The sequence below is a fragment of the Bacillus sp. EB106-02-03-XG38 genome, assembly GCF_058792175.1.
The window spans coordinates 111550-168950 of sequence record NZ_JBYTED010000003.1; the positions used below are offsets into that span (position 1 = coordinate 111550).

General features: G+C 38.0%; 62 protein-coding genes, 1 pseudogene and 1 other annotated feature (2 of these 64 only partly in view). Of the genes and pseudogenes, 40 read left to right on the top strand and 23 right to left on the bottom strand.

The window, feature by feature from the left end:
* Both AC3WTI_RS14985 and AC3WTI_RS14990 read left to right on the top strand, forming a co-directional pair.
* Window positions 1–17 carry the 3' portion of a MogA/MoaB family molybdenum cofactor biosynthesis protein gene (locus AC3WTI_RS14985; RefSeq protein ID WP_087958459.1) on the top strand. It extends 493 nt beyond the left edge of the window, so 17 of the gene's 510 nt are visible here — the last part of the coding sequence; its start codon lies beyond the left edge, outside the window; its stop codon occupies window positions 15–17.
* Window positions 14–617 (top strand): annotated as a pseudogene (locus AC3WTI_RS14990) (molybdenum cofactor guanylyltransferase). Before AC3WTI_RS14985 ends, AC3WTI_RS14990 begins: the two are co-directional and overlap by 4 nt.
* A gap of 281 nt (window positions 618–898) precedes the next feature.
* Here AC3WTI_RS14990 and AC3WTI_RS14995 read toward each other — a convergent pair.
* From AC3WTI_RS14995 to AC3WTI_RS15005, 3 genes are all read right to left on the bottom strand, one after another.
* Window positions 899–2041: a glycosyltransferase family 4 protein gene (locus AC3WTI_RS14995; protein WP_087958461.1), complete on the bottom strand. Its 1143-nt coding sequence runs from the start codon at window positions 2039–2041 to the stop codon at window positions 899–901.
* 12 nt (window positions 2042–2053) lie between these two features.
* The gene (locus tag AC3WTI_RS15000) at window positions 2054–2587 is read right to left on the bottom strand and encodes a phosphatase PAP2 family protein (RefSeq protein WP_087958462.1); all 534 of its coding nucleotides are present in this window, start codon (window positions 2585–2587) and stop codon (window positions 2054–2056) included.
* A 144-nt stretch (window positions 2588–2731) separates the two neighbouring features.
* Entirely contained in the window at window positions 2732–3244 is a 513-nt protein-coding gene (locus tag AC3WTI_RS15005; protein WP_000640209.1) for a gamma carbonic anhydrase, read from the bottom strand.
* A 74-nt stretch (window positions 3245–3318) separates the two neighbouring features.
* On the opposite strand from AC3WTI_RS15005, the gene AC3WTI_RS15010 reads away from it, so the two are divergent.
* The 3 genes from AC3WTI_RS15010 to AC3WTI_RS15020 are packed head-to-tail and all read left to right on the top strand — an operon-like array spanning window position 3319 to window position 5497.
* Window positions 3319–4122 carry an alpha/beta hydrolase gene (locus AC3WTI_RS15010; RefSeq protein ID WP_097841568.1) on the top strand — a complete coding sequence of 268 codons (804 nt, stop codon included), beginning with the start codon at window positions 3319–3321 and terminating at the stop codon, window positions 4120–4122.
* A gap of 37 nt (window positions 4123–4159) precedes the next feature.
* Window positions 4160–5224: a tetraprenyl-beta-curcumene synthase family protein gene (locus AC3WTI_RS15015; RefSeq protein ID WP_142286661.1), complete on the top strand. Its 1065-nt coding sequence runs from the start codon at window positions 4160–4162 to the stop codon at window positions 5222–5224.
* A 60-nt stretch (window positions 5225–5284) separates the two neighbouring features.
* A complete protein-coding gene (locus tag AC3WTI_RS15020; protein ID WP_087958465.1) occupies window positions 5285–5497 on the top strand; it encodes a hypothetical protein in 213 nt (70 codons plus the stop codon).
* Window positions 5498–5533: 36 nt separating this feature from the next.
* On the opposite strand, the gene AC3WTI_RS15025 is transcribed toward AC3WTI_RS15020, so the two are convergent.
* From AC3WTI_RS15025 to mnmL, 7 genes are all read right to left on the bottom strand, one after another.
* Window positions 5534–6835 carry a PepSY-associated TM helix domain-containing protein gene (locus tag AC3WTI_RS15025; RefSeq protein ID WP_087958466.1) on the bottom strand — a complete coding sequence of 434 codons (1302 nt, stop codon included), beginning with the start codon at window positions 6833–6835 and terminating at the stop codon, window positions 5534–5536.
* A 113-nt stretch (window positions 6836–6948) separates the two neighbouring features.
* Window positions 6949–7473 (bottom strand): tetratricopeptide repeat protein, encoded by a 525-nt coding sequence (locus AC3WTI_RS15030; RefSeq protein ID WP_097841569.1) that lies wholly within the window; start codon window positions 7471–7473, stop codon window positions 6949–6951.
* On the bottom strand, window positions 7470–8144 hold the full coding sequence (locus tag AC3WTI_RS15035) for an aspartate/glutamate racemase family protein (protein WP_253621660.1): 675 nt from the start codon (window positions 8142–8144) through the stop codon (window positions 7470–7472). Before AC3WTI_RS15035 ends, AC3WTI_RS15030 begins: the two co-directional genes overlap by 4 nt.
* 24 nt (window positions 8145–8168) lie before the next feature.
* Window positions 8169–8849 (bottom strand): ABC transporter permease, encoded by a 681-nt coding sequence (locus AC3WTI_RS15040; protein WP_087958469.1) that lies wholly within the window; start codon window positions 8847–8849, stop codon window positions 8169–8171.
* Between the two features lie 18 nt (window positions 8850–8867).
* Window positions 8868–9701: an ABC transporter ATP-binding protein gene (locus AC3WTI_RS15045; RefSeq protein WP_087958470.1), complete on the bottom strand. Its 834-nt coding sequence runs from the start codon at window positions 9699–9701 to the stop codon at window positions 8868–8870.
* A gap of 281 nt (window positions 9702–9982) precedes the next feature.
* Window positions 9983–10555, bottom strand: a complete 573-nt coding sequence (mnmM, locus tag AC3WTI_RS15050; RefSeq protein ID WP_097841571.1) for a tRNA 5-(aminomethyl)-2-thiouridylate-methyltransferase MnmM — start codon at window positions 10553–10555, stop codon at window positions 9983–9985.
* The gene (gene mnmL, locus AC3WTI_RS15055) at window positions 10552–11511 is read right to left on the bottom strand and encodes a tRNA modification radical SAM protein MnmL/YtqA (protein WP_002173869.1); all 960 of its coding nucleotides are present in this window, start codon (window positions 11509–11511) and stop codon (window positions 10552–10554) included. The genes mnmM and mnmL overlap by 4 nt, the downstream gene beginning before the upstream one ends.
* 111 nt (window positions 11512–11622) lie before the next feature.
* Here mnmL and AC3WTI_RS15060 point away from each other — a divergent pair, with 111 nt between their 5' ends.
* From AC3WTI_RS15060 to leuS, 10 genes are all read left to right on the top strand, one after another.
* Entirely contained in the window at window positions 11623–11886 is a 264-nt protein-coding gene (locus AC3WTI_RS15060) for a YtzC family protein (RefSeq protein WP_000840869.1), read from the top strand.
* A 15-nt stretch (window positions 11887–11901) separates the two neighbouring features.
* Complete coding sequence (locus tag AC3WTI_RS15065; protein ID WP_001129341.1) at window positions 11902–12051, top strand: hypothetical protein; 150 nt, start codon at window positions 11902–11904, stop codon at window positions 12049–12051.
* A 136-nt stretch (window positions 12052–12187) separates the two neighbouring features.
* Window positions 12188–13210: a DUF418 domain-containing protein gene (locus AC3WTI_RS15070; protein ID WP_087958473.1), complete on the top strand. Its 1023-nt coding sequence runs from the start codon at window positions 12188–12190 to the stop codon at window positions 13208–13210.
* Between the two features lie 321 nt (window positions 13211–13531).
* Entirely contained in the window at window positions 13532–14293 is a 762-nt protein-coding gene (locus tag AC3WTI_RS15075) for an ABC transporter ATP-binding protein (RefSeq protein ID WP_087958474.1), read from the top strand.
* Between the two features lie 16 nt (window positions 14294–14309).
* Entirely contained in the window at window positions 14310–16169 is a 1860-nt protein-coding gene (locus tag AC3WTI_RS15080; RefSeq protein WP_087958475.1) for an FtsX-like permease family protein, read from the top strand.
* Window positions 16170–16522: 353 nt separating this feature from the next.
* On the top strand, window positions 16523–17089 hold the full coding sequence (locus tag AC3WTI_RS15085; protein WP_063262134.1) for a tyrosine-type recombinase/integrase: 567 nt from the start codon (window positions 16523–16525) through the stop codon (window positions 17087–17089).
* 34 nt (window positions 17090–17123) lie between these two features.
* On the top strand, window positions 17124–17621 hold the full coding sequence (locus tag AC3WTI_RS15090) for a cation:proton antiporter regulatory subunit (protein WP_087958476.1): 498 nt from the start codon (window positions 17124–17126) through the stop codon (window positions 17619–17621).
* Window positions 17622–17624: 3 nt separating this feature from the next.
* Window positions 17625–18848: a cation:proton antiporter gene (locus AC3WTI_RS15095; RefSeq protein WP_087958477.1), complete on the top strand. Its 1224-nt coding sequence runs from the start codon at window positions 17625–17627 to the stop codon at window positions 18846–18848.
* Between the two features lie 257 nt (window positions 18849–19105).
* Window positions 19106–20299: an MDR family MFS transporter gene (locus AC3WTI_RS15100; protein WP_087958478.1), complete on the top strand. Its 1194-nt coding sequence runs from the start codon at window positions 19106–19108 to the stop codon at window positions 20297–20299.
* A 186-nt stretch (window positions 20300–20485) separates the two neighbouring features.
* Window positions 20486–20705 (top strand) — a binding site (T-box leader).
* Between the two features lie 65 nt (window positions 20706–20770).
* A complete protein-coding gene (gene leuS / locus AC3WTI_RS15105; RefSeq protein ID WP_087958479.1) occupies window positions 20771–23179 on the top strand; it encodes a leucine--tRNA ligase in 2409 nt (802 codons plus the stop codon).
* Window positions 23180–23206: 27 nt separating this feature from the next.
* Here the strand turns inward: leuS and AC3WTI_RS15110 are convergent, their stop codons facing one another.
* Window positions 23207–23635 (bottom strand): GNAT family N-acetyltransferase, encoded by a 429-nt coding sequence (locus AC3WTI_RS15110; protein WP_087958480.1) that lies wholly within the window; start codon window positions 23633–23635, stop codon window positions 23207–23209.
* 150 nt (window positions 23636–23785) lie between these two features.
* On the opposite strand from AC3WTI_RS15110, the gene AC3WTI_RS15115 reads away from it, so the two are divergent.
* Entirely contained in the window at window positions 23786–24769 is a 984-nt protein-coding gene (locus AC3WTI_RS15115) for a hypothetical protein (protein ID WP_253621659.1), read from the top strand.
* A gap of 44 nt (window positions 24770–24813) precedes the next feature.
* Here AC3WTI_RS15115 and AC3WTI_RS15120 read toward each other — a convergent pair whose 3' ends face one another.
* The 5 genes from AC3WTI_RS15120 to AC3WTI_RS15140 all read right to left on the bottom strand — a co-directional run bounded on the left by AC3WTI_RS15120 (window position 24814) and on the right by AC3WTI_RS15140 (window position 29990).
* On the bottom strand, window positions 24814–25236 hold the full coding sequence (locus tag AC3WTI_RS15120) for a pyrophosphohydrolase domain-containing protein (RefSeq protein WP_000180547.1): 423 nt from the start codon (window positions 25234–25236) through the stop codon (window positions 24814–24816).
* A gap of 188 nt (window positions 25237–25424) precedes the next feature.
* A complete protein-coding gene (locus tag AC3WTI_RS15125; RefSeq protein ID WP_001982745.1) occupies window positions 25425–25610 on the bottom strand; it encodes a hypothetical protein in 186 nt (61 codons plus the stop codon).
* A gap of 90 nt (window positions 25611–25700) precedes the next feature.
* Entirely contained in the window at window positions 25701–26780 is a 1080-nt protein-coding gene (locus AC3WTI_RS15130) for a Ger(x)C family spore germination protein (RefSeq protein WP_087958482.1), read from the bottom strand.
* The gene (locus tag AC3WTI_RS15135; RefSeq protein ID WP_087958483.1) at window positions 26756–27850 is read right to left on the bottom strand and encodes a spore germination protein; all 1095 of its coding nucleotides are present in this window, start codon (window positions 27848–27850) and stop codon (window positions 26756–26758) included. Before AC3WTI_RS15135 ends, AC3WTI_RS15130 begins: the two co-directional genes overlap by 25 nt.
* Before the next feature lie 16 nt (window positions 27851–27866).
* Window positions 27867–29990: a spore germination protein gene (locus tag AC3WTI_RS15140; RefSeq protein WP_097841574.1), complete on the bottom strand. Its 2124-nt coding sequence runs from the start codon at window positions 29988–29990 to the stop codon at window positions 27867–27869.
* A 305-nt stretch (window positions 29991–30295) separates the two neighbouring features.
* Here AC3WTI_RS15140 and AC3WTI_RS15145 point away from each other — a divergent pair, with 305 nt between their 5' ends.
* Window positions 30296–31420: a homoserine O-acetyltransferase family protein gene (locus AC3WTI_RS15145; protein WP_087958485.1), complete on the top strand. Its 1125-nt coding sequence runs from the start codon at window positions 30296–30298 to the stop codon at window positions 31418–31420.
* Between the two features lie 49 nt (window positions 31421–31469).
* Here the strand turns inward: AC3WTI_RS15145 and AC3WTI_RS15150 are convergent, their stop codons facing one another.
* Window positions 31470–31652, bottom strand: a complete 183-nt coding sequence (locus tag AC3WTI_RS15150) for a hypothetical protein (protein ID WP_087958486.1) — start codon at window positions 31650–31652, stop codon at window positions 31470–31472.
* Window positions 31653–31851: 199 nt separating this feature from the next.
* Between AC3WTI_RS15150 and AC3WTI_RS15155 the strand changes: the two genes are divergently transcribed.
* The 6 genes from AC3WTI_RS15155 to AC3WTI_RS15180 all read left to right on the top strand — a co-directional run bounded on the left by AC3WTI_RS15155 (window position 31852) and on the right by AC3WTI_RS15180 (window position 38001).
* On the top strand, window positions 31852–32157 hold the full coding sequence (locus AC3WTI_RS15155; protein WP_048529458.1) for a rhodanese-like domain-containing protein: 306 nt from the start codon (window positions 31852–31854) through the stop codon (window positions 32155–32157).
* A gap of 77 nt (window positions 32158–32234) precedes the next feature.
* Window positions 32235–32459 carry a spore germination protein gene (locus tag AC3WTI_RS15160; protein ID WP_000512461.1) on the top strand — a complete coding sequence of 75 codons (225 nt, stop codon included), beginning with the start codon at window positions 32235–32237 and terminating at the stop codon, window positions 32457–32459.
* A 20-nt stretch (window positions 32460–32479) separates the two neighbouring features.
* A complete protein-coding gene (locus AC3WTI_RS15165; protein ID WP_001110861.1) occupies window positions 32480–32803 on the top strand; it encodes a hypothetical protein in 324 nt (107 codons plus the stop codon).
* 116 nt (window positions 32804–32919) lie between these two features.
* On the top strand, window positions 32920–35784 hold the full coding sequence (locus tag AC3WTI_RS15170; protein ID WP_087958487.1) for a BclA-related collagen-like exosporium protein: 2865 nt from the start codon (window positions 32920–32922) through the stop codon (window positions 35782–35784).
* 173 nt (window positions 35785–35957) lie between these two features.
* On the top strand, window positions 35958–36971 hold the full coding sequence (gene moaA, locus AC3WTI_RS15175; protein WP_087958488.1) for a GTP 3',8-cyclase MoaA: 1014 nt from the start codon (window positions 35958–35960) through the stop codon (window positions 36969–36971).
* 16 nt (window positions 36972–36987) lie between these two features.
* A complete protein-coding gene (locus AC3WTI_RS15180; RefSeq protein ID WP_087958489.1) occupies window positions 36988–38001 on the top strand; it encodes a molybdopterin-synthase adenylyltransferase MoeB in 1014 nt (337 codons plus the stop codon).
* Between the two features lie 36 nt (window positions 38002–38037).
* Here AC3WTI_RS15180 and moaC read toward each other — a convergent pair whose 3' ends face one another.
* Window positions 38038–38523, bottom strand: coding sequence for a cyclic pyranopterin monophosphate synthase MoaC (moaC, locus tag AC3WTI_RS15185; RefSeq protein ID WP_087958490.1), 486 nt, complete (start codon window positions 38521–38523; stop codon window positions 38038–38040).
* Window positions 38524–38606: 83 nt separating this feature from the next.
* Between moaC and moeA the strand changes: the two genes are divergently transcribed.
* The 7 genes from moeA (at window position 38607) to AC3WTI_RS15220 (ending at window position 43284) form a co-directional block, all read left to right on the top strand.
* Window positions 38607–39896, top strand: coding sequence for a molybdopterin molybdotransferase MoeA (gene moeA, locus AC3WTI_RS15190; RefSeq protein WP_087958491.1), 1290 nt, complete (start codon window positions 38607–38609; stop codon window positions 39894–39896).
* Window positions 39866–40381, top strand: coding sequence for a molybdopterin-guanine dinucleotide biosynthesis protein B (gene mobB / locus AC3WTI_RS15195; protein ID WP_087958492.1), 516 nt, complete (start codon window positions 39866–39868; stop codon window positions 40379–40381). Before moeA ends, mobB begins: the two co-directional genes overlap by 31 nt.
* Entirely contained in the window at window positions 40378–40842 is a 465-nt protein-coding gene (gene moaE / locus AC3WTI_RS15200; protein WP_087958493.1) for a molybdopterin synthase catalytic subunit MoaE, read from the top strand. Before mobB ends, moaE begins: the two co-directional genes overlap by 4 nt.
* 2 nt (window positions 40843–40844) lie before the next feature.
* The gene (gene moaD, locus AC3WTI_RS15205; RefSeq protein ID WP_087958494.1) at window positions 40845–41078 is read left to right on the top strand and encodes a molybdopterin converting factor subunit 1; all 234 of its coding nucleotides are present in this window, start codon (window positions 40845–40847) and stop codon (window positions 41076–41078) included.
* A 93-nt stretch (window positions 41079–41171) separates the two neighbouring features.
* Window positions 41172–41591, top strand: a complete 420-nt coding sequence (locus AC3WTI_RS15210; RefSeq protein WP_087958495.1) for a DUF3888 domain-containing protein — start codon at window positions 41172–41174, stop codon at window positions 41589–41591.
* A 36-nt stretch (window positions 41592–41627) separates the two neighbouring features.
* Window positions 41628–42485 (top strand): glucose uptake protein GlcU, encoded by an 858-nt coding sequence (gene glcU, locus AC3WTI_RS15215; RefSeq protein WP_087958496.1) that lies wholly within the window; start codon window positions 41628–41630, stop codon window positions 42483–42485.
* Between the two features lie 13 nt (window positions 42486–42498).
* Window positions 42499–43284: a glucose 1-dehydrogenase gene (locus AC3WTI_RS15220; RefSeq protein ID WP_087958497.1), complete on the top strand. Its 786-nt coding sequence runs from the start codon at window positions 42499–42501 to the stop codon at window positions 43282–43284.
* 225 nt (window positions 43285–43509) lie between these two features.
* On the opposite strand, the gene AC3WTI_RS15225 is transcribed toward AC3WTI_RS15220, so the two are convergent.
* A complete protein-coding gene (locus AC3WTI_RS15225) occupies window positions 43510–44004 on the bottom strand; it encodes a CarD family transcriptional regulator (protein ID WP_001998466.1) in 495 nt (164 codons plus the stop codon).
* Window positions 44005–44257: 253 nt separating this feature from the next.
* Between AC3WTI_RS15225 and AC3WTI_RS15230 the strand changes: the two genes are divergently transcribed.
* A complete protein-coding gene (locus AC3WTI_RS15230) occupies window positions 44258–44494 on the top strand; it encodes a DUF2553 family protein (RefSeq protein WP_000533797.1) in 237 nt (78 codons plus the stop codon).
* Window position 44495: 1 nt separating this feature from the next.
* Window positions 44496–44678 carry a sporulation protein Cse60 gene (locus AC3WTI_RS15235; RefSeq protein ID WP_097841575.1) on the top strand — a complete coding sequence of 61 codons (183 nt, stop codon included), beginning with the start codon at window positions 44496–44498 and terminating at the stop codon, window positions 44676–44678.
* A gap of 34 nt (window positions 44679–44712) precedes the next feature.
* Here the strand turns inward: AC3WTI_RS15235 and AC3WTI_RS15240 are convergent, their stop codons facing one another.
* Entirely contained in the window at window positions 44713–44940 is a 228-nt protein-coding gene (locus AC3WTI_RS15240) for a DUF3973 domain-containing protein (RefSeq protein WP_097841576.1), read from the bottom strand.
* Window positions 44941–45363: 423 nt separating this feature from the next.
* On the opposite strand from AC3WTI_RS15240, the gene AC3WTI_RS15245 reads away from it, so the two are divergent.
* Together AC3WTI_RS15245 and AC3WTI_RS15250 are read left to right on the top strand one after the other, a co-directional pair.
* A complete protein-coding gene (locus AC3WTI_RS15245) occupies window positions 45364–45795 on the top strand; it encodes an SRPBCC family protein (RefSeq protein ID WP_048528730.1) in 432 nt (143 codons plus the stop codon).
* A complete protein-coding gene (locus AC3WTI_RS15250; protein ID WP_087958499.1) occupies window positions 45796–46119 on the top strand; it encodes an ArsR/SmtB family transcription factor in 324 nt (107 codons plus the stop codon).
* Between the two features lie 32 nt (window positions 46120–46151).
* On the opposite strand, the gene AC3WTI_RS15255 is transcribed toward AC3WTI_RS15250, so the two are convergent.
* Both AC3WTI_RS15255 and AC3WTI_RS15260 read right to left on the bottom strand, forming a co-directional pair.
* A complete protein-coding gene (locus tag AC3WTI_RS15255) occupies window positions 46152–47588 on the bottom strand; it encodes an MDR family MFS transporter (RefSeq protein WP_087958500.1) in 1437 nt (478 codons plus the stop codon).
* Window positions 47589–47829: 241 nt separating this feature from the next.
* Entirely contained in the window at window positions 47830–49101 is a 1272-nt protein-coding gene (locus AC3WTI_RS15260; RefSeq protein ID WP_087958501.1) for a BaiN/RdsA family NAD(P)/FAD-dependent oxidoreductase, read from the bottom strand.
* Window positions 49102–49355: 254 nt separating this feature from the next.
* On the opposite strand from AC3WTI_RS15260, the gene AC3WTI_RS15265 reads away from it, so the two are divergent.
* Window positions 49356–51008, top strand: coding sequence for a putative polysaccharide biosynthesis protein (locus tag AC3WTI_RS15265; protein ID WP_087958502.1), 1653 nt, complete (start codon window positions 49356–49358; stop codon window positions 51006–51008).
* 41 nt (window positions 51009–51049) lie between these two features.
* A complete protein-coding gene (locus AC3WTI_RS15270) occupies window positions 51050–51778 on the top strand; it encodes a pseudouridine synthase (protein WP_087958503.1) in 729 nt (242 codons plus the stop codon).
* 81 nt (window positions 51779–51859) lie between these two features.
* On the opposite strand, the gene AC3WTI_RS15275 is transcribed toward AC3WTI_RS15270, so the two are convergent.
* Window positions 51860–52081: a DeoR family transcriptional regulator gene (locus AC3WTI_RS15275; RefSeq protein WP_000805512.1), complete on the bottom strand. Its 222-nt coding sequence runs from the start codon at window positions 52079–52081 to the stop codon at window positions 51860–51862.
* Window positions 52082–52438: 357 nt separating this feature from the next.
* Here AC3WTI_RS15275 and pepV point away from each other — a divergent pair, with 357 nt between their 5' ends.
* The 4 genes from pepV to AC3WTI_RS15295 form a co-directional block, all read left to right on the top strand.
* On the top strand, window positions 52439–53845 hold the full coding sequence (gene pepV, locus AC3WTI_RS15280) for a dipeptidase PepV (RefSeq protein WP_087958504.1): 1407 nt from the start codon (window positions 52439–52441) through the stop codon (window positions 53843–53845).
* Between the two features lie 347 nt (window positions 53846–54192).
* A complete protein-coding gene (gene thpR, locus AC3WTI_RS15285) occupies window positions 54193–54738 on the top strand; it encodes an RNA 2',3'-cyclic phosphodiesterase (RefSeq protein WP_087958505.1) in 546 nt (181 codons plus the stop codon).
* 137 nt (window positions 54739–54875) lie between these two features.
* The gene (gene pulA, locus AC3WTI_RS15290; RefSeq protein ID WP_097841577.1) at window positions 54876–57017 is read left to right on the top strand and encodes a type I pullulanase; all 2142 of its coding nucleotides are present in this window, start codon (window positions 54876–54878) and stop codon (window positions 57015–57017) included.
* A 229-nt stretch (window positions 57018–57246) separates the two neighbouring features.
* Window positions 57247–57401: the 5' portion of a phosphotransferase family protein gene (locus AC3WTI_RS15295; protein WP_087958507.1), read on the top strand. It continues 643 nt past the right edge of the window; 155 of the gene's 798 nt are visible here — the first part of the coding sequence; its start codon is at window positions 57247–57249; the stop codon falls past the right edge of the window.

A 57401-nucleotide genomic window follows, 5' to 3' on the forward strand; every position in this document is an offset into this window, starting at 1 on the left:
AGCTGCATCGCCAATGAGTAAGTATGCTGGAATTGTATTAGCAGGCGGTATGTCGAGTCGATTCGGTGAGCCGAAAGCGTTAGCGAGTTGGCAAGGTAATACGTTTATTGAACATATTGTGAAAGCGATGACAAATGCGCTCCAAGAAGTTGTGGTCATTAGTCATTCTGATATAAAAGAGCGAGTAGAGCAACTTGTACAAGCTCCTGTTATAGAAGATATTCCGCATTATAAAGAAAATGGGCCACTTGCTGGAATTGTATCAGGTATGGAATATATAGAAGCAGATTGGTACGCTATTATGCCTTGCGATGCGCCAAATGTTTCACAAGAATGGTTTACCATTTTACTAGAGCAAACGAGCAATGAATATGATGCGGTTGTACCTATTATTAATGGAAGGAAACAACCGTTACTTGCAGCGTATCATAACCGCGTGAAAGAAAAGATTTATGCTTTGCTTCAGGAAGAAAAAAGAAGTATGGGCCAGCTTTTATCACAATGTAATGTGAAATATATTGCTGGTGAAGATGTACAAGCGAATGCGGATTGGTTTATAAATGTGAACACGAAAGAAGAATATGTGCAGGCTCAAAAAAGACCTTTCAAATGAATGAAAGGTTTTTTGGTATACAGAAATTGGGGAACAATTACTGTATAAAGGTATGTGAGTAAGTTGATTTTAAGGGGAATTTCTTAAAATCACGATACAGTTAAAATACTGTATAACCATATATTAATTTTTATGGGTTTTTATAACAAGTCTGTTTAGTTATGTTTATTTTTGATATAATGAATATAGAAATAAAGCGATATTTAACCTTATGTATCATTTATGAAACTAAAATTTATGACCATGTAATAAACTCCCTTCTTTTTTTGAAGGGAGTTTTTCTGTTTAAGCGAGTAATTCTGATGCGGTGTTCTGAAGGACTGTTTCATATTGGTCAAGTAAGCCACGAAAGATCTCATCCCAGCTTTTTGTTTTCGCATAAGATGAAGCTGCTATACCCATTTGCATAAGTTGTTCTTCATTTTGCAATAAAGAATGGATGGATGATAGAAATGAATCGAAATGTTTTGGGGGACAAAGAACTCCCGTTTTTCCGTCTGTAATAATATTTTTAACCCCGCCACTATTTGCACCGATGACGGGTGTACCGCATGCAAGTGATTCGAGTACGACATTTCCGAACGTTTCAGTAGCGGATGGAAATACCATGATGTTAGAACAAGCATATGCTTCAGCTAAATCCTTACCTTGTAAATAGCCAGTAAAAGTGACGTTTGTTTTCGGAACAGCTTCACGTAAATTTGTTGCTAGCGGACCGTCTCCTGCGATGAGCCAGTGAATGTCGTTTCGAGTATGCGTCGTTTTTACGATAAGGTGTTGCAACGTATCAATATCTTTTTCAGGGGCAATTCGTCCAACATAGGAAAGGACATACTTCGCTGTAATATTATATTTTTTTCGGAATAGGTCTGTATTGTAAGATGGATGAAAGAGTGTGCAATCTACACCACGTCCCCAAATGGAGAGGGCTTGAAAGCCTTTATTTTTTAGTTGGTGTAACGTTTCAAAAGAAGGAACGAAATTTTTTTGCATATGACTATGAAACCATTTTAAATAGTTCCAAAGCATATGAGAGAGAAATTCGATTTTGTAATAGCGTAAATAAGCATCGAAATCAGTATGATAAGAACCGACAACTGGGATGTTTAACTTTTTTGCATAATACAATCCACAAAGTCCCATGTTGAAAGGTGTAGCAATGTGAATAATGTCAGGCTTAAAGGAAAGAAGTTCTCGTTTAATGCGCGGAGTAGGAAAAGAAAAGCGACATTCTGGATATAATATTGTTAACGGGATACTTCTCATCTTGTTCACATTAGCCACGAAATTATCTTCAGCTGTATGCTGAGGGGCGAAAACAGAATAGGCGATCTTTTCTTTCTGAAAGTAACGTGTCAATCGTTCTAATGTTTTCGCAACCCCGTTGACTTGTGGTGTAAAAGTATCGGTAAAAATGGCGACTCTCATCATATCACTCCTTTATGTGAAAAGTGGGATGAATTGATAAAAAGAGATGATGCCAGAGCAAGTGCCGAGGCACATACCGACAAATACATCAGACGGATAGTGAAGCCCTAAATAAATGCGAGAAATACCAACGCATAATGCTAATGGTAATAGAAAAATAAATAAACTTGGATTATAGCAAATAAATGGAATAAGGACAGAGAAAACGGCTGTTGTATGACCAGACGGGAAAGAGTGGTCTTTTAATGGATGGACTGGATATTTGGCATCCTGAATTGTTAAATAAGGACGTTTTCGCGGATACCATCTTTTTAATATTTGTACAGGAATATGGCTAATTGCTAAAGAAATAGCAGTTGCGATTGCAGCTTGATGCAAAGTCCCTTTTGAGAATATTAAAAAGAAAAGCGTGAGTGTGATTGAGAAAGTAGCACCACCAATATGAGTAATATTGCTGAAAAATATATTTAATGTCTTTTGATCAAAGTATCGGTTGATTCCTTTGAAAATGTAACATTCTATTTTATACAGTCCATTGACCTTCATGAAAATTCTCCTCCCTCGCTTACATATATATGGAGATATTAGCTTTTATTTTAATAAGATTTTATTGAGGGAGTAATAATGTTTTGTAAAGAAAAAGTTAGTTTTTCATATAAAAAAGCTGCCAATCTTATGGCAGCGATAAAATTATTTCTGTAATGATTTATAGTATTGACCTTTTTCAACGTATTGCGTGCGAATTCGCTCCATGTCTTTACGGTCTTCTTCTGTTAACTCACGAACGACTTTCGCTGGGCGACCGAAGGCTAACGTGTTTGGCGGGATTTTCTTTCCTTGTGAAACGAGACTTCCAGCGCCGATAAAGGCTCCTTCGCCAATTTCAGCACCATCTAATATAATAGATCCCATTCCAATTAAAGCATCTTTTTTAATATGACAGCTATGTAAAATAACTTGATGCCCAACTGTAACGTCGTCTTCTAAAATAAGAGGATACTGTGGGCTTTGATGAAGTGTACATTGGTCTTGTACATTTACTCGATCTCCAATGATTGTTGGTGACACATCACCACGGATGACTGTATTAAACCAAATACTTGATTCTTCGCCAACGGAAACATCGCCTGTAATCGTAACATAGTCAGCGATAAAAGCACTACTCGCAATTTTGGGATTTTTTTCTTTATAAGGATATATCATGTAAAGTCTTCCTTTCCTAGAGACTAGTTTTAGTGTATCAAATTATGAGAAAGAGTGAAATGGAGGAGGTCCGTATGTGGAATTATGAAGCTGAGGAAGCGAAAGCTGTCGTTGTTATCGTGCACGGCGCAATGGAATATCACGGACGTTATGAAGCTGTAGCGGAAATGTGGAATCATAACGGCTACCACGTTGTGATGGGAGACCTTCCGTCGCACGGAACGACTTCAAGAAATAGAGGACATATTGATTCGTTTGATGAATACATAGAGGAAGTTAAATTGTGGGTGAAAGAGGCAAGAAAGTATCGGTTACCTATTTTTATATTCGGTCATAGTATGGGCGGTCTTATTGTCATTCGTATGATGCAAGAAACAAAGAGAGAAGATGTAGATGGTATTATTTTAAGTTCGCCATGTTTAGGTGTAGTAGCTGGGCCTTCAGCACCGCTTCAAGCTGCCTCAAAAATATTAAATATTATCGCTCCAAAATTGCAATTTGCAACGAATCTTACAGTGGAAATGTCCACTCGTAATCATGAAGTTCGGGACGCGATGGAGAATGATTCATTGTTCTTGCGCAAAGTATCAGTACGTTGGTATAGTGAATTGATTAAGTCTATCGAAATTGCTCATAAAAAAATAGATGATTTTCCAGATGTTCCGCTCTTGCTAATGCAAGCTTGTGAGGATAAACTTGTAGATAAAACACGTGTCCGTACTTGGTTTGATAATGTTAAAATAAGTGATAAGGCTTTTAAAGAATGGTCGAATTGTTATCATGAGTTATTAAATGAGTATGAGCGCGATGAAATTTTGAATTATATTCAGTCATTTACTGAAATACGCATCAATAACATAATAGAAACAAATAAGTAAATTATTTGTACATTGAATAGAGGAGATGAAGGAAGAAGTGAACGTACCGAGTAATCCCATAACGCTCATGGCGAAAGTATACCGTGATGTGTTTCCGGTTGTACACCATGAGCTAGCGATGTGGAAAGAGCGTGCCTACCATATTCCGAATGATGAGCTTCATAGTCAGGCAATCGCAAGTATTGAGCATAAAACGTTTCATTGCGAAGGCGGTGGCATTTTAGCGCTATTAGCAGATGAACACCGAGAGGAATGTATTCGTTTTATCGTAGCGTATCAGACAATTAGCGACTATTTAGATAATTTATGTGATCGCAGTACATCACTTGATCCAAATGATTTTGCCGCACTGCATGAATCGATGTTAATGGCATTATCACCTGAAGTAGAAGGTGGCGGTAATTATTATCGTTATCGTGATGATCAAGATGATGGTGGTTATTTAGATGAACTTGTTGAAACATGCCAAGATGTTTTAAAGAAAACGAAGCACTACGACAAAATTGCTCCTGTTCTTCATGAACTAGCTTGTTATTATTGTGATTTGCAAATTCATAAACACGTGAAGTTAGAAGAAAGAGAACCACGTTTACAAACATGGTTTGAAGCACATAAAGAAAATTTACCTGAGATGAGCTGGTTTGAATTTTCAGCATGTGCCGGTTCTACGCTTGGAATTTTCTGTCTTGTTGCATATGCATTCCATGATGAATTACATGATGAAGATATTGCGAAAATTAGACAAGGGTACTTCCCTTACGTACAAGGACTTCACATTTTACTTGATTATTTCATTGATCAAGAGGAAGACCGCGCCGGCGGAGATTTGAATTTCTGTAGTTATTATGAAAACGAGCAAGCGATATTAGATCGTATGAAACATTTTGTAGAAGAAGCAGAGAAGAGCATTGGTGATTTGCCTCATGCGAAGTTTCATCGTCTCATAAGCCGAGGGTTACTTGGTATTTATTTATCAGACCAAAAAGTATCAGCACAAAAGAATATGCACAAAATGGCACGGCGCATTGTAAAATACGGAGGCCTCACTTCACGATTCTTCTATTGGAACGGGAAGATGTACCGAAAGAAAATGGCGCAGTGATGAAGAAAGCCACTCATGTAGAGTGGCTTTTTGTTATAATATGGTAAAGGAGTGACGGGAATGAAGCGTGTTTTTCGAAAGCTATATGATCACATTGAAATTACACTTTTAATTTTATTATCAGTTTCATTTGTGATGGGCATGTATATGATGATGAATAGGCCAAGTGGTCCTACTATGATGGATTATGTGCCCCAGGTAATAATTGCCGCAATTATTATAGTAGATATTGTCTTTTTAATAAGTGGTAGAAAAAAAGAAAATAGTAAATAACAAGCATTTGTACATGGCAGTACAAATGCTTGTTTATTATGAGCGTATTTTTGAAAATACATATATAAGAAGTTCAATCGCAAAAATAACTAAAACAGATAGTCCGAATAAAGGCATGACAACGCCTAGTATAACCATCATGATAAAGAAAATGATTATGCTTTTCTTATCTCTTTGTTTTGGCGGTGCTGCTAATTTTCCTTTCGGCTTTCTTGCTAACCACATTTTTATTCCATAATAAATAAGAAGTAATAAAGATAACGTCGTTAGTAAACATAATATTTGATTTGGCCATCCGAATAAATGGCCTTCATGAAGCGGGATACCGTAAGTAAACCATTGAGCAAATAATCCATAATCACGATAGTCTGTTTTGGAAATAAGCTCTCCGCTATATTGATCAAAGTAAGCTGTTATTTCTTCATTTGGTGCGACATGCATACCCGTAATACCAGAACCACTTGATTTCGAAACAGTGAATACACCTTTCGGATCAGCTGGTAGTGAAATAACGTATGGCTTCTTTATTTCAACTCCTTTTTGTAATACATCGACAGAAATTGCTTTCGGTTCATTTGAATTCGATTCAGGAGGAGCTTCTTTTCTTGTTGCCCACGGTAATTCTTTTACCTTTGATTCAGGCGGTGCCATATACAACTTTGGATATCCAATTGATTCATTCGATGATGCAATTTTATAAATTTGGTTACCCATAAATCCTGACCAAGGCAATCCAGATGCGACTAGCAGAACGAGTGGAATTGTAAATATAATACCGATAATAGAATGACGTCGTTTTGCTTTTTCTCGCTTATTGGATGCTGGTGTGTTTTTGAACTGGCGTATACTCATATACAACCCTGTCACAATTAAAAAGATCGTCCAGCATGCTGCAAGCTCTACAATATAGTTGACGACAGTGCCACCAACTAAAAGAGAACTATGTAATTCCCTCATTATATTGGCAAACGTTTCACTTGCATTTTGATCGCCAACAATTTGATTATTGCTATCTAAATACACATATTTTTGTTGCCCCGTATATTCATTTGCAATCGTAAGTCTCGTATTATAATCCCCATTAAACTCACTAATTTTCGCCACACTATAATGTGGATATTTTTTCTCTGTTAAGGAAATAGAATCAGACATCGAAATAGATTCCGTTTGGGCGCTTTTCCCAAAATATAAATCTTTATAGATGAAATCTTCAACCTCTTCTCGAAATAAATAACCAATTCCGCTCAGTGACAACGTAATAAGAAGCGGCGTAATAAAAAGCCCAGCGTAAAAATGCCAACGCCAAAAAATGTAATGAAGCGAACGATTTACTTTCATACTTTCAGTTCCCCTAACCTTCCCTATATGAATGGATTCCTCATTTTAATATAGCGAGATTAAGTGTGGATATTTTGAAGGAATTGTGAAAAATGTTAAAAGTTTTTGGATTTTTATCTATGAGATATACAATATGTAATGCAAAGCTTAGTTGAATGAATCAGCTCTTCATTGCCTTTTTGTAGTCTGATTTGAAGTGCCTTTTGAAAATAAGATAGGGCGGTATGAAAGTAACCTTCATCTAATTTACTTTTTCCGTAATGTTGGTAGAAGAAGTCTTCATAGATGGGTAAGTCTGGTAGTGTTTGTAGAAGTTCCGTAAAGAGTGCATTTGCAGCAGGAAATTTTCTTTCCCAATGATATGTATGTGCAAGACGAAGTTTGTTAATAAAAATTCCTTTGATGTTTTCTATTTGTGTGTAATATTGAATTGCCTCTTGTAAGTAATATTTACTTTTAGAAAGGTTGCCAGCGATTCGTTCATAAACACCGATTAATCCGCAGTTCTTTCCATACGATGAATCTTCATGTAAATGTTCTTTCAAAAATGCAATCCCTTGCTTCATTTCAGCAAGGGATATAGGTTTTTCTCTAAGGTTTTCGTCAAATGTGTATCCCATTTCAAAAGGTATATTCATTGGGACCCCCTTATATTTTTTGCATACTTCCTAACAACCGCCTCTGCAAGACTTTGAGCAGAATCCACAAAATCCTCATCCGCCACAACATTCAAATCAGTACATGCGATAATGGCGGTATCTACTTGATCTTTCAATTGTAAAACGAGCGTGCGCCATAGTTTGCTGGCTTCTTCAACTTCTCCGCTTTTTATATAAGTAATAATTTGATTAATCATTGTCTGCCATTTTTTATGATGAATGTACTCTATATTACGCTTTGCAATCCCGTCTTGATAAATACCAGCTTGGATTGTCGCTTCTGTTGCGAGAAGAGCGACTCTTTTTGTATTTGTAGGAATTGTTTGTAACGTCTCGTCGACTATATTTAAAACCGGAATGGACAGAGAATGCTGTAATTCTTCAAAATAAAGATGCGCTGTATTGCACGGCATAGCGATAAATTCTACGCCAGTACTTTCAAGTTTTTGTGCCCCTTCAATAATCGCTTTTTTCATTGTTTCGTGATTAATAGGGCGATCCATATAAAACGGTGTTGGGCAAGAATAAATCATCATATGAGGAAAGTCCATATCATGCTTTGCTCCGTATATTTTTTGACACTTTGCTACAACTGTATCGACGAATGGCCCAGTCGATTTTGGTCCCATTCCTGCTAGTATTCCGATCATTGTTTCGTCTCCTTTAATATGTAATTAAAAACGTTTTTTGCGAACGATAAAAAGAAATAAAGTAAGTAATAAAAATGAATACAGGATAGCCCAAGCTGTGAGCCATAGTGTGTGAGTAAGTATATTAAATTTGTATTGTCCAAGCATTAGAAAGGCTTCGACCGGTGGTAAAAACCATAGTAACTCTTTTTTAAACCGGATGGAGGCGATCGTTATAAGTAATATAAATGTCAGGCTAAGCCAAGCTGTGCTTGCTTTTTGAATAATATTTCTAGTAAATAAAGTTGCGATTGAAATTCCTAGTATAGAGAAAGACATGTGAGCGAGAAATCCGACTAGAAATAAAGAAACTGTCATTTCTTCATTAAACATTTGAAAAATAATTGGATAGATTATGGATATAAAAGATAAAACAGTACAAATGAGAAGAGCCGTAATGTATTTACCAACATATAGTGCAGAAATATTATTTGTGTGAGAAATAGTAATTTGTTCTTGTACAGGGTCTTCCGTATGAAAAATTGTGACTGTAATCCAAGCAGATAATAAATAAAGTGCGAGTGCCGTTTCTAAGTATGTCGGTACAATAGGATTCGGTTTATATGCATATACAAAAAGTAAGCTCACAAAGTACATCGCAATAGGAGGGACGTACTTATACGATTTTGTATAGTCGAGAAAATGGTAACGAATAAGAGCAAACATAATAAACCTTCTTTCGATTTAAAAGTTAGGTTGTAGCAGTGTGATAGATGCTTTTTTATGTAATAAAAACTGAAGCATTTCGTTTGTATATTCTTTTTCTATTTGTAATTGAATAAGGTTTTGATTTGAATTGTGTGCAACGTGTATAAATCCTAATTGTTTCCGTAGTTCTATCGTAGAAAATGTTTCGTGAACGATTGCTTCAATATAGACTTGTTCTGCTGATTTTTGTATAGAGATATCTTCCGTGATTGTATGATTTGCTAACGTCACAATTCTATCGGCGAAGTTTTCTAGTAGTTGTTTTTCGTGACATGTGAAGAGTATAGATATGCCGTGTTGTTTTAATGAGAGTAAAATATGTTCTAGTTCTTGCTGCGAGTTAGGATCCAGCCCAGAAAGTGGTTCATCTAAAATTAGTAAATGGACGTCTGTAAGCAATGCTTGCATAATGCCAGTTTTTTGTTTCATACCTTTTGAAAAGTTTCGTACAACGGAATGTCTTGCGTGATGTAAATGAAAAGATTCAAGAAGCATTGGGATTTTATCTTTTAAATATTTTGTTGATAAGCCATGAATGTGGCCGAGATGATATAAATAATCTTCTAATGTAAAACGAATCCCTTCAGGAAAATGTTCAGGTACATAGCCGATTTGTATATGTTCTTTTCTTTGAAGTGTTCCTGCTGTAGGTGAAATAAATCCTGCAATTATTTTGAGTAGAGTACTTTTTCCAGTACCGTTCCCGCCAATAATAGCGAGCGCTTCTCCTTCTGGAATGGATAAATCGATGTTGTCTAGTATAAGTGATTTGCAGTACTTCTTTTGAATTCCCCTTAGTTCTACTAGCAAAGTTCTATCCTTCTTTCTTCAAATATTGTATACATCCATTATATAGGAGAATAAGAAAAAGACGTGCAATGAGTGCACGTCTTTTTTTGTTATCTTTTGTCGATAAGTCGATATAGTGTGTCGAATTGTCGATATATTACCCCGCATTAACGGGCAGTAAAACTCACACCTTAAAATTCGCCTGGAGCAAAGATGTTAGGTGGGAGATAAACGGCCTATAAATGCCCGATTGGTTCAACTAATAATCAGTGGGGAATGCCCCCACTGATTAAAGTTTCACTTTATCGCTTCTCAATCGCCACAATAAATGGGGGGTTATTTTGCTGGTTAATGAAGCCATACCGCAATACGTGAGCTTGTTTTTGGTCTAGTTCTTCTGCAAATTTGAGAACAGCATCGCGTTCTACTTGTCCTTCTGGGTGTCCGTGGTAAATGACAAGGACGATAATTCCCTCAGGTGCCATTACGTCTAGTAATTGTTCAATTGCCGAAATGGTTGAGTTCGGTTTTGTAACGATGTGCTTGTCACCGCCAGGAAGGTAACCTAAGTTGAAGATAGCGCCTGTTACTTTTCCTTTTGCGTCTTCTGGTAGTACGGATAGAAGCGTATCGTGACTATCATGAACTAAAACAGTACGTTCAAAAAGCTCCTTCTCTTTTAGACGAGTTGTTGAGCTTTCAATGGCCTGTTTTTGAATATCAAATCCAAATACTTTTCCGTTATCTCCAACGATTTCAGCTAGGAAGCAAGTGTCATGTCCATTTCCAAGCGTTGCATCTACAGCGTAATCGCCTTCTTTAATAGCCGTTTGCAGCAGTGTGCGAGCAAACGGTAATACACGTTCTAATTTCATTGTTGTTTCTCCTCATTTGCATATTTTCCTTGCCAGCTTCCGCGGCGTACAAATTCTGCATCGATGGAATTTAATACTTCCCATTTATTTAAGCTCCACATCGGGCCGATCATTAAATCAGGTGGACCGTCACCTGTGATGCGGTGCACAATTACGTCTTCTGGAATGATTTCAAGTTGGTCAACAACGAGACTTACGTAATCCTCAAGAGAAAGGAACTCGAGTTGTCCTTTTTCATATTGCTTCACCATTGGCGTTCCTTTTAATAAATGAAGTAAATGAATTTTAATTCCTTGTACATCAAGCTTCGCTACTTCACGAGCTGTTTCCATCATCATGTCATAATTTTCAAGGGGAAGACCGTTAATAATATGAGAGCAAACTCTAATGCCATGCTTACGTAATTTATTTACACCTTCCACATAAGACGGATAATCATGAGCGCGATTAATAAGATTCGCAGTTCGTTCATGAACAGTTTGTAATCCGAGTTCAACCCAAAGGTATGTGCGCTTATTTAAGTCCGCTAAATACTCAACGACATCGTCTGGTAAGCAATCTGGACGAGTGGCGATTGAAAGACCGACAACGTCTTTTTCTGCTAGAAGCGGTTCGAATTTTTCTTTTAACACTTCAAGTGGTGCATGTGTATTTGTGTACGCTTGGAAATAAGCGATACATTTTCCATCTTTCCACTTTGAGCGCATTTTTTCTTTCATTTCATGATATTGCGTTATAACATCATCGCGTCGATCACCAGCGAAGTCACCAGATCCAGCAGCACTGCAAAATGTACAACCACCATAAGCAACTGTACCGTCACGGTTCGGGCAATCGAAGCCAGCATCTAATGAAACTTTAAAGATTTTTTCACCAAATTCATTTCGTAAATGGTAATTCCATGTATGATAACGTTTATTGTCGTTTGTATATGGAAAAGGGTTTTGAACCTTCATTACTTTCCCTCCTAAGCCGAGTCAAAATGAAACAAAATCCATTATAACATACTCATAAGGTAGAGATGGAAGGGACACACTAAAGGGGAATTGAAGCAAGGAGGGACAATTATGGCAGAGCGTCAATCACTTGAATCGTATATTACACAAGCGGAACAAGCAGTGGAATATGCGAAAGAACAATTAGACCAAGGCATGAGACAAGAGCATTACAATACGATGGAGTATTCAGATGCGCAGTTACAATTAGAACAAGCATATAACGATTTACAAACGATGCAACAACATGCAAATGATGAGCAACGTGAGCAATTAAATAGAGCACGTATGGCAATTCGCCAATTGCAACATCAAATGATTATTACACCGCACTAATAAGGAGTGAATGTAATGGCGAAACGTTCAGATCAAAATAATCCAGAGCAAAAAACGCAAAATGGACATAACGCTGAATTTTCAAATGAGCTTGATCCAATTGTTCAAGTAAAACAACGCAACAGTAAAAAAGGACAACCTCAAAGATCAAAGCAATCAGAGTAAACCAGGTCGCAATATGACCTGGTTTTATTTTGCTATATGACAATAATGTAAGATTTCTGTAAGGTTTTCCGATAGTTGTAAGCTAACTCTTCCAGTAGAGTAAGGGAGGATTAAATTTTGGACAAGGAGTTGCATTATGGGGAACAATATTACAAACAAACGAATTGATGAGTTAGATTACATTCGTGGCTTCGCATTACTGGGGATTATTTTAGTAAATATTCTTGCACTACTTCATATTAAAATTCCAGATCCTAATACAGTAGATGCTAGCTACCAAAGGTTTCTATACTTATTTGTAGAAGGTCGTTTCTTCTCGATTTTTTCATTCTTATTTGGAGTAGGATTCTATATCTTTATCTCTAGAGCAATTGCGAAAGGGAAAAATGGATATGTTTTATTTTTACGTCGTCTAGTTGCGCTATTTATTTTCGGTTTGCTTCATTACATGTTTCAGCCTGGCGAAGCGTTAACGTTATATGCAATCTGCGGGTTAATCGTTTTACCATTTTATAAAGCGAAAAAAGAAGTAAACTTAATAATTGGTCTTATTTTGACAATTGCTTTTAGTGTGATGGGCGTTAAAGAACTATTACCACTTGGCTTAATTTTATTAGGTCTTGCTGCAGGACAATATCGTGTATTTGAAAATCTCTCACAAAACATAAAGAAAGTCGCTATTTTTACAGGTGTTATGTTCGTTTTAAGCGTCGTAGCTATATGGTATCAATATGGGCATGTTCCTGCTGAGCCATTTGTAAATATGATACTTATGACTGAGGATGGAACAATGGATGCTGCAGGTCAATTTTTAAAAATTGGTGTTACAGTCGGACCAATTATTTCAGCTTTCTATGTCGGAGCGTTAATTTTATTACTTCAGTTAAAACCAGTTCAAACATTATTAGCACCACTGAAATATTATGGACGTATGGCTTTAACGAATTACATTGGACAAACTGCAATGATTTTAATTGCCGGTAGCGTATTTAACTTTGCAGGAAACTTAACATACATACAGACGTTATATGTATGTATCGCAATTTATGCTATTCAAATTGTGTTTAGTGTAATTTGGATGAAAATCTTTAAAATGGGTCCGCTAGAATGGATTTGGCGTGTTATTACGTATTGGACGGTAACACCTTTAAAGAAATAAAGTGAAACTTTAATCAGTGGGCTGTTCCTTTCGCGGAACAGCCTATTTTTATTGTCATCTTTTGTCGATAAGTCGATATATTTTGGTAATCGCTGATAAAAGTGTAAGAACCGCCGATATATTTGAAAAATCGCTGATAAAAGTGTAAGAACCGCTGATATATTTTAACAACCGCTTATAAAATTTCATTTACCAACGAACCTTACACGCACCCATTCTCTATCTTACAAAAGTGTAAGGTAATTGTAATGTTAACAAATAGCAGTTCAGCTCTAAAAAGCGCAAAATAGGTAATGGAAAAACAAGCGTAGGAGGATATATATGACGAAACCAGTTGTAGACGTGAAAAACGTTCAAAAAGTGTACGGTAAAAAAGGTGAGAACCAATCACACGCGTTAAAAGGTGTTTCATTCTCGATTCAAGAGGGTGAGTTTGTTGGGATTATGGGACCATCTGGTTCTGGTAAAACGACATTATTAAATGTAATTTCAACGCTTGATAAAGCAACAGGCGGCGTTGTTGAAATTGCGGGTACGGATATTACGAAAATGAAACAAGGTGAGCTTTCTGATTTTCGTTCACAAAAGTTAGGATTCATTTTCCAAGACTTTAACTTATTAGAGAACTTATCTATTTATGAAAACATTGCACTTCCGCTTTCTCTTCAAGGTGTTCCATCACGTAATATTGGACCGAAAGTAGAAAAAGTAGCCGGTATGTTAGGAATTACAGAAATTCTTCAAAAGTATCCAGCTGAAGTATCTGGTGGACAAAAGCAGCGTTCAGCAGCAGCGCGTGCGCTTGTGCATGAACCAGCAATCATTTTAGGGGACGAGCCAACAGGAGCTCTTGATTCTAAAAATGCAACGAGTTTACTTGATGCGATGACAAACTTAAATAAAGATCAAGGCGTATCGATTATGATGGTTACGCATGATCCGTACAGTGCAAGTTACTGTCAGCGTATTTTATTCATTCAAGATGGTGAGTTATATAAAGAAATTCATCGCGGTGGTACGCGTGAAGAGTTCTACAAAGAAATTTTAGATGTACTTGCAGACTTAGGTACACAAAAAGCGTAAGAAAGGAGGTTCCAGTATGTTATTTAAACTTTCCATGTCAGGACTGAAAAGTAAGCTGAAAGATTATATCGTCTTACTTGTTGGTCTTGTCATGTCGATTTCAATTTTTTATATGTTTCAAACGTTAGCGCTTAATAAAGCGTTTCTTGAATCTAACTCAATGATTAAATCTATTGGATTCGTATTCCAAGCGGGATCATTTTTACTAGCAATTATAACGTTCTTCTACATTTTATATGCAAACTCATTCTTATTATCTCTTCGTCAAAAAGAATTCGGAATGTATATGATGTTAGGAGCGAAAAAACATAAAGTTACATTACTTATGTTTATTGAAACAATCGTATTAGGCGCTGCGTCTCTTGCGATTGGTATTACAGTTGGTGTAGGACTTGCAGCGGGCATTGGGCAGTTATTAATGAAACAGCTAGAATTTACTGGTGAAGGGTATAAAGCATTCTATATTCCATCAATGACTGTTACTTGTCTCTTCTTCTTTGCACTATTTGTCTTATCAGCAATTATGAACAGTATTAAATTATCACGTATTTCTGTACTGCAACTTGTACATGCAGATGCACAAACAGAACGTGTTGCAGTAAAAGGGAAAATGACAGGTTTAGTTGCATTCCTTGCGGTTATTTTATTAGGAATTGGCTATGCATCAATGATTTACATGGAAAAACTAAGAGAGATGGGAATCCTTATTGCATTAGTTACAACAACAGCTGGTACTTACATGCTATTTGGGTCACTTCTTCCAGTTATTATTAAAAAGTTAAAAAGTAATAAGAAGCGTAGTGAAAAAGGACTTAACGCTTTTACATTTGCACAGTTAAATTTCCGTATTAATAGTTTAACGAAAGTACTTGCGACGGTAGCGATGTTAGTAGCGCTTGGAGCTGGTGCAATTTCAGGTGGTATGGCGTTTAAAAATAATGTTATAAAAATGGTTGATGGTTTAGTAATCTATGATTCAGTAGTTCATAATCCAACAGCTGAAGAAAAGAAAATATTAGATGGTATTACATTTAAAGAGAAAAGTGAATATCGTTACAAAGTAGATGATAAATACGTTTACTATGTAAAAGAGGATTTAGAGAAAAATCGTCCTTTAGTAAGAGATATGGCAAATATGGAGTCAATGAAAGATTTAGTGAATACGAAGAACGTTTCAGAGGAACTACAAGCAGGTGCAGTTTCTAGAGAAATGAATGAAAAAGATGCGAACGCTAAAGAACTTTCAGCAGAATGGGTAGATGCTTTTAGTACAATTCATCCGTATTATATATACGGAGATCATGCAATTAAAATTGTAGATCAAAAAATGTACGATGGGATAAATGGTAAAGATGGTATAGCATTTATCGGAAAAACAGATGACTTCTTAACATATACAAAAGAGTGGAAAAAACTTGACGAGTTGCAGCTAGTTAAATATAAAAATGTAAAAGCTGAACAAATGGATAGTAAATATCAAGCTTATAATGGGTTCTATGGCATTGCAAGCGGAACAGTGTTTATGGGATTCTTCCTTGGAATTGCGTTCTTAGCAATGATGGCAAGTTGTTTAATGTTTAAAATTCTTTCTGGTGCATCAAAAGATATTACGCGCTATCAAATGCTTCGTAAAATCGGTGTGCGTCGTGAGTTATTAACGAAATCGATTTATAAAGAGTTATTCTTAGTATTCTTATTCCCAGCAATTCTAGGTATCGCTCACGTATTAGTGGGTATGAATATTTTCGGATTTATTTTAGTTGATCCGTACTTCCGTATTTGGGTACCAATCGTAATTTTCGTAGTTATTTATGCGATTTATTACTTCATTACAGTTCAATTGTATAAAGGAATTGTTCTTCCGAAAGAAGATTAATACGTAAAAAGCCGAGTCCGAGTAAAAGTGCTCGGCTTTTTGTATTTTCAGAAAAAACACTTTAATGTTACTGAAATATATAATATAATGTAAATAAGTAACATAATATGTGAGTATCAGCAACCGAAAAATGAAAGGAGGAATCCGATCTGTAGAAAGAAGCTGAACTTGTATCCCCTATTTTTCTACCCACACCGTATTTGTACAATCATAAATTTCCAAATGAAAAATTGTCAGACCTAAGTCGTATATTGTGAAAATAATGGATAATACATGGAAATCTCATAGCGTGATAAGGTAAAATGAACAGGATAATGAGAAAATTACCGTTCATAAGATGAGGAGATACATGTATGGAAGTTGTAGAGGCATTAAAAGATATAAGCCAAATTGAGGCTATGAAAAAGTATTTAAAAGAGCACTCGCAGCGAGATTATCTTTTATTTGTTATTGGAATTAACACTGGATTAAAGATTACTGAACTACTTAGCATGAAATTTGAAGAGGTATTAAATGAAGATAGAACTGTGAAAGAGTTCTACTCTCTTCCTGTGAAAGATGAAAAATTCAAACAAGATATTTATTTAAATACAAAAGTAAAAGAAGCACTTTTAGAGTATGTACAATCTATTGACGCTCAAAGAGAAAATTACGTATTTCAATCTAATAAAACAACAAATTCAATCTCACGCCAACAAGCGTATCGCGTTATTCATAGCGCAGCTGAAGCGGTTGGAATTGTTGGGAAGATTGGAACGAACTCAATGCGAAAAACATTTGGATATCACGCGTACAAAAGAGGAATAGCGATTGCGCTATTGCAAAAGCATTTTCATCACGCAACTCCATCAGAAACACTCAAGTATTTAGGAATCTCAAAAGATGAAAAGTTTAAAACAGAGATTGATGTAGATTTGTAAAAGCCGTAACTAAAAAATTTAGGAGGCGGAAAATATGAATATTAGAGAAAGTGAACTTCCGGGTATTGGCTGTAAGTTTGAAGTAATTACAAAAGGTAATGAAAAAATGGTTATTGTGATTCATGATGATGGCCGAAGAGAAATGTATCATTTTGATGCGGATCACGATGAGAGTGTTTCAAGCATTTCTCTTCGTGATTCTGAAGCGAGACAAATTGCAGCTATATTAGGCGGAATGGTATATAGACCGCAAGCACTAGACACAATTGAGATGGCTTTTGAAGGATTATCAATTGAATGGTTTAAGGTAGAAAATAGTGCACCAGTAGTACAACAAACAATTGGTAGCTTACATGTCAGAAAAACATATAACGTAACGATTATTGCTATTTTGAAAAAGAATATGAAGAAATTCTTTAATCCAGGTCCAGATTCTATTATTGAAGCTGGTGATATGCTCGTGTTATCGGGCGCGAGACATGAAGTGAAAAGAATTATTAATGAATTGCTTTCAGCAGGAGGTGATTCCTAATCGATGGATACTTTAATCTTTGAAGTTGGAACTGCGTTAGTATTAGTAGCTTTTGCAGCTATCCTCGCTGCGAAGTTAAAGTTCTCGATTATTCCGTTTCTCATTATACTCGGTATGTTAGTGGGGCCTCATGCCCCAGATTTAGGACTTATCGATTTAAGGTTTATTGAAAGCGGAGAAGTTATTTCCTTCCTCGGCCGTGTTGGCGTCATATTCCTCTTATTCTACTTAGGCTTAGAATTTTCAATAAAAAAATTAATTAAATCAGGAAAGTCGATTGCTTTTGGGGGTAGTGTTCATATATCGCTTAATTTCATATTAGGTTTGCTTTATGGATATGTGATGGGCTTCCCCTTATTAGAAACGTTAATTATTGCTGGAATCATTACAATTTCATCGAGTGCAATTGTTGCAAAAGTAATTGTTGATTTAAGAAGATCTGGTAATAAAGAGACTGAATTAATATTAGGAATCATTATGTTTGATGATATTTTTTTAGCTGTATATTTATCAGTCGTTTCAGGGTTAGTGCTCGGTGGTGCAACATCATTTGTAGGTGCTCTTACATCGGTGTTAATCGCAGTAGGGTATATGCTCCTATTCTTTGTAATCGCTAGAAAAGCTACGCCGTTTCTAAATAAAGTATTAGATATTTCGTCAAATGAAATTTTTATTATCGTAATATTCGCTATTTTATTCTTTGTAGCAGGATTTTCAGAAACAATTCATGTTGCGGAAGCAATTGGTGCATTATTGTTAGGGCTTGTCTTTTCTGAAACAGAGCATAGCGATCGGATTGAGCATCTTGTCGTTCCATTTCGTGATTTCTTTGGAGCCATATTCTTTTTCAGCTTCGGTTTAAGTATAGATCCATTTTCACTTGGAGGAGCAGTGTGGTTAGCATTAGGAGCAGTTCTTATTACGCTCATTGGTAATTTTACTGCTGGAATGATGGCGGGACGTAAAGCTGGGTTATCGCATAAGGCTTCTACGAATATTGGTTTAACCCTTGTATCACGCGGAGAGTTTTCTATTATTGTCGCGAATATCGGTATTGCAGGTGGCTTAATGGCAGCGATTAAACCGTTCTCCGCACTGTACGTTTTAATATTAGCATCGTTAGGGCCGTTATTAACGAAAGAGTCTGGGAGAATATACTCTCTACTAGATAAGGTATTTAAATGGAGCGCTAAAGAACGTGCGAAGCGAGAAAAAGAAGTTGGATAGTATAAATAAGAGGAGACTGCGTGAAGTTCAGGCAGTCTCCTCTTATTTATATATTGTTACTACTGTCGTTTTTGGTCGGTAAGTCGATGTGTTTTAATAATCGCTGATATATTTTCAAGCAGCAATCAGTATAATTTCATTTACCGACAAACCGTTATCTGAATTTCATCAACTATTAATCAGTTGCCTTCCTATTTAAAAACGACTACAATTTTACTGTTATAGATGAACGAAAAAATAGAATAGGAGGGGAGACTATGCCAAGGAAAGTATGGCTATTAGTAGCTGGGATGATTATTAATGTCACGGGTGCTTCTTTTTTATGGCCTTTTAATACAATTTATTTGCATGATCACCTAGGAAAATCTTTATCTGTGGCCGGAATGGTATTAATGATCAACTCGCTTACTGGTGTAATCGGAAACTTGCTCGGCGGTGTTTTATTTGATAAATGGGGCGGTTATAAATCAACTTTAGTAGGGATTATCATTACACTCGTATCGATTTTAGGTCTTGTGTTCTTCCACGGTTGGCCGTTATATGTTGTGTGGCTAGCATTAATCGGATTTGGTTCTGGAATGGTCTTCCCATCGATGTATGCGATGGTCGGTACGGTTTGGCCAGAAGGCGGAAGACGAGCATTTAATGCGATGTATGTTGGACAAAACGTTGGTATTGCGATCGGAACAGCGTGTGGTGGATTAGTTGCATCGTATCGTTTTGATTATATTTTCTTAGCGAACTTTATTTTATACTTTGTATTCTTCTTAATTGCTTTTATCGGATTCCGTGGTATGGAAGACAAAAAAGAGCAGGGAGTGCAAAAAGAAGTCGAAATGAAAAAAGGCTGGACGCTTACACCTGGATTCAAAGCACTTCTTATCGTATGTGTAGCATATGCTTTATGCTGGGTTACATATGTACAGTGGCAAGGGGCAATTGCAACACATATGCAAGAATTAAACATTAGCCTTCGTCACTACAGTTTATTATGGACGATAAACGGAGCGATGATTGTTTGTGCGCAGCCGTTAGTTAGTATGTTAATTCGCTGGATGAAGCGTTCTTTAAAACAGCAAATTATGATTGGAATCGTCATTTTTGCGGCGTCATTTATTGTGTTAAGTCAAGCACAACAATTTACGATGTTCCTCGTTGCGATGGTAACATTAACAATTGGTGAGTTATTCGTATGGCCAGCAGTTCCAACGATTGCAAATATACTCGCACCAAAAGATAAACTTGGATTTTATCAAGGCGTTGTAAATAGCGCGGCGACTGTAGGAAAAATGTTCGGACCGGTCGTTGGCGGAGCAATTGTTGATTTATACAATATGGAAGTATTGTTTATAGCAATCATGGTAATGCTTGTAGTAGCGATTATTGCAACGAGTATTTATGATAAACGAGTAAAAGTAGAAGAAACAGTTGAAGAAAAAATTGCAGTTTAGTTTGACGGAACATGTTCACATGTTTTAGAATATATTTAAATAAAACAACCTTTCGAACAAGGGAGATAGCTCGGCTGTCGAAGACGAATTCATTAGTTATGAAGAGTAACGATTAACCGAGAAGCCCCGCTTTAAGTAAGCTCTTAAGAGATTCTAAGCGAAGGGTAGTTCACTTAACTCATATTTGTAATAACAGTGAGAAGGAGTAGTAGTAATAGAAGCTGGTTTAGAGAGTTGACGGTCGGTGCAAGTCAATCCACGTTTCGTTATGAACTCGCCTTTGAGTTGCAGTTGTGAAACTAATAGTAGCAATTGCCGTTAATCCACGTTACGGATCTAAGCGAATGTATATTTGTACATTAATTTAGGGTGGTACCGCGGGAATCTATAACCTCTCGTCCCTTTCTAGGGATGAGAGGTTTTTTGTATTTTGGGCGGTGAAAATAAATAGAATTTCAAGGAGGGTATCTCATGAGCTTTAATCATCAAGATATTGAGAAGAAGTGGCAAGGGTACTGGGAAGAGAATAAAACATTCCGTACGCCAGATGAGACAGAAAAACCAAAATTTTATGCACTAGATATGTTCCCATATCCATCAGGTGCAGGCCTACACGTAGGACATCCAGAAGGCTATACAGCGACAGATATTTTATCTCGTATGAAGCGTATGCAAGGATATAACGTTCTTCATCCAATGGGATGGGATGCATTCGGTCTTCCAGCAGAGCAATATGCACTTGATACTGGAAACAGCCCAGCTGAATTTACAGAGCATAATATTAATACATTCCGTAACCAAATTAAATCATTAGGTTTCTCTTACGATTGGGACCGTGAAGTAAATACAACAGATCCAAACTACTACAAGTGGACACAATGGATCTTCCTAAAACTATTTGAAAAAGGCTTAGCTTACGTTGATGAAGTACCTGTAAACTGGTGTCCAGCACTTGGTACAGTACTTGCAAACGAAGAGATCATTGACGGTAAGAGTGAGCGCGGCGGACATCCAGTTGAGCGTCGTCCGATGAGACAATGGATGTTAAAAATTACAGCTTACGGAGATCGTCTATTAGAAGATCTAGATGAGCTTGATTGGCCAGAAAGCTTAAAAGATATGCAACGTAACTGGATCGGTCGTTCTGAAGGTGCAGAAGTACACTTCAACATCGACGGTACAGACGAGAAATTCACAGTTTTCACAACGCGTCCTGATACACTATTCGGTGCAACATACTGTGTACTTGCTCCGGAACATGCACTTGTTGCAGAAATTACAACAGCGGAACAAAAAGAAGCGGTAGAAGCTTACATTAACGCTGTAAAAATGAAGAGTGACCTAGAGCGTACAGAACTTGCGAAAGAAAAAACTGGTGTATTCACTGGTGCTTACGCAGTTAACCCAGTAAACGGTGAGAAATTACCAATCTGGATCGCTGATTACGTTCTTGCAACTTACGGAACAGGTGCTGTAATGGCAGTTCCAGCTCACGATGAGCGTGACTATGAATTCGCATCAGTATTCAATCTTCCAATGAAGGAAGTTGTAAAAGGCGGAGACATTACGAAAGAAGTGTACACAGGTGATGGTGCACACGTAAACTCAGCATTCCTTGATGGTTTAAATAAAGAAGAAGCAATCGCAAAAATGATTGAATGGCTTGAAGTAACGAGCGCAGGAAATCAAAAAGTAACGTACCGTCTACGTGACTGGTTATTCAGCCGTCAACGTTACTGGGGTGAGCCAATTCCAGTAATCCACTGGGAAGATGGCACAATGACAGCTGTGAAAGAAGAAGAATTACCATTAGTTCTTCCGAAAACAGAAAACATCCGTCCTTCAGGTACAGGTGAATCACCACTTGCTAACATTGACGAGTGGGTAAATGTTGTTGATCCTGAGACTGGTAAAAAAGGTCGTCGTGAAACGAATACAATGCCACAATGGGCTGGTAGCTGCTGGTATTACCTACGTTACATCGATCCAAACAACAGCGAAGCACTTGTAGATCCTGAAAAAGTAAAACAATGGCTTCCAGTTGATATTTATATCGGCGGAGCAGAGCACGCTGTACTTCACTTACTATATGCTCGTTTCTGGCATAAAGTATTATACGATATCGGTGTAGTTCCAACGAAAGAGCCGTTCCAACAATTATTCAACCAAGGTATGATTCTAGGTGAAAACAACGAGAAAATGAGTAAATCAAAAGGTAACGTTGTAAACCCTGATGATATCGTAGCAAGCCATGGTGCAGATACACTTCGTCTATACGAAATGTTCATGGGACCATTAGATGCATCAATCGCTTGGTCTGAAAATGGTCTTGACGGAGCTCGTCGTTTCCTAGACCGCGTATGGCGTCTATTCGTTCAAGATAATGGTGAATTAAGTGAGAAAATTACGGATGCACCAAATAAAGAGCTTGAAAAAGCTTACCACCAAACAGTGAAGAAAGTAACAGAAGACTATGCAGAGCTTCGCTTCAACACAGCGATTTCTCAAATGATGGTATTCATCAACGATGCATATAAAGCTGAAACACTTCCGAAAGAATATGTAGAAGGTTTCGTAAAAATGATTGCACCAGTTGCACCTCACATCGGGGAAGAACTATGGAGCAAACTTGGATACAATGAAACAATCACATATGCAAGCTGGCCAACATTTGATGAGTCTAAGCTTGTAGAAGATGAAGTTGAAATCGTTGTTCAAGTTATGGGCAAAGTTCGTGCGAAACTAACAATGAGTAAAGACGCATCAAAAGAAGAAATGGAACAACTTGCACTTGAAGCAATTCAAGACCAAATTGAAGGGAAAACAGTTCGTAAAGTAATTGTTGTTCCTGGCAAACTTGTTAACGTTGTTGCAAATTAATTCATTCTAAATAAAAGCTCAGAGTATTTATGCTCTGAGCTTTTTTGTGTAGAAAATAATCTCTGGATCACCTTCATCTAAGTTTTCAATCATGCCACTGCGTATAAAACCGCTCGAATGAAATACTTTCTGCATACTTTCATTCGATTTGTTCGTTGAAGAAAATATTTTTTGAGTAGGAGAATGACTTAACATATATGAGATTAACGATCTTGCATAGCCTCGCCTTCTTTTAGTTGGCAAAACAATGATTAATGAGAGGAACGTACAATCAAAGAAATTTGTATCGTATGTTAGAAAACCGGAAATAGAATTATCTTCTTTTACAATGACGCATCTGCCTTCATTAATAGTCTCCTTAATATAATCTCGTCTACTATCGTTTCCGATTACATCAATATCTATATGTAAGATTGCATCTAAGTCATTGATAGAAGCCTTTGTTACGTTTTTCAATAGAAATACCTCCTGGAAAAAATATTCAGTTAATTAATTTTATCATGAATGAAGAAAAAGGAGCGGAATTCTAGGGCAGACAAACACCTATTTTTCTATAGGAAATATGATAAAAAAGGTAGGCTAAATTGAGTAGAAGAGGTGAAAGGAATGAAAGGGATGGACAATAATGCACCACATGGCTTCTTCGGAGGTGAATCGGGTAGTTATGAACAAATGATGTTAATGGGAGGAGCTGGCCAACAAGGATACGGTGGGATTCCGAGCTGGATGGGTGGAGCAGCAGGAGGCTTTCCGACATCGGTAGCTGGTATGCAAACTGGAATGCCGACATCAATGGGAGGATTTTCGACAGCAGGGGTTGGAATGCCTACAGTAACAGGAAGCTTTCCGACATCAGTAGCTGGGGCACAGACAGGATTTCCAGTAGGCGTACCAACTACATTTCCTTCTTTCGTTGGAGGAGTGCAGACAGGATTTCCGGTACCAGGAGTAGGTGTTGTAGCTGGAGGAATAGGTGGATATCCGCAAGTTGTTCATGGCCATCATGGACATCATCACCATCAAGGCCAACACGGTCATCATGGACACCATCATCACCAAGGCCAACACGGCCATCATGGACACCATCACCATCAAGGTCAACACGGCCATCATGGTCATCATCACCATCAAGGTCAGCACGGTCATCATGGACACCATGGACACCATGGTCATCAACAACAAGTACATCACCACGGTCACCACCACATTCATCCGCAAGCTGTTCTTTATCAAATGCACCAAGGCCAACACGGTCACCAAGGTCATCAAGGCCATCATGATCATCAAGGCCAACATGGTCATCATGGACACCAAGGTCATCAAGGCCATCATGATCATCATGGACACCAAGGTCATCAAGGCCATCATGATCATCAAGGCCAACATGGTCATCAAGGCCAACATGGTCATCAAGGTCAGCACGGTCATCAAGGCCAACACGGTCATCAACACCAACAATATCAGCAATATCAACAACAGCAACAATCTTCTCCTTGGACAGGTGGAATTGGAGCGGGAGGGGCAGGAGCAGCGGCAGGAGCGGCTAGCATTAGTGGAGCAGCAGGGCACGCAGGACACGTGGGTCATTAATGAACTAAATGAAAAAAGACATAATAAAAAACTGCTAGGAAATCCTAGCAGTTTTTTTCAGCTTCTTGGCGTTGACGCTCGATTTCAGCACGAAGTTGTGGCTCTGGTGCTTGCCAGCCTTCTGGTTTTAGAATTTTGCCATCGCCTTCGCGGAATCGAGGTTTCCCATCAGGGAATAGTTTTGCCATGTTTGCGTTATTTACAATTTCGAATCCTTTATCAGGACGTACGCCCATTTCAGCAAACGTTCCGAATGCAAAGTAAATAAGGTCAATTAGTGCATCATATTGATCTTCAACAGTCGTTGCTTCTAGAAATTCTTCTAGCTCTTCTTGCATAAAACTTGCACGGATTTTTGCACGCTCTTCTGTTAATTTTGTTGGAGTATTTGTCACAGGATGTCCGAACTCTTCATGCATTTTTGCAACAAGTTCATATCCTTTATCTAAACCTTTTTCGTTTGTCATGTTGTTTCATCCTTTCTCGCTTTGTCCGAATCTCATTGTAACATAGGGTGATTATGAAATGAAAAGGGACTGTCCAAAAGTTTCATCTTTTAGTTAAGATAGGGAAAAATTATATCGACTAAATGACAAAACATAACCTATTAATAAAAGAAAGCCATCCCGAAATACTTTTGGGACGGCCCTGCTCGTTATTTTTCTTCTTTTATTAAAATGGATAAAAGAAGATCGATGCCAAACATACCAACGAGCAACATTGGTATAACGACAAGTAAATAACGTGTGAAGGAAACATTTTTTAAGTATGTATGAGCAAATAAAAAGACGCCGAGAAATAAAATACCATTTAAAATAGGCTTTACTAATTTTTTAGACATAAGCTCCCCCATAAATATCTTCTCTCTCTATCTAAAATAAAAACTCCTCTTTCCGTTGTATCATGCTGGAGAGAGGAGTTCAATCATTTCTCATTCAATCACACCAGAATTTGTAATATTTACGGTGTATTTTATAGTAACTGGAACATCTTTGTACATTTGTTTCCACTCTTCTAATTTGAATGGGCGATAATGTTGCTTATATTTAGCTCCTAGCCCGAGCGGATCCACGCCTAAAGATTTAAAGTGCTTAATTAATTTCTTGGCTTGTGTCTCCAATTGTTTTTGAACGACCTTCTCGATCTTTTTTGTGTTCTTAGCATTCTCTAAGTTAATTTGTTTTGATACTTCTTGAATACGGGCATCAAGCTTCACATGAATGGAAAAGGAGGGCTTTCCATTTTTTATTTTTATATCGTATGTTGGAACAGAACGAATATTATTAATCATTACGTACCCAGGATCTGCTTTAAATTCATGTGAATCTAACTTGTGTTTTTCTAAAATTCCTTTAAATATGAACATATCTTCTTCCGCAATTTTACCAACATATTTATCTTTTTTAAAAAGACCAATTCCCGTGATTTTTATTTTATCACCATGTTTCTTTAGAATTGGAATATAGTAGTCTTGCCCTTCTTGATAATAACGGAATGCTCCTACATGCAGATTATCTTTTGGTAAAGGACCGGTCTCCATATTATGTTCTAGCATTTTTTTTATATAAATTGCAACGTTGGATGAAGTCGTGTACTTTCCTTTTAAAAGTTCAGTACCATTACCGTCAAGTAAAGCAACATATAAGGCATTTCCGATATTTACATCACGAATTAATGTATCGAAGGAAGCAACCATTCCTTTTTTAGCAATTCGGAGGGTAAATAGAGAAACACGCATTTGTCCGCTGGCAAATGGTTGAGAAGACTCTAAAGATGTGTCAGCTTTTACTTGTTTTACCGCATTTGCTGTTCCTTCAAAGACTTGAACTTTGTTACCTTTTTGCTGAATAGGACAAACAAATGTTACCTTTATTTTATTATCTTTTGCTACATCAAAGACAGTTCCTTGTATAAGGTGTACGTCATCGATAATATTTTTTTGTAAACATCCAGTTAAACTGAAGAATGTTATACAAGAGATAAGTATTAATTTATTTTTGATTTTTTCCATTTTCTTTTCACCCACACAATGATAAATAGGATTGGGATGTATACATAAATGAGCCAAAAGCTCACTTTCGATGCATTACTAATAAAATTATTAATATCGTGTCTGTTTGTTAAAAGCTGTGAAACAACAAGGGTAATAAGCATAAAAGCGATTAAAACACCTCTTTGTTTTACACGGAATATTTCGTGCGTTGCTCTCGTTGCCGCCCACAAAGGAAGAATAAAACTTGTAATAATAACGAGTGCATAGCCTGAAATTGCAATATATTCTAGCCTTTCTATGAATGGTAATTGAATGACTTGGGTCATAGAAAGTTGGGCCCATATCGTCTTTAACAATTGTTTTTCACTAAAAAACGAAAAGGCTAAAAGGGTACTAAATAAATATAGAAGGTTTGAAAACAGTGCTCCAAGCTGAGCGTATTTATGAGATTGTATAGGCTTTTTCACAAATGGATACACCATGAGGTAAATCTCAAAACCAGTCATACTGTAGATTGACAGTTGAGCGGATTTTAAAATGTCTGAAAAAGAATGTGTGAATATAGGTAGTAAATTCTCCCAATGTGAATATTTCAAAACGAATAAGCTTAGAAATAAATATCCTAATGTACCACCAACAGAGATGACGCAAATACCAGTAATGACACGAAATCCAGAAGAGATAATGTAATAGCTAACTAAGCATAAAAATAGTGTTAACATAAAGGTGGAAGCGGTAGGAAACATCCATACTTGAATAATTTCAACGTATGTTCGAATAACAGAAATACTGACGATCAAAAAATAAGTTGCAAAGACGATGTTAACGCCGTTTCCTAGCCACTTTCCAAATGTTTGCCGATGTAAGTCGATTAAATTACCGTTTGTTTCTTTTAATAAAAAATACATCATCCATATAAGAAGCTGGATACAGAGTCCTGTAATTAGAACGCCCATCCAGCCGTCGTATCCAGCGGCCTTTGCAGTGATTCGAGCGAAGCCGAGAACGCCAGCTCCAAACTGTGCACCGTGAATTAAGAAGAAGACAAAAACAGGTGATATTTGATATTTTTCTTGAACTTTACTCATCAATGCACCTCATTCCTTAATCATCGAAGTCTGATCTATGTTTTGTTGAAATTCCTTTTGCTGCTTTTTTTACATGTTGTGGCCTTGCTTGTACATCCCTTGTATCAATCATTGTTAAGGGAAAGCGAATCCAAGAATCTTTAACAGATTGTTGTCTTGTGGGATAAAACAAAGCGTATGGTTTACGTAAGGAAGTAAGTCTAAATAGATGAGTAAATAAAAAGATAAATCCAAGAGAAATCCCGAACAATCCGCCTATTTCTGCAAACATAAGAAATGGAAAACGTAGTAGTCGAACTGCATTACCCATTTTATAAATAGGTGTAATAAAGGAAGCAAGTGCTGACAAGGCAACGATAATTAATAAAATGTTACTCGTTAAACCAGCTTGTACAGATGCTTGTCCAATTACGATACCGCCTACAATACCGAGTGTTTGACCAACCTTCATTGGTAACCTCGCTCCAGCTTCTCTTAATAAGTCGATTGCAAGTTCTAAAAAGAGTGCCTCAATTAAAGGTGGGAATGGTACTTGTGCCCTTGATAAAATCAAAGTTTCAAGTAAATCACTTGGAATGAGTTCGTAATGATAATTTAAAACTGCAACGTATAACGGTGTAGCACAAATTGAAAATAGAACGGCGATTAATCTTAAAATCCTTGAAAATGTAGCGTATAACCAGGAAACGTTATAGTCTTCTGGCGAAATGAAAAAATCAAAATAAGATACAGGTGTTAGTAGAACACTTGGAGAACCGTCCACAAAAATAGCGATTTTCCCATCAATGAGTGCTTTTGTAACTCTATCAGTACGTTCTGTATTGATATAGAGGGGGAAAATTGACTTTTCTCCCATTAGTTCTTGTATATAAGCACTATCATTAATTTGATCATATTCAAGAGCGCGTAATGACTCCTCGAGAAAATCTACATTATCTTTTTCAGCGAGGTTGTCTAAATACATCATGACAACCTTTGTTTTGGAAAACTCACCGACAATCATTTCTTTTGTTTGTAAATCTAAAACTGGAAGACGTTTTCGTACTAAATTAATATTTGTATCAATATCCTCTACGAAACCTTCTTGAGGACCGATAACAGTTGATTCATTTAAAGGAGGTGTTGGTGCGCGATAATTATCAATTGCAATGTTTGCGAGCATACACTTTTGATCTTGCTGGTTCAATTGAATAATCGCATGTCCTTTTAACACCATGTCCTCAATTTTTTGTAAATCGTTCGTAATTGTAATGCCGCTCATCGGAATATGTTCTTTCAGCTCTTCTAGTGAAGCGTTAGGTCGTTCTAAAAGAGTAGGCATTAAATACTTTTGCAATTTCTCACCATCAAGCGAAGGTCGATAGTAAGAAATCCAATAAGGCATCGTTTCATCGTCGGATGTATGGTAATTAACAAAATCACTAGACTTTTTGAGCTTCTCTATTAAATCTTGTAGAGAATGAATACGGTCTTTTTCTGGTTTTGTAAAATCATAAATACTATTATTTCCAGATCCTTGTTGTTGATTTTGATTCGAGTTACCTTGTTTAGAGCTTTGCTGTTGATCTTGAGCCGAGTTATCTTGTTTAGAGCTTTGCTGTTGATCTTGAGCCGAGTTATCTTGTTTAGAGTGTTGCTGTTTACCTTGATTCGAATTATCTTGTTTAGAGCTTTGTTGTCTATCCTGAGCTGAATCGCCTTGCTTAGAATGTTGTTGTTTATCCTGAGCTGAGTTGCTTTGTTTAGAATGTTGTTGTTTATCCTGAGCTGAGTTGCTTTGTTTAGAATGTTGCTGTATATCCTGATTCGAGTCATTTTGTTCAGAGTGTTGTTGCTGATCTTGAGCCGAGCCATCTTGTTTAGAATGTTGCTGCTTATCCTGATTCGAGTCATTTTGTTTAGAGTGTTGTTGCTTATCTTGAGCCGAGTCATCTTGTTTAGAATGTTGCTGCTTATCTTGAGAAGACTCTTTATGTTCCTCTTTTTTTTGCTCGCTATCGCTACCGTTATTATGTTTCATACTTCTAGTCTGTTTTTGGTTATGATCCTCTTGATTGTTAGGTTGTTGAGCCGAGTTATCTGTTTCGCTTTTCTCTGTTGTATTTGATTTTTTTTTCTTACGTAGCCAATTCCAAATCATATGTATTCCCTCTTTAATTGTGTAATATAGTGCTATTTTGTGGCTAATTTTGTATATTATTCATTTATCCCGCATTTAACGGGCAGTAAGATCCTCACCTCAAAATTCAGCGAAAGCGAAGAAGTTAGGTGGGGGATCAACTGTCCGTAAAAGCTCGATTGGTTCAACTAATAATCAGTGGGGGATGAACAAAACCCCTACTGATTAAAGTTTTACTTTATTTATGAAAAGGAGGAGGAGATTGGTTTGCATAGAAAAAATCCTTTAGTAAGCAGTTCATACTATGTTAGGAAGAGGGCGAGTCTGTGCAATTTGTGAAAAAAGAGAAGTTTATTTTAAAAGAGTTTACATTTCAAAATGGTAGGGAAATTCCTGTTCAAATGGGGTATGAGACGTATGGTACTTTAAATAGAGAGAGGTCAAATGCGATTTTAGTTTGTCATTACTTTAGTGCAACGAGTCATGCCGCAGGAAAATATACAGCACATGATGAGGAGTCTGGCTGGTGGGATGGTTTAATTGGACCAGGAAAAGCAATTGATACAAATAAATACTTCGTTATATGCACTGATAATCTTTGTAATGTGCAGGTGAAGAACCCTTATGTGATTACAACAGGACCGAAATCGATTAATCCGAAAAATGGGGATGAATATGCGATGGACTTTCCGGTTTTTACTTTTCTTGATGTAGCTCGTATACAATATGAGTTAATCAAAGATATGGGAATCGTAAGGCTACATGCTGTAATGGGACCGTCAGCTGGCGGAATGATTGCACAACAATGGGCTGTTCATTATCCTCATATGGTAGAGCGGATGATTGGTGTTATTACGAATCCGCAAAATCCAATTATTACATCTGTAAATGTAGCGCAAAATGCCATTGAGGCTATTCAACTAGATCCAAGTTGGAAGGGCGGAAAATACGGAGAAGAGCAGCCAATAAGGGGACTTCATTTAGCAAATAGAATGATGTTTATGAACGCGTTTGATGAGCATTTTTATGAAACAACATTTCCTCGTAATAGTATAGAAGTAGACCCGTATGAAAAGATTTCTACATTAACATCATTTGAGAAAGAAATAAATAAAGTTACAAAAAGAAGTATAGCTTTAGTAGATGCAAATTCGTGGATATATACTGCAAAAGCAGTTTTATTACATGATATTGCGCATGGATTTTCGTCTTTAGAAGAGGCACTGTCTAACATAGAAGCAAATGTACTTATGATTCCGTGTAAACAAGACCTGCTTCAGCCATCACGTTATAATTATAAAATGGTAGATATTTTGCAAAAACAAGGGAAATATGCGGAAGTGTATGAGATAGAAAGTGTAAATGGGCATATGGCGGGAGCGTTTGATATTCATTTATTTGAAAAGAAAGTTTATGAATTTTTGAATCGGAAAGTGTCTAGCCTTGTGTAGAAAATAAATGGTGCGAAAAAGGTGCGATGTATGTAGTAGGCACCTTTTTTTACATGATTTGTAGACGGAAAATATATGTGGCAATTGCTATACCGAAGAATGCGATACTAAGCAATAGAAATAAGAATGACATTTCTTGTGGTGATTTTATCTTTTTATTATTTTTCATACTAAGTGCAATAATTGCGGCGATTAAGAAAATCATGCTCATAATGAAAAGAAAAAGTGTCATTTTCATTGACTCCTCTCATAAAACAAGTATATTGAGGATACAATGCACGAGTTATGTTTGTAAAGAATAAGTTTTGCGAGAAAATTGAGAAATAAATTTTCCATTCTTTGCGTTCTTTCTTTCGCATGCTAAAATTGATTAGGAATGATTTTTTAAAGAAGAAACTAAAGGTTTTATTGTATATAAGGAGGAACGACATATGACAGAAGTTAAAACAATTACTACAGAAGAAGTGCAAGAGCGTTTAGAAAGCGGAGAAACGTTATTTTTAGTAGACGTAAGGGAAGATGAAGAAGTAGCGGCAGGGAAAATTCCAGAAGCTGTACATATTAAAATGGGCGATATCCCAAATAAAGTAGATTTCTTTGATAAAGAGAATGAATATATCTTTATTTGTCGTTCGGGAATGCGTAGTGAAAATGTATGCCATTATTTAAATGAGCAAGGATTTAAAACAGTGAACATGGTTGGCGGTATGCTTCAATATGAGGGAGAAACGAAATAGGTAGCTTAAAAAACTTGAAACGTGTTTGTTTCAAGTTTTTTTCTTTTGCATACAGTGTACAAAAGGGGGATAGGTAAATGGGGATTAACTTGCGGAAAGTAAAAATTATTAATAATACAGGGGCTGTTAATGTCGGCGATTGTTATGATATCTCTCCTTTAGCTGTAGCAAAAATATATGCAGGTGCTGGAGGATCGAGTGCGGCTATTTTTTTAAATGGGAAAAGACAGCCAGAAGCGGTGATTCGAACATCAGTGTTCCTTCCGCCATTGGCAACGAGTACACGTACATTAGGTTCATAGAGGAAAGGTAGAGTGTAATTATGCCTGCTCATATAAAAGAGTTTGTTATTGTGAATAACACTGGGAATATATTTACCGGTGATAATTTGAGTGATACTTCATTTACTGCTACGAAATCGTATAGTGGTTCAATGGGGTGTACTTGGATTGATGTTGTTACAGTAATAGGAACGGAGACAAAGCTTTGTTTACAGCCTGGAGATTCGGTGACGACAACATATACACGAGGTACTCCGGCTGGTACTGTAACAGGAACAAATATGGGGCAAGGTACAAATGTATCGGGTATAGCACAAGCCGTCCCAAATACAGATAATTTGGATTCAACTGCTGGACTCCCTTAAAGAATTAAGGGAGTTTTTATTATTTCAAATAAAAATAGTCTTTGAGATTGTTTTTGTAAATACATATTAAGAAGAGATTTGTTTCATGTAAAAAAGATTGTGTGGGTGGTGAAAGTGTGAGAGAGCGCGATAAACAAAATTCATTAAACTCTAATTTCAGAATTTCACCAAATCTTATTGGACCTACTTTTCCTCCCGTTCCAACGGGATTTACTGGCATTGGAATAACTGGTCCAACCGGTCCACAAGGTCCAACAGGCCCACAGGGACCAAGAGGATTACAAGGTCCGATGGGGGAGATGGGCCCGACAGGACCTCAAGGTGTCCAAGGGATTCAAGGACCAGTTGGACAAATGGGGGCAACAGGACCAGAAGGACAGCAGGGGCCACAAGGATTGAGGGGACCACAGGGAGAAACGGGACCTCAAGGAGTTCAAGGTGTGCAAGGGTTACAAGGTCCGATTGGTCCAATGGGAGCGACTGGAGCACAAGGAATACAGGGCGTACAGGGATTACAAGGTCCAATTGGTGCAACAGGAACTGAGGGACCTCAAGGGATCCAAGGTGTGCAAGGAGTACCTGGAGCAACTGGTCCACAAGGGATACAAGGAGCGCAGGGGATGCAAGGCCCACAAGGACCACAAGGACCGAGTGGAAATACGGGGACAACAGGAGCAACCGGTCAAGGTGTTACAGGACCAACTGGAATAACAGGTCCAACAGGGATAACGGGTCCATCTGGAGGTCCTCCAGGTCCAACGGGGCCAACTGGTGCGACAGGTCCAGGAGGTGGACCGAGTGGGAGTACGGGTGCGACGGGAGCAACAGGAAATACAGGGGCAACAGGAAGTACAGGTGCAATTGGAGCAACGGGAAATACAGGACCAACTGGAAGTACAGGAGAAACAGGAGCACAGGGCCTACAAGGGATACAAGGGGTTCAAGGACCAATTGGACCAACGGGTCCAGAAGGTCCGCAAGGTATTCAAGGTATTCCTGGGCCGACGGGAGTAACTGGTTCACAAGGAATACAAGGAGTTCAGGGGATTCAAGGGATTACGGGAGTAACCGGAGATCAAGGTCCACAAGGTCTACAGGGACCTATAGGGCCTCAAGGTGTAACTGGAGCGACAGGAGATCAAGGTCCGCAAGGAATACAAGGGGTACCAGGTCCAACAGGAGAAACAGGCCCACAAGGAGTTCAAGGAATACAAGGTCCGATGGGTGAGATAGGACCAACAGGACCGGAAGGCCCAGAAGGACTTCAAGGTCCGCAAGGAATACAAGGAGTGCCAGGGCCAGCTGGAGCAACGGGTCCAGAGGGGCCACAGGGGATACAAGGCCCACAAGGACCAGTAGGAGCAACGGGTCCAGAAGGTCCCCAAGGAATTCAGGGAATACAAGGAGTTCAAGGTGTAACGGGAGCAACAGGAACACAGGGGCCGCAAGGTGTTCAAGGAATACAAGGAGACATAGGTGCAACAGGTCCAGAGGGGCCGCAAGGTGTTCAAGGTACTCAAGGAGAAATAGGCCCAACTGGTCCAATGGGAGCACAGGGAGTGCAAGGTGTTCAAGGAATTCAAGGGCCGACGGGAGCGCAAGGAGTGCAGGGGCCGCAGGGAATTCAAGGAATCCAAGGTCCAACAGGAGGAACAGGGGATACGGGTGCAACCGGAGCGACAGGGGAAGGAACTACAGGACCGACAGGAGTAACTGGTCCAACAGGAATAACAGGTCCTTCTGGGGGGCCTGCAGGACCGACTGGTCCAACGGGGCCATCAGGTCCGACGGGAGTGACCGGTCCATCTGGTGGACCACCTGGGCCAACAGGAGCAACCGGGGTGACCGGAGCGACTGGAGATACCGGTGCGACAGGCTTAACTGGAGTGACCGGAGCGACAGGAGAAACAGGAGCAACTGGAGTGACCGGCTTACAGGGCCCCCAAGGAATACAAGGTGTTCAAGGAGAAATAGGCCCGACCGGTCCACAAGGCGTTCAAGGTCCACAAGGGATTCAAGGAATAACTGGAGCAACAGGAGATCAAGGCCCTCAAGGAATTCAAGGATTGCAAGGAATCCAAGGTCCAACCGGTCCACAAGGGATTCAAGGAGATCAAGGCCCGCAAGGAATCCAAGGTGTGACAGGAGCAACAGGTTCACAAGGTCCGCAGGGAATTCAGGGGATACAAGGCGTGCAAGGCCCGACTGGTCCACAAGGCCCAACCGGAATACAAGGTGTTCAAGGAGAAATAGGCCCAACCGGTCCACAAGGCGTGCAAGGGTTACAAGGTCCACAAGGCCCAACAGGAGAAACAGGAGCGCAAGGCCCGCAAGGAATCCAAGGTCCAACTGGAGTCACGGGAGCAACCGGAGCGACAGGTCCCCAAGGAATTCAAGGTCCGCAGGGAATCCAGGGTCCCCAAGGTTCAACGGGGGCCACAGGAGCAACTGGAGCACAAGGTCCAACAGGGGACACGGGTCCAACTGGTTCGCAAGGAATTCAAGGTCCAACAGGCCCGACTGGAGCGGGAGCAACCGGGGCTACTGGAGCAACGGGTGTGACCGGAGTTAGTACAACTGCAACGTACTCATTTGCAAATAATACATCAGGAAGTGCTATTTCTGTTCTGTTAGGTGGTACGAATGTACCGTTACCGAACAATCAAAATATTGGCCCAGGGATCACTGTTAATGGTACGAATACTGTATTCACAGTTGCGAATGCAGGGAATTATTATATAGCTTATACAATTAATATAACAGCAGCTTTACTCGTAAGTTCACGTATAACTGTAAATGGGGTTCAACTTGCAGGAACTGTTAATTCACCAGCAGTAGCTACAGGTTCGTTTAATGCGACAATCATTGCTAATTTGCCTGCTGGAGCTGCTGTTAGTCTGCAGTTATTTGGATTACTTGCAGTAGCTACATTATCTACGACAACACCAGGAGCTACGCTAACTATTATTAGGTTAAGTTAATAGGGAGAAAACCTTGGGGCTTTTATGCTTCAAGGTTTTTTATCTCGTTATAAGTAGGAAGTCTAATTGGTTAGGAAAGTTTTACTTTATTCACTTGAGCAAAAACATCGCAGTTCGAAAATATATTATAATAGAATGAAAAGAGAGAAATTTGGCAGAAAGGGAGGGTGGCGATGCAGGAGATGGTTACAGATTTTTTTGGACGCCCGCTTCAAGATTTGCGCATATCTGTCATAGATCGTTGCAATTTTAGATGTACATATTGTATGCCAGCGGAAGTGTTTGGGCCAGATTATGCTTTTTTGAAAGATGAGTTTTTACTGACGTTTGATGAAATTGAGCGATTGGCAAAATTATTTGTTAGCATCGGTGTACGAAAAATTAGGCTTACTGGTGGCGAGCCACTACTTCGTAAAGATTTAACGAAGCTTATTGCGCGTCTCGTGAAAATTGACGGGCTGTTAGATATAGGGTTAACAACTAATGCGGTTCATTTAACGAAGCAAGCAAAAGTATTAAAAGAAGCTGGATTACATAGAGTAAATGTTAGTTTAGATGCAATAGATGACGATGTATTTAAGGAGATTAATGGTCGGAATATTAGTACGAAACTTGTTATAAAAGGAATTATGGCTGCAAAAGAGGCTGGGCTTGATGTAAAGGTAAACATGGTTGTGAAAAAAGGGATGAACGATCATCAAGTACTTCCGACGGCTGCATATTTTAAAGAGCAAGGAATCACGCTTCGGTTTATTGAGTTTATGGATGTTGGTAGTACAAATGGATGGAACTTTGATCAAGTTATTACAAAGCGGGAGTTAATGGAGATGATTCATAGCGTGTATCCGCTTGAGCCAGCTGAATCACATTATTTCGGTGAAGTTGCGAAGCGATATCGTTACGTTGGAACAAATACCGAAGTTGGTTTTATTACTTCTGTTTCTGAATCATTTTGTTCCTCTTGTACGAGAGCGAGAATTTCGGCAGATGGAAAGTTTTATACTTGCTTATTTGCGACAGAAGGACTCGATATAAGGGAACTTCTTAGAGGAGAGCTTTCGGATGATGAGTTATTACGTGTTATACAAGATGCATGGATGAATAGAAAAGATAGGTATTCGGATGAACGGACAGAAGAAAGTGCAAAAAATCGTCCGAAAATTGAAATGTCTTATATAGGAGGATAAGAAAGGGGGCTATCGTATGCAGGAGCGATATTCAAGACAAATATTATTTGCTGGTGTTGGAGAAGAAGGACAGAGAAAAATTAGAGAGAAGCATGTACTTATTATTGGTGCTGGTGCTCTTGGTGCGGCAAATGCAGAAGCGATTGTTAGAGCAGGTGTTGGAAAAATAACAATTGCGGATCGTGATTATGTAGAATGGAGCAATTTACAAAGGCAACAGTTATATACAGAAGAAGACGCAAAGCAGTATAAACCGAAGGCGGTAGCAGCGGCAGAGCATTTAAAAGCAATTAATTCTGAGGTGGAAATAAATCCGGTTGTGACTGATGTAACAGTGCAAGAAATGGAAGAGCTAGTGAAGGATGTAGATTTAATATTAGATGCAACAGATAATTTTGAAACGCGTCTTCTTATTAATGATATTTCACAAAAGTATAATATTCCGTGGATATATGGTGGTTGCGTTGGAAGCTACGGAGTAACGTATACAATTTTACCAGGGAAAACACCGTGTTTCCGCTGTTTAATGGAGCATCCGGCGAGCGGAGCAACATGTGATACGGCTGGTATTATACAGCCGGCAGTACAATTAGTTGTGGCGCATCAGATCACGGAAGCGCTGAAAATATTAGTAGAAGACTATGGGGCACTTCGCGAAACGATGTTATCATTTGACCTTTGGAATAATCAACAGATGGCATTTAAAGTGAATAGGCAGAAAAAAGAAACGTGTTTATCTTGCGGAAGATTACGTACATATCCAAGTTTAACATTTGAAGCACAAACGAAAACAGAAGTGCTATGTGGCCGAAATACAGTACAAATCCGTCCAGGTGTGCGGAATGAATTTCATTTAGAGGAAATTAAAAAGCGCTTACAAAGAAGTGTGGATGTAAAAGCTACTCCGTATTTATTATCATTTCCAGTAGAGGAATTTCGTTTTGTTTTATTTACAGATGGCAGGGCGTTTATTCATGGAACGAATGATATCAATGTAGCAAGACGTTTATATGCAAGATATATAGGTTGAACCTAAAGAAGCCCTTTAGGTTCAACAGAGGGAAGATTAAGCTTTTCGCGTATAATCTCCACTTTTTCCACCTGTTTTTTCAAGTAAGTACGTTTCGCCAATAATCATACCTTTATCAACAGCTTTACACATATCGTACACGGTAAGAGCGGTAGCTGAAGCAGCTGTTAAAGCTTCCATTTCAACTCCGGTACTACCTTCTGTTTTAACTTTTACTTCAATAAGTAATCGATATTGTTCTTCGTATTGTTTCCAATCGAAAGAAACGTCAACACCTTTTAATAATAAAGGATGGCACATTGGGATAATATCAGAAGTGCGTTTTGCAGCCATAATACCAGCGATTTGTGCAACTGCTAATACGTCACCTTTCCCGATTTCATTGTGAGAGATTTTATCGTAAATTTCTTTTGTAACGACAATGCTAGAGCACGCAATTGCTGTTCGAACGGTTGCTTTTTTGTCGCTTATATCAACCATCTTCGCGCGTCCTTGGTCATTAAAGTGTGTGAATGAAGACATGGAATTCCTCCTTGAAGTAATTTCTATTTAATATATAAAGTTTAATCGAGATAAAAAAAATTGCAAATATGGGGTGAGAGACGATGGTAGAAAAACGAATTCCGATTCAAGTTGCTGAGGCAGTAGAGAGAGTAATGGAATATGCGAAGAATGGTGAAATAGAAGAGGTTTCTATAACGGAAAGTTACGGGAGAATTCTTGGGGAGGATGTTGTCTCTGATCATGACGTTCCTCATTTTAATCGTTCACCTTACGATGGTTTCGCAATTCGAGCAGAAGATACGAAAGAAGCAAATCAAGAGAATGCGATTGAGTTTGAAGTAATAGGAGAAATTGGGGCGGGATCTGTTTTTACAGAAGAAGTGGGATCTTTTCAGGCGGTTCGTATTATGACAGGAGCAGCTATTCCTGAGGATTGTGATGCAGTTGTAATGCTGGAGCTGACGGAAGGCTTTGAGAAGAACGGAAAAACATATATGAAGTTAAAGCGTCCTTTCCATAGTGGTGACAACGTGTCATTTAAAGGGGAAGATATAAAACAAAATCAAGTTCTCGTTCAGAAAGGCGTTGCAATTAATCCTGGTGTTGCGGCCTTATTAGCGACGTTTGGATATAGTACTGTGAAAGTTGTAAAACAGCCTGTTGTTGGTATTGTGACGACAGGAAGTGAATTGCTAGAAGTACATGAGTCTTTACAGCCGGGGAAAATTAGAAATAGTAACTCTTATATGATTGCGGCTCAAATTATGAAAGCCGGAGGTAAAGTCCGTTATTATGGTCAACTTGCTGACGAGTTAGATGCATGTTTTACAGCTGTTCAATCAGCGATGAATGAGGTTGATATTTTAATTACGACAGGCGGTGTGTCGGTAGGAGATTATGACTACTTGCCGGCTATTTATGAAAGATTACAGGCAAATGTACTCTTTAATAAAATAGCGATGAGACCAGGAAGTGTAACGACAGTAGCTGAAGTTGATGGGAAGTTACTTTTCGGTTTATCGGGGAATCCGTCAGCTTGTTACGTGGGATTTGAGTTATTTGTGCATCCGGTAATTCAAACATATTTATATGCGAAGGAGCCTCACGTATATAGAGCAGATGCTATTTTACAAAAAGATTTTCCAAAGCCAAATCCGTTTACTCGTTTTGTAAGAGCGAAGGTGACAATCATGGACGGAGCATTACAAGCGATGCCGGTTGGTTTAGATAAATCGAGTGCGGTATCTTCACTCGCAGATGCGAATGCTTTTATTGTGTTGCCTGGGGGAACGAGAGGGTTTGAGGCAGGGATGAAAGTATCTGTATTATTGTTAGAGCACACCGAGGGATGTGATTGGCCATGGGCAAAGCCCCTTCAATCTTACAAATAGTAGGATATCAAAATAGCGGGAAAACAACGCTTGTTGAGAAAATCGTGCATACGTTAGCGGAACGAAAAATGAAAGTTGCTACTATTAAACACCATGGGCACGGAGGATTTCCGGAAGTAGCGCAAAAAGATAGTGAGAGGCACCGAAAGGCTGGTGCTGTCGTTAGTAGTGTAGAAGGCGCTGGATTACTTTCGCTTTCGTCATTAAGAGAGGATTGGTCTTTGCAAGAAATTGTTCGTTTATATGAGTTTTTTGAAGTGGATACAATTTTAATTGAAGGCTATAAAAAAGAGAGCTATCCGAAAGTAGTGTTACTTCGTTCTGCGGAAGACGTTGAGCTTCTACATAAAGTAGAAAACATAGTAGCGGTTATTACGTGGTATGATGCTCCCGCAAACTTACGAGAAGAATATAAAGTATTTCATATAACAGAAGAAGATTTGTATATAGGCTGGTTTGTACAAACGGTAAGGAGTACGAAATGACAAATACATATTATGAAGTAATTGATACAGAAATCTTGGTTGAAGAGGTAGCGAAGAAGGTTATTCGCCGTGAATGTGGTGCTGTTACAACATTTATTGGAACGGTTAGGGAGTTTACGGAAGGGCGTCGTACACTATACTTAGAATATGTCGCTTACAAAACGATGGCAGAAAAGATGCTAGAGAAAATTGGCTCAGAAGTGAAAGAGAAGTGGCCAGGTACACACGTTGCGATTACACATCGCACCGGTACACTACAAATTTCTGATATCGCGGTTGTGGTTGCTGTTTCAACACCGCATCGTAAAGCGGCTTATGAAGCGAATGAATATATTATGGAACGCATAAAACAAATTGTTCCGATATGGAAAAAGGAGTTTTGGGAAGATGGGGATTCATGGATTGGTGATCAATTAGAAAAAACGCCATATCCGGCGGGAGAGCCTGGGAAGGAGCTATAAGTATGATTCAAGTATTGTTATTTGCGTACTTACAAGAGGAAGCAGGGACAAGTGAGTTACAAATAGAGAAAGAAAATATTACGGTTGCAGAGTTAAAAGATGTTGTTGCTAAAGAATATAATGTACCAATGACAGCGCCAATTATGGTTGCGATTAATGAAGAATACGCAAATGAAGATGACAGGGTCCAATCTGGTGATGTTGTTGCACTAATCCCACCGGTGAGCGGTGGTTAATATTGGATTCATTAAAACGACTTTCCTACATAAGGGAAGTCGTTTTTTTATGGAAGTTTTGCGAACACTAACGTATAGAACAAGGAGGGTGTCATGAAAAAAATATGTGTAGTTATTATTATGCTATGTTCGGTCTTTTTCTTTTCTCCAATTGATTCTTTCGCGAAAGAATCAAGGGAGCAGCTTTTAGAGAGTGCATTATCGAATAGGTATTATTCAGTTATTAGACAAGTGACAGAAGATCAATTTGAATGTGCTTCAGTTATAAATGTAAAGCGTCTCGGCAAGAATGGTGAGTTCGTTCCTAGATTTGAAATTACGCTACAATTTCTTACGTTCCAAGGTGCACATAATCCACCGAATGATAAAGTTACACTTACTTTGGAAGATCATTTAGATCACGTAAAGATAAAGAAAGTGGAGCGAGAAAAGAATGTTACTAGTGCTATTGCAGAACAAGTTTGTGAACGAGAAAGAGAAAAAATAAAAGCTCACTCTAATGATTCAGAGTGATAATCTATGACATTCAGTAAAGAAAGGTAATGAGCGATGGACATACTTTTAGCGATTTTACCGGCTCTATTTTGGGGCAGTATTGTGCTATTTAATGTGAAACTGGGCGGAGGACCGTATAGTCAAACACTCGGTACAACGTTTGGTGCACTTATTTTCTCGATTGTTGTTTATATTTTTATGAAGCCAGTATTAACTCCTACTGTTATAGGAGTTGGGATTGTGTCAGGTTTATTTTGGGCACTTGGTCAGGCGAATCAATTAAAAAGTATTGATTTAATGGGCGTTTCGAGGACGATGCCTATTTCAACAGGACTTCAATTAGTTGCGACGACTTTATTTGGAGTCATCGTATTTCATGAGTGGTCCACGACGATATCAGTCGTCCTTGGTGTATTAGCTCTCATTTGTATTATTATCGGTGTTATTTTAACATCGCTTCAAAGCGAAGAAGAAAAGAGTGCAGAGCAAGCGGGTAATTTTAAAAGAGGCATTATTATTTTATTGATTTCAACAGTCGGTTATTTAGTCTACGTAGTAGTAATTAGACTATTTAACGTAGATGGTTGGTCAGCTTTATTGCCACAAGCAGTCGGTATGGTGTTAGGGGGCATTTTGCTTACTTTTAAACATCATCCATTTAATAAATATGCAATACGAAATATTATTCCAGGATTAATTTGGGCAGCTGGAAATATGTTTTTATTCATTTCTCAGCCGCGTGTTGGAGTGGCAACAAGCTTCTCGCTATCACAAATGGGAATTATTATTTCAACACTTGGCGGAATTCTTATATTAGGTGAAAAGAAAACGAAACGTCAATTAACAGGTATTGTTATCGGTATCGTTTTTATTATTGCAGCCGGAATTATGTTAGGTATAGCAAAAAGTTAAAGGAGGTATGGAAATGTATCGTGATTTAGAAGGGAAAGTAGTCGTTATTACAGGATCAGCAACCGGTCTTGGAAGAGCGATGGGAGTAAGGTTTGCTAAGGAGAAGGCGAAAGTAGTCATTAACTATCGCTCACGAGAGTCAGAAGCGCATGATGTATTAGAAGAAATTAAAAAAATAGGCGGAGAAGCAATTGCTGTAAAAGGTGATGTGACGGTTGAGTCTGATGTTGTGAACCTCATTCAATCTGCTGTGAAAGAATTTGGTACGCTCGACGTTATGATTAATAATGCAGGAATAGAAAATGCGGTACCATCGCATGAAATGCCGCTAGAAGATTGGAATAAAGTAATCAATACAAATTTAACAGGTGCTTTTTTAGGAAGCCGAGAAGCGATTAAATATTTTGTAGAGCACGATATTAAAGGATCTGTTATTAATATGTCGAGTGTTCATGAGAAAATTCCGTGGCCACTATTTGTGCACTATGCGGCGAGTAAAGGCGGCATTAAACTGATGACAGAAACGTTAGCGCTAGAATACGCACCAAAAGGCATTCGAGTAAATAATATTGGGCCAGGTGCAATAAATACGCCAATTAATGCAGAGAAGTTTGCTGATCCAAAAAAACGTGCTGACGTAGAAAGTATGATACCGATGGGCTATATCGGAAAACCGGAAGAAATAGCAGCAGTCGCAACATGGCTCGCTTCCGCAGAGGCCAGTTACGTAACTGGAATTACGTTATTTGCAGATGGCGGGATGACGCTATATCCATCGTTCCAAGCAGGGCGCGGGTAATAAAAAAGGACAAAGAGTTTTATCCCGCATTAATGGGCAGTAAGACCCCAAACTCAAAATGCAGCGGAAGTAAAGAAGTTAGGTGGAGGATCAACTGCCCGTAAAAGCCCGATTGGTTCAACTAATAATCAGTGGTGGGGTTATCCCCCACCACTGATTAAAGTTTCACTTTAGCTCTTTGTCCTTTTTTTAAGCAAAAAAAAATAGCGGCCAGCTATTTTAAATTTAATGATTAATTGTATCTTGAAGATATTCTGTTGCTTGATGTTCAGAAACATTTTGCACGAGTGCAACTTCGCTAATCATCATTTTTCGGGCATTATCTAGCATTTGTTTTTCGCTCGCATTTAAAGCTCTCTCTTTATTACGGCGAAGTAAATCCCGAACAACTTCTGCACTATCTTGCAGATTGCCGTTTTTCATTTTTTCCATATTCATTGTATATCTTTGTTTCCAGGAAAGTGATGTATCTGATTCCCCGTTTTGAAATTCAAGAAGTATATCATCTAACGTACCTTTATCTACGATATAACGAATACCTGATTTTTGTAATTGATCCATAGGAAGCATTACTTGCATATCTTTACTAATGATACGTATCACACAGTATTGACGTATAGTTCCTAATATTTCTTTCTCTTCAATGGCTTCGATGACTCCTGCGCCGTTCATTGGATAAACGATTTTATCACCAATTTGAAACAAATCATCCACCTCCATATGTGGTAACCATCTTTAATGATAACATAAGGTTTTAAAAATGTCAAATTTTATATAATACCATAATAATTATATTCGAGTCAATAAGTAAAAGCTCTTTTTTTATATATTTTTTTGCGTTTACGTATCTATGATTTTTTAGAAAAATAGTACAGGTAAGGAAGGTAGGCATATCCACTTATTTTTAAGCATAAAATGTAAAATCGCTAATACAATATACCTAAATCCGTTCTTTGCAAAGGAGGGAGAGAAGGTGGGGCGCACAATAAAAATTGATATTACAAATAAAGTTGTAGCTAAATTTAGACCAGATTGTTTGGAATTATATACGAGTAAATTTATGATAGGTAAGTTTTATGTCTATACTGAAGGTAAACAATATGTGTTAGAAGACGGATATATATATGAAGACGGAAAATTTTATCGCATCATAGATACGCACCGTGGCAATAATCAAGCGGCGGAGGGCTGCGATCTAGGATGGTGTTAACATGATTCGTGTGAAAGTATTTGATGAAAGTCACGAAAAAGACTTAGAAGACGCTGTAAATGTTTTTTTGAAAAAGGTTGATGATAGTAACTTTGTAGATATTAAGTATCAAGTTGGTGTTTCCATTAACGATGACGAAAACCAAATTTATTGTTTTTCAGCAATGATCGTTTATAAAGCATAAAAAAGAGCTGGGTGAGCCAGCTCTTTTTTATGCTTTATGTTGGGACAACATGTGTCGGTAATACGTTCATAATAGATTGGGTTGTGCTTAAATTCTTTGTCTTTAAAAGAGGCTCCCCAGTCTCATGATTTTGGGCATCTTTACACATACCGAGGTGATAACGATCACCTAAAAATGGATCAATATAAAAACCGTTTTTGAATACTTTATCATTCGGATGTTTTTCATGATGAATGTCAGAGCAGTTAATACAATAGAACATAGTTGTCATCCCCTTTTTATTTTGTTTGAAAAAAGTGAGTCGGTAGTCATTTCGCTCCCAAGGAAATGTTGAGGAGAAGAGAAATAACTACTTACTCAAATGGTGGGCATATTCCTTCTGATTTTCTATATCCCGCGTAGTGTCCCTGAGGGAAGGAGGAGAGACGAAATACGCATGATATACGTAAGGCGCTTCTTTCAAGATGAATGATGGAGTTTCATGTTGAGAGAAGTTTTTATTTTTTGTTGCCTTTGTGAGTATATTATGAGGGAATGCTCAGAGGGTGTTTGTCCTGTTGAAAAAATGTTGAGAATTTCTCAACAGTAAAAAAGCATCAGTGTTGACATAAAACTAAAAGGTGTTATATTATCTAAATGAAACCGAAAGGTGTTATGTTTAAGTGCCGAATAAAGGAGAATGAAAATGGAACAACAAAATACATTAACTGATATTAAACAAACGATCGTTTTTAACGCGTCTATTCAAAAAGTATGGAATGTAGTATCAACTGCGGAAGGTATTGCCTCATGGTTTATGCCAAATGATTTTGTATTAGAGGTAGGACATGAATTTCATGTGCAATCACCATTTGGGCCATCACCATGTAAAGTGCTAGAAATCGATGAGCCAAACTATCTATCTTTCTCATGGGATACAGATGGTTGGGTCGTTTCATTTAATTTGAAAGACCTAGGAGATAATAAAACAGAATTCACGTTAATTCACGGCGGCTGGAAACATCCTGATGAAATTCTTCCGAAAGCGAATGCGAAGAGCTCTATTATTCGTGATAGAATGAGCGGTGGCTGGGTAGCGATTGTAAACGAAAAACTGAAAAAGGTTGTCGAAGGCTAAGTGTCCTCACCAGCAGCGAAATATGATGTATTTCAAGCAATTGCTGATCCAACCCGCCGAGAAGTAATACGGTTATTAAGTGATAAAGAGTTACCGATTTCCAAAATAACGGATCATTTTCCAATGAGTCGTACTGCGGTTGTAAAGCACCTTCATATTCTTTCAGAAGCAAATTTAGTAAGCGGAAGAAAAAGCGGAAGAGAGAAGATATATCGCTTGCATCCAGAACCATTAGAGGAATTACAACAGTGGCTCTCGTATTATGAACGTTTTTGGGATAATAAATTGTCCATGCTGAAACATATTGTGGAGAGTGAAGAATAAAAAGAGGATGACCGTTTTGGTCATCCTCTTTATTATTGCTCACTTGTTTGAGTAGCTGGTTTTAATAAAATCCAAGCGATAATTAATGTACATACTGCTAATACGAAAGTACTCATATAAATGACGTGTACACTTGCTGCTAATGCGGATTGTGATTCAGTGGCTACACTTGTTGTAGTTCCGCCGTGTCCGCCAGATACAAGATCAAGGTTTTTAATGCCGCGTGCATGAATCATCGTATTGAAGATTGTTCCAAAAATTGCAGCACCTAACGTTTGACTAAATGTATTAATAAATGTGTTTAAACCAACGGCTGTTCCGCGTGTATGAGCTGGTACGGCTGCTTGAATTGTTACCATGTAAATCGGTGTTACAAGCCCCATTCCTAAGCCGAATAATCCGACTGCTACATAAATAAGGAACGATGGCGAATGTGTTGATAATGTAAATAATAAGAACGTAGCGACTGATAAAATGCTAGCTCCAAGTAAAATGATTTGTTTCGTTTTTAATTTGCCTACTAAGTTACCAGAGAAAATAGCGCCAAATGTCCACATAACAGGGATTGGCATTAAAATAAGTCCAGCTTCCGTTGCATTTTTTCCTAATACACCTTGGCTCCAAATTGGAAGGTACATTGTAATACTAATGATCATTGCGCCAGCAATAAGCGTTAGTATGTTTATCGTAGATAATGTACGGTTAGAGAAAAGTGCTAGCGGAATTAATGGTTCCGGAGATTTTTTCTCGATGAATAAGAAAATAATGAATGAAACGACGGCGAAGATTAATAGGCCGATAATTGTAATGTCTCCCCAGTTTTGCTTACTGCTACCTGTTAATAGTGCGTATAGTAGAGCGATCGTACTTAATGAGAAGACTGTTGCACCAAGATAATCGATATGGTGTTTAGCTGGCTTAATAGATTCTTTGTAGTAAATGGCAATCATTAAGCAAGCGATAATTCCGAATGGAACGTTTAAGAAGAAAATATAACGCCAAGATAGGGAATCAACTAAAAATCCACCTACTAACGGTCCGATAACACCGGATACACCCCAAACGGCACTCATCCAGCCTTGTGCTTTCGCGCGGTCTTTCGCTTCGCTATATAAGTCTCCGATAATTGTCATTGTGATCGGCATAACAGCACCAGCACCGATACCTTGAAGAGCGCGGAAGAAAATTAATTGTTCCATCGATGTAACGACTCCGCAAAGTGCAGAACCGACTAAAAAGATGGTAGCTCCGATAAGTAAAACTTTTTTACGACCAAATAAATCAGCGAGCTTCCCGTATATTGGAGTCGAAACAGCTGTTGCAAGCATATAAATTGCATATACCCAACTAACAAGTTCGACGCCTGACAAATCACTCGTTATACGAGGGATTGCTGTACTAACAATCGTTCCTTCTACCGCAGAAAGAAACGTCATTAGCATTAAAGACATCATGACTTTTTTTCTCATATGTTTTCCCCTTACCCTTTTTCAAATATTCAACAATATAAAATATAAAGGTACTAAGGTATATAAAGCAACAAAAAAGCAATGGGAAGTTAGGTGGAGCGGATATTTGTCGTTTTTGTCGGTAAGTCGATATATTTGAAAAATCGCCGATATAAGTAGCAGAATCGCTGATATATTTGAGAAATCAACGATATAATTTCATGTACCTATAAAAAAAGAAACAGGAAGGCCTGTTTCTTTTTTAATACTGCATTTTTGCGTTTTCTCCAGCTGTTGTTCCGGCAATTCTACCAGTAACAAGAGCAGATGTAATATTATAGCCACCAGTATAACCGTGAATATCAAGAACTTCTCCGCAGAAATATAAGCCGTTCGTGAATTTAGAAGACATTTCTTTCGGGTTAATTTCTTTAACGGATACACCGCCGCCAGTAACGAATGCTTTTTCAATTGACTGCGTACCATTTACATTCACAGTAAATTCTTTAAAGTCTTTCACAAGTGCACGAATCTTCTCGTGAGAAACTTGTCCAGCTTGTTCGCTACCATCAATTTCATTTCTTTCTAATAAGAATAGGAAGTAACGCTCAGGTACATAACCTTTCAAAACATTTTTAATTCCTTTTTTCGGATCTTCCTTCATTTGTTTCAGCATGCGCTGGAATAGTTGTTCACTATTTTCGTCTGGCAATGCATCGATACTCATTTGAATCGTATTTGTTTTAAACTTTTTCAGTGCCTTCACAACGAATTGGCTACAACGAAGAGCGGCAGGACCAGATAGGCCGAAATGAGTGAAGAGCATGTCCATTTTGTGAGAAATGATCGCTTTTCCTTTCGGGTTTAATACGCTTAAGTTTACATCGCGTAAAGCAAGACCTTGTAAGGAACGGTCACGAATAAATGGTTCGTTTGAAAGGATAGGTACTTCTGTTGGGAACAATTCTGTAATTGTATGCCCAGCTTTTTTAGCCCAAGCATATCCGTCTCCAGTAGAGCCAGTTTGAGGAACAGATTTTCCGCCAACAGCGATAACGACATGATTGGTTTCGAACACTTCACCAGTTTGTAGTACAACTGCCTTCGTTTGACCATTCTCATATTCAATCGTTTCAACAGGTGTATTCGTGCGGATTTTTACACCTAAGTCTTTTAATCGTGTTAAAAGCGCGTCTACTACTGATTGTGCTTTATTTGATACAGGGAACATGCGCCCATGATCCTCTTCTTTCAATTTTACACCGAGATTTTCGAAGAATGTAATAATATCTTCATTATTGAAAATAGAAAAAGCGCTGTATAAGAAGCGGCCATTTCCTGGTATATGTTTAACGATCTCATCAAGTGGTAGACGGTTCGTTACGTTACAACGGCCACCACCAGAAATCGCAAGTTTACGTCCTAGTTTATTTCCTTTATCAAGAAGTAAGACATTTGCGCCTTCTTCTGCAGCACCGATTGCAGCCATTAGCCCAGAAGGGCCACCGCCGATGACAATAACATCATAATGCATAATATATCGACCTCATTTTCTACATTTCCTGCCTAAAAGAATAGCATGTTTTCCCTTAAAAGAAAAATAGAGTGAAGTACTGCTTAAAGGGAGAATTGTGGTACAATACAAAAGTTAGAGTTCAGCACTATCCTTTTATTTGTCGGCCGTAAGACTAAAACCTTAAGAGTTAGGGGAAGTCTAATAGTCCTCAAATGTTCGAATAGTTCAATTTATTAAAGTTTCACTTTATGTAGATGTAGGAGGATTTTTGTATGTCCGATTCGAAATTTCTGCGCGGAACACTTATTGTTACGCTAGGGACATTTTTAGTAAAGTTCTTAGGCATGATTTACGTCTTTCCGTTTCATGCATTAGTAGGGACAGAAGGCGGAACGCTCTATACATATGGATACATTCCATATACGATCTTTTTAAGTATTGCAACGGCAGGGGTGCCGCTTGCTGTTTCCAAATTTGTTTCCAAATATAATGCGCTTGGCGATTATAAAACGAGCCGGAGAATGTTCCGCTCGGGAATGGTTATGATGATAGTAACAGGAGTTCTTTCGTTCCTAGTTCTATACATGACGGCGCCGCTGTTTGCAGAAGCAATGCTTGGTAAACAAAGTATACACAGTAATGTAGAAGAAGTTACGACGATTATTCGTCTTGTAAGTTTTGCACTTATTGTTGTACCAGCAGCGAGTTTAATTCGTGGTTATTTCCAAGGTCACCAATCAATGGGGCCGACTACTGTTTCACAAATTATTGAACAAATTATTCGTATCGTCTTTTTATTAGCGGGTAGTTTTATCGTTATTAAAGTACTTGGCGGTACAGTTGCAACAGCAGTTGGGGTAGCGACATTTGCAGCATTCGTTTCAGCAGTTGGAGCACTCGGTGTATTAATTTGGTACTGGTTAAAACGTAAAAAACATTTGGATCAATACTTAATTGAACAAACTGTACCAGAATCGACAGTGAGTACTGTTCAATTATTTAAAGAATTATTTGCATATGCGATTCCTTACGTTGTAATTGGGTTAACAATTCCTTTATATCAACAAATTGATACATTGACATTTAACTCAATTATGCAGGCGATTGGCCAAGGTGATATCGCAGAGCGAGCACTTGGTATTTTCACAATGTGGACGCATAAATTAATTATGATTCCTGTATCACTTGCAACAGCGTTTAGTTTAACGCTTGTACCAGCGATTACAAAATCATTTACTGAAAAACAATACCGTTATTTAAAGTTACAAATTACACAAACATTCCAGGCAAATATGTTCTTAACATTGCCAGCAGTTATCGGTATTTCTACACTAGCATATCCAATTTATACTGCGTTTTACGACTCAGATCCACTAGGTGGACAAGTATTAATGTGGTATGCACCGGTTGCGTTGTTATTCGCTTTATTTACAGTAACAGCAGCAATTCTGCAAGGAATCAATCAACAAAGACATGCGATTGTCGCGCTTATTATGGGTGTTATTTTGAAATTCGTATGTAACGTAATCTTTATTCGTTATTTCGGTACAGTTGGAGCGATTTTAGCAACAGCAGTCGGTTTCTTAGCTTCCGTATGGTATACGAATAGACAAATCAAAAAATATGTACATTATTCATTTGGTGTTGTATATAAGAGAACGTTCCAAATTGCAGTATTAACATTTGTAATGGTCGTTACTGTGAAATTATCACAATGGATTCTATCCTTCATGATTTCGCCTGATAGCCGGATGGGCGCTCTTATTACAGTTGCGATTTGTGCAGGTATTGGTGGTCTTGTTTACGGATTGTTAGCAATTCGCACAGGAGTACTTGAAAGAGTATTTGGCGGAGAAGCGTTAGAGAAAATCCAGCGTAAACTTGGCAATAGATTCAAAATAAAGTTGAAATCAAAAGGGGCGTAATTACGTCCCCTTTTCTATGATAAACAAAGAAGGTGAAAAACGTGAGATTAGATAAATTATTAGCGAATATGGGATATGGAAGTAGAAAAGAAGTAAAGAAATTATTGAAAGACGGCGTTGTGAAAATTGATGGAACGTCAGTGAAAGATGCAAAGGTTCATGTAAATGTCGAAGAACAAGAAGTTATGATTCACGGTGAAGTTGTGGAATATAAAGAATTTGTTTACTTAATGATGCATAAACCACAAGGTGTTATTTCAGCGACAGAAGATGATAATCATGAAACGGTAATAGATTTATTAGAGTTAGAAGATGCAATCTTTGACCCGTTCCCAGTTGGACGACTTGATATTGATACAGAAGGTTTCTTATTAATAACAAATGACGGGAAGTTATCACACCAATTGTTATCTCCGAAAAAGCATGTGCCGAAAAAATATTATGCACACGTTGCAGGAGTAGTAACAGAAGAGGATGTAAAAGAGTTCGCTAAAGGTGTTATTTTAGATGATGGCTATGAAACAAAGCCAGGTGCACTTACAATATTAAAAAGCGATGAGATTTCTGAAATCGAGCTTGTCATTACAGAAGGAAAGTTCCATCAAGTGAAGCGTATGTTTGAAGCGGTAGGGAAAAAAGTAGTCTACCTAAAGAGAACAGAGATGGGACCGTTAGTATTAGATGCAGAGTTAGAACTTGGAGAATACCGAGAGCTATCAGATGAAGAAGTAGAAATGTTAAAAACATATCAAGTAGATACTGAAAAATAGTGCTGTTTTTAGGCGCAGAAAAGACCCCTTTCTAATGAGTTAGAAAGGGGTATGTATTTATTTACATACAATTATTTTTCGTTATGAGGTCATTCTCACTTTCTTTCCTGTTGTTGTCCACTTACCGCGGCAAGGGCTATACACGAGTTCATTAAACTGCAACACATTTAGATCACGTTGTATCGTTCGCGGTGTGATCCCGAACTCATCTACAAGGTCTTTCGTCGTTACCGTTCCGTTTTCATTGATGTACATATAAATTGATTTAATGCGTGTTAGCATACGAGTAGTTGTAGGTTTCAAGAGAAAACCACTCCTCTACTAGTTTTTTTGACCCCATTCAGGAAAGAAGGTCGTTACTACCATTGTACTCTACATGATAAAATTCATGCTTTAATCTACTTAAATTTTACAAAAGTTTAACAAATATTCATATAGAAAAATATTGGTAGTTGACATTGTATATATGGTCAGTCAACTAACACATAAAATTCTACGTAAAACGCCAAATTCCTGCAAATTTTTTTAGAAAAATAAAAGAAAAACTAATAAGAAATATCTGAAATATTACAATTGTTCGGTATTTAGTTTTCGTGTATAGCATAAGAGATTTCGGTTTGTTATGATGAAAGAAACAATATAGTGAAGGATGGATGCGTGATGTCAGCAATTAATTGGACAGAAGAGGTTGCAAAACGAAAAGATGATTTAATTCGTGATACACAACAATTTTTACAAATTAAAAGTGTATGGGAAGAAGAATCGGCGAAAGAGGGCGCACCATTCGGTGAAGGTGTAGAAAAAGCTTTATCTTTCATGTTACATAAAGGAGAAACTGAAGGTTTTACTTCTAAAAATTTAGAAGGATACGCAGGTCATCTTGAAATGGGACAAGGAGAAGAATTAGTAGGTATTCTTTGTCACGTTGACGTTGTACCAGAAGGCGATGGCTGGACGACTCCTGCATATAGTGCGGATATTCGCGACGGAAAGATTTTTGCACGCGGTGCAATTGACGATAAAGGCCCAACGATGGCAGCTTATTATGCGATGAAAATTGTGAAAGAATTAGGTTTACCTCTTTCAAAACGCGTTCGTATGATTTTAGGAACAGATGAGGAAAGCAATTGGAAATGTGTAGATCACTACTTTAAAAATGAAGAAATGCCAACAATCGGTTTTGCGCCAGACGCTGATTTTCCGATTATTAATGCAGAAAAAGGAATTTCTGATATACAAGTTGTGCAAAGTGGCAGTGAAGAGAAGAAAGGTACATATGAACTTGTTTCATTTGAGTCAGGTCGTCGTTTAAATATGGTTCCTGATTTTGCAGAAGCAATTATTACAGGAGAAGATGTAAATGCACTTACAGTAGCATATGAAGAGTATTTACAAACTGCTAAAAAAATAGGTGAAGCAATTGTAGAAGGTAATACGGTGACGCTGCAAATTAAAGGGATTTCGGCTCACGGATCTACTCCGGAGAAGGGGGAGAATGCCGGCTTATTACTGGCAAACTTCTTAACTAAAGTTGCTCTTGATGGAAAAGGAGCTTCGTTTGCAACGTTTGCAACAGAAACATTTACTGGTGATATTTATGGTGAAAAGGCTACTATCGCTTATAAAGATGAGGTTAGTGGCCCGTTAACAGTGAATGTTGGTCGTCTTTCTTATACGAAAGAAAATGGTGGTAATTTAGGATTAAATGTACGTTACCCAGTTACGACTAACTTTGAAGAAATGATTACAAAGTTAAAAGAATACGTTAGTACGCATGGATTTGAGGTAGCAGATTATTCGAACTCTCGTCCGCATCACGTTGATAAAGACCACGTATTAATTCGTACGTTGCAGCGTGTATACGAAGAACAAACAGGAGAACAAGCAGAGCTATTAGCAATCGGCGGTGGTACTTATGCACGTTCATTGAAAGCTGGTGTTGCGTTTGGTCCGTTGTTCCCTGGAAAAGAAGAGCTTGCGCATCAAAAAGATGAGTACATTGAAATTGAAGACTTATTAAAAGCGACAGCAATTTACGCGCAAGCAATTCATGAATTAGCGAAGTAATAGATATATAAATAACAGGAGCCGTCCCGATACATATTTTGGGACGGTTTTCTGTTACGTGTCGTTTGTTGTTAAGTCAATATAAGTTCATTTATCCCGCTTTAATGGGCAGTAAGACCCCCACCTCAAAATGTAGCGAAAGCAAAGAATTTAGGTGGGGATCGGGCTGCCCATAAAAGTCCGATTGGTGAGGGCTAATAATCAGTGGGGGATGAAGACCCCCACTGATTAAAGTTTCACTTTATTAACGCGACCTGAATTTGGTTAAACTTGTAGGGAAGTTCGATTCTTTTTCATTGAATGAGATAGGAAAGAAAAGCAACAATAGAAAGAAGGAGAAGATGTACATGGAGCCGCATTATTTTGTTGCAATTACGTTACCAAATTATATAAAAGAAGTGCTGTCTAACTATAAAGAGGAAATGCAGGAGGAATTACCATTTCGTTCGTGGGTACATAAAGAAGACTATCATATTACTCTTTCGTTTTTAGGGAGTGCGACAGAGGAACAATTAGAAGGAATACAGAATGGATTACAAACACTTATAGAAACAAAGGAACTATCGTTCAAGTTACAAGGATTTTCAACGTTCGGTATGGAAGATAGGCCACGTATTTTTTGGGCGAAGGTAAGTGAGAATCAAGATTTGTTTCAAGTACAAAAGCAAATACATGCTATGTGTGAAGGGAATGGATTTTCTTTAGAAACGCGCCCGTATCATCCGCATATTACTGTTGCCCGTAAATGGGTAGGAGAAGGAAAGTTTGATTTAGAACATATAAAGGAAGTGCCTGAAATATCATTTCAAGCGGATACGATTACTTTATACGAATCTCACGTGAAGGAGACACCGAAGTATAAAGCGATTGCTGAAATAAAATTACAAAAATAGAATGTATGAAAACGTTTTTTATACAGGTGAATATACTATAAAGAATAATGTGTTACTGTATAGAGTCTTGCGGATAAGAATAGCCTTATCATTTGCAGCTCGTTTCATTTAACTTTAAGAATGATGGTGATTTTTTTATGTTGAAAGTAAAACGTCCATTTGATGCCTATTTAGATGAAATGAATAAAATTACAATTTTGCTCCCACATGCGTATGGAACAAGCCGGACATTTCGTTTGCAAGAAGGAAGTAACGTGAAAGAGTTACCGATTGCTCATACAATTGCGCTTCCGGATGCAACGAAGTATGAGTGCTTTATAGAAGAGCCGCTAGATGTGGGGAAGTATTATACAGTACGAGATGAACGGAATGAAGAAACAGATTTACAAATAGGTGCTGTCATAAGAACAGCGATTTTTGATGAAAAGTATTATTACGAAGGTACTGATTTAGGGGCAGTGTACCAAAAGGAAGCAACGACATTTAAAGTATGGGCTCCAACTGCGAGACTTGCAAAAGTAAGAATTTATAAAAGTGATAAGGAATATATCGATCATGAAATGTATAGAGGAGAAAATGGAGTTTGGACTCATACATTACAGGGCGATTTAGCCGGAGAAAAGTATACGTTTCTTGTTTGTATTAATTTAATATGGAATGAAGCGGTGGATCCTTACGCAAAGTCAGTCACTGTGAATGGGAAGTATGGCATTGTTATCGATTTAGAAAAGACAACTGTAACAAAGGGGGAGCAATTACCACCATTACAAGCAATGACAGATGCCATATTGTATGAACTGCATATTCGTGATGCCACTATTCATCCGAATAGTGGAGTAAGTAAAAAAGGAACGTATAAAGGGCTAATGGAAGAAGGAACAACAGGGCGAAATGGGACATTGACAGGTTTGTCTCATATAAAAGATTTAGGTGTTACACATGTTGAATTATTGCCTTTATATTGTTTCGGCGGTGTAGATGAGGCGAATCCTTCCTCTGCCTATAATTGGGGTTACAATCCATTATATTACAATGCACCAACGGGATATTATGCTACAAATCCCTCTGACCCGTATAACAGGATAATAGAGTGTAAACAGTTAATTGAAACATTTCATGCGCACGGCATTAGAGTGATTATAGATGTTGTATATAATCATGTGTATGAAAGAGAGCTATCATCATTTGAAAAGCTTGTCCCAGGATATTATTTTCGTCATGGTGAAAATGGTATGCCCTCTAATGGGACGGGAGTCGGGAATGATATAGCATCTGAACGGAAAATGATGAGGAAATTCATTGTAGAGTCTATTTTATATTGGCTTACTGAATACAATGTCGATGGATTCCGATTCGACTTAATGGGAATTTTAGATGTTGATACAATGAATATAATAGAAAAAGAAGTGCGAAACATAAAACAAGATGCATTGCTATTAGGGGAAGGATGGGATCTACAAACACCACTTCCAACTGAAGAAAAAGCAACGCTAAATAATGCGAAGAAAATGCCGCATATTGCGCAATTTAATGATCAATTTCGTGATGGGATAAAAGGGAGTACCTTTCATATAAATAAGCGCGGTTTTGCATTTGGTGGGCATGTAGACTGTAATCATTTGCAGTATATAGCAGCAGGAAGCCTTTTGAGTATGAAAGAAACAGGTTTGTTTCTAGAGCCTGTACAAAGCATTAATTATGTAGAATGTCATGACAATATGACGATGTGGGATAAATTAATGCGCAGCAATGAAGAGTCAGAAGAGATGTTGAAAAAACGTCATCTGCTAGCGAGCGCAATGGTGATTCTGTCGCAAGGCATTCCTTTCTTACATGCTGGGCAAGAGTTTTATCGTACGAAGCAAGGAAATGAAAATAGTTATAATGCAAATGATGAAATTAATCAATTAGATTGGGATCGAAAAGAGAAAGAGATAGAGACCGTTAACTATATAAAAGGTTTAATTGCGATTCGTAAAGAGCACGGAGCATTTCGATTACAAAATGCAGACTTCATAAAAAAGCACATGACTTTTTTGCAAACATCTCCAGAAGTACTTGCATACCACCTAGAGCATGCAGAATCGCTTGGACCGTGGAAAGAGATTGTCGTTTTATTTAATAGTGGTTTAGAAGCTAAAACGGTGCAACTTCCGAAAGAAGAAACGTGGCATGTGTTAGTAAACGAAAAGCAAGCGAAAATAGAGCCAATTTCTTCATTTAGAGGAAAGGAACTTAGGCTCGCTCCAATTAGCACGTATATATTGACGATAATGTGACAAATCGCTACTTGACGATGAGAATGTAATAAATGTAGAATTGACAAAGGTGACGATTTTGATAAGTTGTCATTCTATGACTGGTTTTGTAAAATAAAATAGAGAGTTTTTGGCTTATGCCAAAATTTCTTTTCATTTACAGTAAAATATATATGAACCCACAACATGTGTAGAAATGTTGCGGTTTTTCTTTTCATAACTATAAAAGATAAGGATTTGTTAACGGGTAATGAATATGGAATGGTTGGAACAATTATTAGGAAAAGAGTGGAGTCTTGTACCGGCTGGTGGAGTAACGGGCGATGCATATATTGCGCAAAACGGACAACAAAAGTTATTTTTAAAGCGGAATACATCGCCCTTTTTAGCGGTATTGTCAGCAGA

Bases quoted from the DNA above. Each gene is read 5' to 3' on its own strand.
- AC3WTI_RS14995 (WP_087958461.1), bottom strand. From the start codon at position 2,041: ATGAGAGTCGCCATTTTTACCGATACTTTTACACCACAAGTCAACGGG.
- AC3WTI_RS15000 (WP_087958462.1), bottom strand. From the start codon at position 2,587: ATGAAGGTCAATGGACTGTATAAAATAGAATGTTACATTTTCAAAGGA.
- AC3WTI_RS15005 (WP_000640209.1), bottom strand. From the start codon at position 3,244: ATGATATATCCTTATAAAGAAAAAAATCCCAAAATTGCGAGTAGTGCT.
- AC3WTI_RS15010 (WP_097841568.1), top strand. From the start codon at position 3,319: ATGTGGAATTATGAAGCTGAGGAAGCGAAAGCTGTCGTTGTTATCGTG.
- AC3WTI_RS15020 (WP_087958465.1), top strand. From the start codon at position 5,285: ATGAAGCGTGTTTTTCGAAAGCTATATGATCACATTGAAATTACACTT.
- AC3WTI_RS15025 (WP_087958466.1), bottom strand. From the start codon at position 6,835: ATGAAAGTAAATCGTTCGCTTCATTACATTTTTTGGCGTTGGCATTTT.
- AC3WTI_RS15030 (WP_097841569.1), bottom strand. From the start codon at position 7,473: ATGAATATACCTTTTGAAATGGGATACACATTTGACGAAAACCTTAGA.
- AC3WTI_RS15035 (WP_253621660.1), bottom strand. From the start codon at position 8,144: ATGATCGGAATACTAGCAGGAATGGGACCAAAATCGACTGGGCCATTC.
- AC3WTI_RS15040 (WP_087958469.1), bottom strand. From the start codon at position 8,849: ATGTTTGCTCTTATTCGTTACCATTTTCTCGACTATACAAAATCGTAT.
- mnmM (WP_097841571.1), bottom strand. From the start codon at position 10,555: ATGAAATTAGAACGTGTATTACCGTTTGCTCGCACACTGCTGCAAACG.
- mnmL (WP_002173869.1), bottom strand. From the start codon at position 11,511: ATGAAGGTTCAAAACCCTTTTCCATATACAAACGACAATAAACGTTAT.
- AC3WTI_RS15060 (WP_000840869.1), top strand. From the start codon at position 11,623: ATGGCAGAGCGTCAATCACTTGAATCGTATATTACACAAGCGGAACAA.
- AC3WTI_RS15065 (WP_001129341.1), top strand. From the start codon at position 11,902: ATGGCGAAACGTTCAGATCAAAATAATCCAGAGCAAAAAACGCAAAAT.
- AC3WTI_RS15070 (WP_087958473.1), top strand. From the start codon at position 12,188: ATGGGGAACAATATTACAAACAAACGAATTGATGAGTTAGATTACATT.
- AC3WTI_RS15075 (WP_087958474.1), top strand. From the start codon at position 13,532: ATGACGAAACCAGTTGTAGACGTGAAAAACGTTCAAAAAGTGTACGGT.
- AC3WTI_RS15080 (WP_087958475.1), top strand. From the start codon at position 14,310: ATGTTATTTAAACTTTCCATGTCAGGACTGAAAAGTAAGCTGAAAGAT.
- AC3WTI_RS15085 (WP_063262134.1), top strand. From the start codon at position 16,523: ATGGAAGTTGTAGAGGCATTAAAAGATATAAGCCAAATTGAGGCTATG.
- AC3WTI_RS15090 (WP_087958476.1), top strand. From the start codon at position 17,124: ATGAATATTAGAGAAAGTGAACTTCCGGGTATTGGCTGTAAGTTTGAA.
- AC3WTI_RS15095 (WP_087958477.1), top strand. From the start codon at position 17,625: ATGGATACTTTAATCTTTGAAGTTGGAACTGCGTTAGTATTAGTAGCT.
- AC3WTI_RS15100 (WP_087958478.1), top strand. From the start codon at position 19,106: ATGCCAAGGAAAGTATGGCTATTAGTAGCTGGGATGATTATTAATGTC.
- leuS (WP_087958479.1), top strand. From the start codon at position 20,771: ATGAGCTTTAATCATCAAGATATTGAGAAGAAGTGGCAAGGGTACTGG.
- AC3WTI_RS15115 (WP_253621659.1), top strand. From the start codon at position 23,786: ATGAAAGGGATGGACAATAATGCACCACATGGCTTCTTCGGAGGTGAA.
- AC3WTI_RS15120 (WP_000180547.1), bottom strand. From the start codon at position 25,236: ATGACAAACGAAAAAGGTTTAGATAAAGGATATGAACTTGTTGCAAAA.
- AC3WTI_RS15125 (WP_001982745.1), bottom strand. From the start codon at position 25,610: ATGTCTAAAAAATTAGTAAAGCCTATTTTAAATGGTATTTTATTTCTC.
- AC3WTI_RS15130 (WP_087958482.1), bottom strand. From the start codon at position 26,780: ATGGAAAAAATCAAAAATAAATTAATACTTATCTCTTGTATAACATTC.
- AC3WTI_RS15135 (WP_087958483.1), bottom strand. From the start codon at position 27,850: ATGAGTAAAGTTCAAGAAAAATATCAAATATCACCTGTTTTTGTCTTC.
- AC3WTI_RS15140 (WP_097841574.1), bottom strand. From the start codon at position 29,990: ATGATTTGGAATTGGCTACGTAAGAAAAAAAAATCAAATACAACAGAG.
- AC3WTI_RS15150 (WP_087958486.1), bottom strand. From the start codon at position 31,652: ATGACACTTTTTCTTTTCATTATGAGCATGATTTTCTTAATCGCCGCA.
- AC3WTI_RS15155 (WP_048529458.1), top strand. From the start codon at position 31,852: ATGACAGAAGTTAAAACAATTACTACAGAAGAAGTGCAAGAGCGTTTA.
- AC3WTI_RS15160 (WP_000512461.1), top strand. From the start codon at position 32,235: ATGGGGATTAACTTGCGGAAAGTAAAAATTATTAATAATACAGGGGCT.
- AC3WTI_RS15165 (WP_001110861.1), top strand. From the start codon at position 32,480: ATGCCTGCTCATATAAAAGAGTTTGTTATTGTGAATAACACTGGGAAT.
- moaA (WP_087958488.1), top strand. From the start codon at position 35,958: ATGCAGGAGATGGTTACAGATTTTTTTGGACGCCCGCTTCAAGATTTG.
- AC3WTI_RS15180 (WP_087958489.1), top strand. From the start codon at position 36,988: ATGCAGGAGCGATATTCAAGACAAATATTATTTGCTGGTGTTGGAGAA.
- moaC (WP_087958490.1), bottom strand. From the start codon at position 38,523: ATGTCTTCATTCACACACTTTAATGACCAAGGACGCGCGAAGATGGTT.
- moeA (WP_087958491.1), top strand. From the start codon at position 38,607: ATGGTAGAAAAACGAATTCCGATTCAAGTTGCTGAGGCAGTAGAGAGA.
- mobB (WP_087958492.1), top strand. From the start codon at position 39,866: ATGGGCAAAGCCCCTTCAATCTTACAAATAGTAGGATATCAAAATAGC.
- moaE (WP_087958493.1), top strand. From the start codon at position 40,378: ATGACAAATACATATTATGAAGTAATTGATACAGAAATCTTGGTTGAA.
- moaD (WP_087958494.1), top strand. From the start codon at position 40,845: ATGATTCAAGTATTGTTATTTGCGTACTTACAAGAGGAAGCAGGGACA.
- AC3WTI_RS15210 (WP_087958495.1), top strand. From the start codon at position 41,172: ATGAAAAAAATATGTGTAGTTATTATTATGCTATGTTCGGTCTTTTTC.
- glcU (WP_087958496.1), top strand. From the start codon at position 41,628: ATGGACATACTTTTAGCGATTTTACCGGCTCTATTTTGGGGCAGTATT.
- AC3WTI_RS15220 (WP_087958497.1), top strand. From the start codon at position 42,499: ATGTATCGTGATTTAGAAGGGAAAGTAGTCGTTATTACAGGATCAGCA.
- AC3WTI_RS15225 (WP_001998466.1), bottom strand. From the start codon at position 44,004: ATGGAGGTGGATGATTTGTTTCAAATTGGTGATAAAATCGTTTATCCA.
- AC3WTI_RS15235 (WP_097841575.1), top strand. From the start codon at position 44,496: ATGATTCGTGTGAAAGTATTTGATGAAAGTCACGAAAAAGACTTAGAA.
- AC3WTI_RS15240 (WP_097841576.1), bottom strand. From the start codon at position 44,940: ATGTTCTATTGTATTAACTGCTCTGACATTCATCATGAAAAACATCCG.
- AC3WTI_RS15245 (WP_048528730.1), top strand. From the start codon at position 45,364: ATGGAACAACAAAATACATTAACTGATATTAAACAAACGATCGTTTTT.
- AC3WTI_RS15255 (WP_087958500.1), bottom strand. From the start codon at position 47,588: ATGAGAAAAAAAGTCATGATGTCTTTAATGCTAATGACGTTTCTTTCT.
- AC3WTI_RS15260 (WP_087958501.1), bottom strand. From the start codon at position 49,101: ATGCATTATGATGTTATTGTCATCGGCGGTGGCCCTTCTGGGCTAATG.
- AC3WTI_RS15265 (WP_087958502.1), top strand. From the start codon at position 49,356: ATGTCCGATTCGAAATTTCTGCGCGGAACACTTATTGTTACGCTAGGG.
- pepV (WP_087958504.1), top strand. From the start codon at position 52,439: ATGTCAGCAATTAATTGGACAGAAGAGGTTGCAAAACGAAAAGATGAT.
- thpR (WP_087958505.1), top strand. From the start codon at position 54,193: ATGGAGCCGCATTATTTTGTTGCAATTACGTTACCAAATTATATAAAA.
- pulA (WP_097841577.1), top strand. From the start codon at position 54,876: ATGTTGAAAGTAAAACGTCCATTTGATGCCTATTTAGATGAAATGAAT.